The following is a 52,551-nucleotide window of genomic DNA, read 5'->3' as shown; positions in this document are numbered from 1 at the left end:
CCAGCAGCGGTTGGAGTCGGCACAAGCCGAACCTTGGCCGGCTGCACACCGCTGGCCTGCTCGAAAATGAATGCGCGCGGCTGGCCGCTGCGGCTTTCCCATCCTGGGCAATCCTGGTCCAGCTCTTCCACGCTGGTCTCATCCAGGCGCCGGCCGTTGAAGGTCAGGCGCCTGATTTCGAAGACACTGGGGTGCAGTGAGTACGTGGGTTCACCAGCTTGTGTGGCGATTGTGCAAGCCGCAGCAGTTGCGCGGTCCTCGATCAGCTTGGCGCGCTCGCACGCCTCCTGCACCGCCTCATTGAGGTAGCGGACGATGTTCTCCGAGGACCAGAACGGCGGCTCGACATGATCGGCCACCGTGCTCCGGAACTCGTCGATGAAGTCCGCGACCTTCACGGGTCAGTCCTTGGCGGAGACTTCGGCCCAGATGGCATCCGCTTCTTCGCGCGCCACCTTGAAACCAGTGCGGCCGCTCAGCTTGCGCAGGTCCGGCTTACCGTCGTTGGTGAATTCGTCTTCGGCGCCGCTGTCCAGCATGGCGCTCATGGCGTCGGCAATGACCTGTTTGCGGTCGAAACCAGTACCTGCAGGTGCTTTTTCATCGGTCACAGATGCAGGAACGGCCCCGCGCGAAATCGCTTCGCGGTGGAACATCTGATCGATCTCATCGCCCTCGGGCGAGATCACGCAGGTGTGGCCGGTGGTCAGAGCCACATACAGCGGCTCATCAGTGGGGGAACGGAATTTCATGATGGTGTCCTTCAAAAAACCCGGCGGGGATCAATCCGCCGGGTGCAAAAGGCCATTGCTGGCCTGACCACTGAGAAACAATGGATCAGCCTTGGCTGAAGGCTGCGCGGCCTTCCACGAAGTAGCTGATGGTGATGCGCGCTGCGCCAGCTGTAGCACCTGTGCCGGTTTGCGCGATCAGCGCTTTGAGCGCCTCGGCGACCGTGTGCTTGTAGCCGGTGAGGGTCAGTGCAGTACGGCCGGCGGTTTTGAGGTCAATGGCCGAAGAGGTGTACCGGTCATCGTCCGCCGCATCGCCAAGCTTCAGCGTCGCTGTGGTGGCGCTGTTCCAAGCGGTTTTGACCACCACATCGCCACCGAAAAGGATGGCATTTGCAGGCAGGTCAAAAGCCGCTTCGGCAGTACCGTAGGCGGTGGGGTCAGCGTAGCTGATATCCAGATGCGCCACGATGAGTTCTTGGCGCGACGAGTTTTTCTTGATTGCCACGATGGGCTCCTTTCAACATCAAGGGGAGTTTGAAAGGACAGAGCCCGCAGGCCCCGTCCTCCGGGGCCTGCATTACTGCAGGTAGGTATCGACCGTCAGCAGGCCGAAGTCTTCGACCGACTGGTCGTAGATCGAATAGAACTGCGGCTTGAGGAAGCCGAGCATCTTGTCGATGTTGATGCCCTGTTGGCTGCCGTACTGGAACGTCTTCTCGTCCCATTCGGGTGCGCCCAGGTCGGCCATGCCAAGCGCTTGAGCGCCAGCCAGGATCGAACGCGTGCCGTTTACCAGACCACCGGAACCCCACTTCGAGCCCGAGGCGGCGCCCTTGGTGTTGTAGACCAGGTTGTGTTCGTGAATCACGGCGCCGTCCACAGTTACGGTTGCGCCGGTGAACCATGGCGAATCGGTCCCGCCCTTGGTAGCCACGGCGACGACAGCGCGCTGGTAGTCGGGATCCTTCTTCAGGGCCGCCAGCGTGCCGGGCTGCACGAAGAACACGTAGTACGCCTTGCCGCCGGACATCAGCGGCTTGATGTAATGCTCCTTCGCATAGGCGATCAGGTCCACGATCATCGTGTACTTGGGCACGTAGGCGGTCGTGATGCTGCCCGTGTTGGACGTCTGCAGGCTGGTGCCGTCGAACATCAGAGCGCGCTTGGCAGATGGGACCGTCAGGTCGGCTGCGAACGCGAGGTTCGGGAACGGCGAGTTCACGCGGGGAGCGCCGTTGTTCTTGAACGCGTAGCTGATCCCCGACATGGTCAGGAACGCCAGCTGATCGCAGCGGTTGGCCAGCCAGAAGGCCAGGCGGTCGCGGCCCATTTCGCGGAACTTGATGACCGTCTTCTGTTCGGCCAACTTGCCCTTGTTGCGCACCGAGTGGGTCAGCAGATCGATGCCAATTTCTTGGCTGTACGACTGCATCGCTTCTTCATTGCCTTCGCGCTCGTTGTCACCGATCACGCCATCTTCGACCAGGTCGGCGACGAGGTGCATGATGACCCGCTCGCCCTTTTCGGTCTTGGTCAGATCCGTGATGCGCTGGATGACGCTGTTGTCATCCGTGCCGATGAAGTTCTTGATGAACATCTGATCGCGTGCGGCCTTCCAGGTGTCCCGCTGCCAGACGATCTTTTGCTTGGGCGTCAACGCCGCAAAGTTGGTAAGCATTGTCATGCTCCTTGAATTGGTTACGGACTGAGGCGTGCGCTGCCAATGCGAGAGACATGACTTGGTGGCGGTCAAGGGCGCCGGGTGGTTTAACGTCCTCCCGTGACGAGATCACCCTGATTTCAAGACCAGCAGGCCGGGCGAAACCTGCTGGTCGTTGTGGCTGGATCAGTCCCCGCGCAGACGCTTTTTCTCGGCTTCAGGAAGCGCGTCGTACTGCTCTTCGGTGAGCGATTCGACATCGATCCTGGCCGCCGTTGCGCGGTTTCCGATACCAGCCTGCACCGGGGGTGGCTGCAGCAGAGAATCTGCAGCGCCACGCGCCAGTGCTTGTTCGGTTCTAGTGTCTTTCCGCTCCGGTGTATCTGTCGATTCCCTACTGGGGGTATCGCCTTCGGGAGCGAACTTCGGAGCGATCTTGTTCACGGCTTCCTGCAACGCTAAATGGGGTGGCATGCCCTTCTTGATGCGCTGGTCACGGGCTGCCACGATCAGATCCAGGGCTTCCTCGCCTTCTGGCTTGTTGAGCCATGGGTAGGCGGCCACTGCGGTCTGAACTGCAGCCTTCAGCAGGGTCTGCGTCTCGCGCGCGGTGAACTCGGTCGCGGCGACTTCACGGGCCCGGGAGGTCGCCTCGGTCACGAGGTGGGCATTGATCTCACGGCGGATGGACGCTGCCTTCTTGCCGTCTCCCGAATACAGCGCTTCCGCGTATTCCTGCTCTTTGGCGTCCACATCGAAACCACCGGCCCCTGCATCGGGCTGGGCTGCAGGTTTCGCGGGCGCAGCAGTTGCGGTGGAACTATCGGCTCCAGCACCGGCCTTCTTCAGGCGCTCGATTTCAGCCTGTGCCTCTTCCAGCTTGCGCAGCGCCTCCTTGCGCCCTTCGTTCACTTCGTCGAAACGCGCCTTGGGGATGCCAGCCTGGCGGCGGCCATCACCGGCGTCAGCGCCATCTGCATCGCCAGCTGCGCTTGCGGCACCTGCAGCCGAGGCATCAGCGCCTGCGTCTTCCGCATCGGCCGCCGGCGTGAATGTGTCGCCTCGATCTTCCTGGCCATCGCCTGCGTCGGCATCGCCGGTGTTGGTCACCTGAATGACCTCGCCGCCCAGATCGGAGCCGTCGTCCTCGGCTGGCTTCATGAAACCGCTGTAAGGCTGCAGGCGGCGCTTGAGTTCTCGGATGTTCATGGTGTTGCTCTCCAGTGGTTAATCAATCGGTGAGGGTCAGTCGCGGCTCTGCTCGCGGGCGATGGCGTGCACAACGCCGTGGAAAACATAGGCCGCCGCACGCTGGCTTGCGGTCAGCACCGCGACGGATGTCCCGTGGTGGGCCGTTGGGTGCAAATCAGGGTTGTTCAGGAACGCCGCCACCTTGGCGCAGGTGTGGTCCTTGTCCTTCTTGGGCAGACGCTCCCAAGGCGGGGTGGTGTAGTCGCCATAGGCGGAGTTGTGGGCTGCGACGGACTCATGGGCCACGCGTGCGATGGCTTTCACCAGGGCGTCCTGGGCGTAGTTGGCGTACTTGTCTGCGTCCTTTTGTTCCTCGGCCGTGTGCTCCTTCAATTCGCAGGCAGCGCACTGGTGCACGCCGCCCGGTCCCATTTCGCCGCAAATGTCGGCCTCGCCGTGGCCCGTCGTTCTTCGTGATCCGCAATAGGTGGTCATGGTCTTCCTTCAGTGGTGGTCAATTCGAGGGTGTCAATGCCCTTACCGCACCCGTTGTCCAACGCCATGGCGACCTCAACGGCGCGCACTGCGGAGTGACCGAGGTACATGGCAGCAAGGGCGTAGTCCCGGCCCGATCCGATGGCATCGAACTTGTCCTCGTGGAATTCGTGGAACGGTGTATGCGCGTAACCAGACGCCCTGCCGTCCAGACTGATGTGCAGACACCCCACAGCGTCGTCAGATGCCTGGAATGCTGGGTACTTGACAGGGTCGCAGCCAGCGCGAAACCACTCCAGCAGTGCGAAAGCGCGGCTTCCGTCACCAGCGAATCCGACAAGCCCACTGGGAACGCGATAGATCTTTGTGACGGTGCGCAGATAGCCGCAGTTGGACGCTGCCTTGTCGGCAGCCAGCGTCTTTCCGTCCCAGGCGATGATGGTCATTGGCCGATCCCAGGTTGCATGCCATCGGCTTCGGGCGTTTCAATGCCATCCATGAGCCCTTGCGCAGGGCTGGCGGGCGTCATGGGGTCGGTGTTCTTTGGCATGTCCATGCCAACGGCCTCGGCGGCAGCGCCAGCAGGTGGCGCCTCTACGTACGGCGCGGCGTCTTGGTCCTCGAAACCGATGGTCCCGAGCATCTGATCGGCAACACCAGCGATTTGTGCATTGCCCGCCACCACCTGGGCGCCTTGCATCGTGCTGTACAGGGTCTCGCCACGCTTTGCGATGGTTTCGGTGTGCACCAGCTCCGTCTCGGCCTTGACCTTCTCGGCCTGGGCTGCCTTGAGCGCTGCGTCTGCCTCCGCCTTCGGGTCTGGCGCTGGCGCGGCCTGGCTCTGCATGTTCCCCAGGATCTCGTGCTTGTCCGTGAGGCCAGAGTAGCGGATCACTGTGGCATCTGGGATCGCGATACCCGCCTTGCGCATCTCCAGCGCCTGCTGGAACTGGCTGTTCTCGAAGGTGACCTGCATCGGCTGCTCGGAGATCACCACGTCGTACTCACCCACGGTCACATCGTTGATGTAGTTGCCGGTCTCGGGGTCGAACTTGTTGATCTCCAGCGTCTCCTGCTTCGGCTTGCCCGTCATTGGGTCCGTTTCGGTGATGCGGAAGATGCGGTAGCTGTCGTAGTACCGCTGGATCAGCTTCAGGATGCGCTGGGCCAGCAGCTTGCGCGTGTATGCCAGGTTGTCGAGAGGCGTGGCGAGCTGCTGCTGACTGGCGAACTGCTTGGATTGGATGGCGACGCCCGCCTCATCGTTGCCGCCGATGCCGCGCATGGCCTCAGGCACCGTCACATCCTTTAGGGCCTGTGTGGCGCGGTCGATCAGCCGATCCACGCCGGTCGGCACCGAGTTGGGTTCTATCTTTGCAGGCTTGGTCGCGCCCTTTTTGAACTCCAGCACCAGGCCGGTCTGGGCGCCGACAGTCTCCAAATCCTCCGTGTCCATATTGGTCAGGGACTCTTCCTCCACCACCCAGCCGCTGTTCGCACTGGTGTTGATGATGTGGACGAACTGGCTGACCGCCTTGTTCAATGCCTCTTGTGGACCGATGGCGTTGTCCACCATGCCGCGCGTCTTTCCGCGACGGAAGTAGGCGAAGTACGGCACCACGGTGAAGTGCTCGTACGGGCTGAATTCATCGTGGATGGTGCGGCTGTAGGTCGAAACGATCCACTTCACGCGGCGGCGCATGCGGCGGGCCTTCACAGCGCCCTTGGCGATGGCGTCTTGAATCGAATCAGCCGCCATGTTTGCCATCACATGGACATCGCCGGTTTGCGGGAACACCAGGCAGTCGGTCATTTCATAGACGAACTTCTGGCGGTCGATGATCCGGTAGCGGTTGATGCCGTCGCACTCAGCGCCGTAGGCGTCGTACAGGGCTGTATTGACGGTGCCAAAGCGGTTGCGCGGCACTTCCTCGTCCATGTCGCCGAAATCCTGGCCGTGGTCGTTCGAAGCCTCCGCCTTGACCCGGGCGTCCTTACCGTAGATCTGCTCGATCTCGTCCAGAGTGAGCCATCGGGTGATGATCACGTCGCCCCACTTGTCAGGGTCGTAGCTCTTGGCGTCCGGGTCCGGGATCACGTCGCGCGGGTCCAAGTCGAAGATCGTCACTTCGCCAAACATGTTGCGGTCGAAGCCAATGCGCACGTCGTAGTAGCCGCGCTGCTCAATCAGCCCGTCGCTGAACACCTTGGTTTCCAGCCAGTGCAGGTTGGTCGAATCAGCAATCTGCATTGCCACCTTCTGCAGCACCGTCGCCGTGTCCAGATCGCTCTTGCCGCCGCGAGGCTTGAACGCGATGTCCATCCGGTTCTGGATCTGGTATCCCACGGCGCTGTTCACGCTGGGCATAACCTCGTTGAACTCGTAATAGGGACGCTTCTGGTCATCCAGAATGGCCTTGTCGGCTGCGATCCATTGCTCACCTCCACCCAGGTACATGCCCTCGCAACGGGCGGCCTGCTCGGTGTATTCGATGTGCCCACGGTCCTTGCCGTAGCAGTAGCGCTGCCAGTTCTCGCGCGCGGACTGGTCGGCTGGGGTCGATGCTGTTGCCATGGTGTTCAAGCGGCCTGGGCCGATCCCTGTGATTTGTTCTTGATGCCGAGGCGGTCGCGCCAGCTGCGTGGGCGCTCGCCCTTGGCGTAGATCTCGCGATAGCCCTGGGCGAACTGCCGCAGAGCATCGGCCGGGTTGCTGGCCGCGTCGTGGCGCGGGTGGTCCGCCCACACGCCCAGCCGCTTGTTCCACTCCTTGCGGTAGGACTGCAGGCCAGCCAGGCCGGACGCGCAGCCTTCTTCATCGAACCAGCAGTTGCCGAAGATGTTTCGCACCATCTGAATGCCGGTGGTAACCGACTCGATGCGGGGCACGATCTCAATGTTTTTCAGACCCAGGTCGCCCAGCAGCTCGGCATAGGTCTTGGTCGTGGATGCCTGAATGCGGCGCGCGTTGCCGTCGTGCGGCAGGTAGTGGCGGCCCCAAACCCAGCCAGTTTTCTGCATCTCGGCGACGTAGTGCGCGGGAGCCTCGCCGCTGTTGCCGTACGACTTGATCCAGCAGTGACGCAGGCCCACTTTCTGGTGGAACCAGATGAAGTTCTCGTCGTTGAGGCCGATGTCCCAGAACGTGTCCACCGGCACGCCGGACATGTATGGCACCCGGGTAATCCGGCCATCCTTGCGGGCGGCGGCGAGCTGGACGGCGTAGTAGGTGCCCTCCGTGGATACCTGAAAGGCTTCCTCCGGCGTGCTGGGGTACTCCTGCCACATCAGTTCAGGGTCGCCGCCAAAGTCGTTGTCGCGCGTGGCCACATACCAGGCGCGCTGCTCGGCTTCAATCTGCTGGCCGATCAGCGCCTCCACCTTCTCGAAATACTCGCGGTCTTTCTGAGTCATCAACACCGTCTGAGGGTTGATGCGGTATTCAGGAGCCTCCCACCATGGGAAGAAGTGGAATCGGTAGTCGCGCTCTGAAAGATCCTTGCCCTGCTCTGCGCAAGCCATGGCCTTTTGAGTCATGCGGAAGAACTCGCCTTCGCGGCCCTCGGCGGTGGACTCGATGATGGTGATGCCGCTCAGAGGAACGGCAGGCAGAGAGCCGGTGACGACCTCGCGCGCCTTGTCGGGGAACTTGGCGCAGATCTTTCCGAACTCCGAGACGTGCAAGCGGTGGATCGTGCCGGAGCGCATGGACGTTGCCACGCGGATGCTGCTGTTGTTGTGCCCAAAGAGCAGCTCGCTGGCGCTGTCCCGTGCCAGCGGCATGACCGCCTTCAGTTCTGGCGGCAGGTGGTCGTATGCCAGCTTGACCTTGTCGCGGAATATGGCCTCGGCCGCCTCGCGGTCCTGCGCAATGATCCCGCAGCGCTGGTTTTCGTTGAACAGAGCGTGATCCAGCCACAAGATTGCGACCAGTGTTGTGAACCCAAGCTGGCGCGCTTTCAAGATCACGTTCCGGTGCCACAGCTTGCTGATAAGCCGCCGCTGCGCCCGATTCGGCTTGAACGGCACAACAGTGCCCTCGCCGTCGTCTGTCTTCACCATGATCTTGTAGAGGTGCCCAGAGCACAGGCGCCACATGGGGTCAGCCAGGCAGCGCAGCAACTCTTCTTCGCTGGTGGGCACGAAGTCGAGGGGGATCTTCATTTGCCCGCCTCTTTCCCATCGCGGACAACGGGCAGGGCGCTGCCCTTCATCGCCGCCAGCATCGCCAAGATTGGGTTGGATTTCTGGTCGTTGTCCTTCTCGTACAACCCCAGGATCTTTGAAGCCTGGTCGAGCGCTGCGTTCTTGTTGGCGATCTTGTACTTCTTAACGTGGCCGATCAGCACGCGGTCATCGCCATGGCCTTCCCACTCTTCCAGGACATCCAGGCCCACGATGCACGCTGCGGTGTCGTCATCCAGCTCGGTGACGTCCTTCGGGCGGCCGTCCGCGTGGAACATCTTGCGAGGATCGAAGAAGGCGATGCGGGCAATCTCGCGCTGCACGCGGGCCTGCGTCAGCTCCATCGCGGCCAGGCGCTCGTCCTGGCGCGCGGCGATTTCCGACTGCTTTACTTCCAGCAAGGAAGCGATTTGTGGTTTTTTGAGGTTCTCCGCCCCGATCTTGTAGGCGGTCTTCGGGCTGTAACCCGCAGCCAGAGCGGCTTGCGTGGCATTTCCTGAAATCAGGTATTCCGCTACAAACTTCGCCTGTTTTGGCAGCAAACCATCGACGCGCGCGGTAGCTGCAACACCCTTTTCAGATGCTGCGGAAGTCTTTTTGGTGGAACGGGCAGTTTTCTCTACCTTTTTGGGCGCCATGCCACGGATGATTCCGGGCAAGGTTCTCGCGGTCGAACCCTACTGGGGGTGTTCAATCCGGAAGGTCGTTCCCATACCGGCTGGCCACCAGCGCCCGCATAGCCGCGATCAATGGCGTCCGCCCTTCCTGCCAGGCGCCCTTGGTGGATTCACTCACGACGACAGCGCACCAGACCCAGCCCTTGCCGGGCATAGGAGCAACGTGGATGCGTTCTTTCTCAATGAGAGGACCGCCAGCCTCCCAGGAGGATGAGTAGGCGGCGCCCGGTGGTTTGCTGATGGCCTTGGCCACCCAGGTGTCGAGGGCAGCGCCGGAAAGGTCCGAAGTCTTCATGGCCGGATTGTCGGGCCTTTGCCATTTCCTGCCATGGGCGCGCTTCCGCACATATTGCGGGTTGACGCCGTACTTCTCGGCTATCTCTTGCACTGTCATGGATGTGGTGGTGTAGGCCGTCCGTATCTCTTCCAGGTGCGGATGAGCGGCCGACCCCACTTTCTTTATGCCCAAAGCTCGTCGCTCTGCCTGAACCGAGCCAAGCGAACGGCCCAGCAACTTGCACGCCTGCGAATCAGAGTGGGTGGCCAACATTTCCCGCTCTTCCTGAGTCCAGCGTCTCTGGAACTGGAATGCAGCAATTCCCCTTGCGATCCTCGCCTTCGCAACCGTGTTTGGCAGCATCCCCCAGCGCTCCGCAAGGTGACTATCGGGAATGGTCCCCAGCAAGGACACCTGTTCAGGTGTCCATTCATAGTTTTCCGGTCTTCTCACTGGCCAGCCTCGAGCAAGTCAAACTGAGCATCGTTCTTTGGCTTCTTGAGAGCTGCAATCTCTCGGCGCAATTGGCGCACCTCGTCCGCAAGTTCGGCAGTCCTGATCAGCGCTTTGTTGCTGCCCTCGATGTCTTCAAAGGTACGCGCGAACCCAGTGAACAACAGGCCGTGACGACGAGCCTCAGGTGGAGTAAGCACCAGGTACTCGTCGCCGATTTCGAACTTCACGCGGCCATCGGGGAGCGCTGTGAGACTCTGGGCCCTCTCTGGCGGGTACAGAGGCACCACCTTGATGAGGCCCTTGCCGACTTTGAACACCTTTCCTGCCGTCTCCAGGCGCTTGATGTGGTCATCAATTACCTCGTAGGACAAACCGGTTGCATCGCGCAACACCTGACGACTGATGTCGCGCTCATCGTTCGTGAGCCCAACTATGGTTTCCCAGATGATCTGACCTGTGGTGGCTTTTTCTTCGTTTGCGCTCATGTGGTCATGCCTCCCTGTTCAATTTGCGGTGTCCTGCAGGTATGGGTACTTCTTTGGCCAGATGCCCATGGCGTGAATCCGGCGCTGGGTGTCGGCCACCCATGCGGGCTCGATCAGGCGGCGGGCTTCCTTGCCGAACAGAGCGCCCTGGTCGAAGAGGCTGTGGCATCCGCGCTGGCCCGGACGGTCAGCGCACAGAGGGAAGGTCTGCAGGTCGCAGGCCTTCGTGCCGATGCCTTTCCCTGTGTTGGCGTGCGCGGCCTGGCTGTGGCCCCAGATGCCGCAGTGCTTGCAGGGGAGCTGGGCCACCAGCCGCAGATATGCCTGGCTACGGATGGGCAAGTCCTTCGGCGCAGTGGNCCACCACCGGCTGCGGCGCGCGGAATGCGCCGGGCGTGACCGTGGGCATGGCGCGCACGCGGTCTGGGTCGCGCTGCTCGCGGCGGGGTGCGCGGGGGCGGAAGCCGGTGCGCTTCATTCCTGCGCTCCCCGTGGCGCGAATTCAATTGTTGCGCTCCAGCAGTCAGCTGGCTGCTTGTGTTCCAGCTTGGCCACGCGGTATCGGGTGGTTTCAGATGGGCCGTTGGCGAGGATTAGGTAGTCCCCTTGCTCAACTCCCACGCCATGACCAATCACCGATGCGCTCAGTCCATCAAGTCCCATCCTGATGAACGTGATGTTGCGACCCCAACCTAGGCTGGTGAAGTCGTGATCAATGGGGGCGCGCTTCATTCGTTGAACCCCTGCAGGATGGTTTCGATCATCGTTATGCGGTCCACCGGCGAAAGGTGGCGCCACAGCGTCTTGCCCGCGTGCTCGGTGCGCAGGAACTCCACGGCGTCGTGATGGAACTGCTCCATGGCGCCCTGCTCCAGCTTGGCGTAGCTGGTGGAGTTGGGCACTGGGAACACACCGCCCTTGGGGCCGGGATACCACTCGCAATGCCCTGCCCCGACCTTGAGCCAGTCGCGGAAGCCTGCGAAGTTCTCGAAGCGGTCCTGGCTCTCGAACACCGCTTGCTCCATGGCCATGTGCTTGCGGTGATACCAGCCCAGCCGGGCTTGGTGAGTCTTGAGCTCCACCATCTCGCCCGGCTCCAGGCGCAGGATGTTGTTCCAGAGGCGACGCCACTGCTTCTTGCCGCGCTCGCCCAGGCCGTCCACGATGCCAAAGATGACGCGACGGGCCACGGCCTTGTCGGCCTCGGTGATCTGCACGGGCTCCTGGCGCACCAGGGTGATTTCAGCCATGGGACACCTCCACCCGCACGAAACCTCCCACCTCATCGGACTTGATCGGCGTCAGCTGCCAGTGCTTGTCATCCACGCCCAGCACATCGGCCAAGCCATCCAAGCCGGATTTCATGCGAGCGATGCAGTTGTCCAGGTCGTGCGCGCGGCGGTCTGGTGGAACGAATGTGATGGTCAGGTGCAGGCGCTCGGCTTCGATGCGCTTGGCGCCCTGCTCCTTCGCCGTCCATGCGCAGGCAGCGCGGTAGGCCTTCTTCGCACGCGACAGTGCGCCCCAGTGCTGGCGCGCGTTTGGGCTCAGCTCCTTGGGCGGCCACGGCAGAGTGAGTTGCAGCGTGGTCATGCAGTGCGCCCTCCCCTTGCAAACCGCAGCTTGCCCACGGCGTTGCGTTCAAGCAGCCTGTGACGCACAAGGCTATCCATGTGGTTCTGGGCCGCGTTCAGCGACTTCCAGCCGAAGTGGTCATTGATGCGATGGATCGGCGGCAGCTGGTCGTTCTCTGCGAAGAACTCGCGGCAGTAGGCAAGCACAGCGAGGGCCTTCTCTGTCGGCTCCTTGGCCGGCCCCCGAACGTTCTTCGCTTTGGGCTTGGCGTGACCGCGCAGCTCTGCGGCGATGGCGTTTGCTTCTTGCATGTACGACATGGATTACCCCCAGAACAGTGCCGACGGCTTGTCCGCCGCCCGCAGGGTCGCTGCGTCCAAAATGGTGAAGTCATGGCCTTTCCAGCCCATCGTGTCGATGTAGATCACGTTGTCCAGGCTGGTCATCTTCTTGAACGGCGTGTGTCCAACAACGACCGCGCGCACGCCCTTGACGCCGGATGAGTCGATGAAATCGCAGCGAGCGCGGCTCCACATGGCAGCCTCCGCTGCAACGGCCGCGACATCTCCACCCATTGCCAGGCGGGCCGTGAACTGGCTCCACTCCGGGCTTGGGCAGTCAGCGTGCACGATGCCGATCAGGCCGTACTCGGTTTCTAGTTCTATGGCCACGGGCAGATCGGCGAACGTGTCCACGTAGGGCAAGCGCTCGTCTACGGTCTTTCCGATGGCCCAGGCGCCGCCATTCATAGCCAGCATGCCGGCCGGGATCATTCCCATGTGGTACTCCATGGTCATGCGTTCGTGGTTGCCGCACACGGCCTTGAACCATGGCTGAGCCAGCCATTCCAGGCACGATTCGGACTCGGGCCCACGGTCCACCATGTCGCCAACGCTGAACAGGCGGTCCTTGGCGGGGTCGAAGCCCACAGCATCCAGCGCCTGCTGCAGCTTGCTGAAATGCCCGTGAATGTCGCCGACGATCAAATCCCGGCCGACTGTATTGCGCGAGAAGCGCTGAACGAATTGGCTCACAGGGCACCTCCAAACAGATCCATGGTGCGGGTATCCCGGTATGCCTCGGATGCCCGGCCCCGGTGCTTGGGCTGAATCAACCCGGCCTTGCGTGCGCAAACGCGGCCGAAGGGCTGGGCGCCGATGACAACAGCGGGGTGTAGGGTGACGCGGCCACAGCGGGCGCAGTGGAGCTTCTGGGTCATGCCGGGCTCCCCGCGCGCTCCAACTGGCGTGCATGCAGAGTCGGACGCACGCGCTCGGCTGCAGCGTGGCATTCGTCAGAGCTACCGAACACCATAGGAACGTAGTCCATGCGCCGGTCAGCTGCAAAGGCCCTCGCGTTCTCCTGCAGCATGTCGGCAATCGGCTCGATGTGCAGAGCGCACTGGCTTTGGCTCCAGAGCAAAACGTGGGTTTTGTCGTTCATGGCGATCATCAGAAGTTGGCGCCGCGCGAGGCGGGAGCGGCTGCTGGTTTTTGGTGAACAGGTGGCGGGCCGATCCAGTCGCCCATCTGCTGGTACTTGCCGATGAACTCCAGCGGAACTACGCCCTGTGGACCGTTTCGGTGGGCAACGATTTCCAGCTCGGAGTAGCCTTGGAACTCCTGTGTGCGTTTGCTCAGTGGGTGAGCCCAGTCGGTGAACAGCACTGCGATCTGGTCCGCTGCTGCCTCAATGGCGCCGGAGTCCCGAAGGTGGGTCATCGTGGGCCGGCCGTAGTGCTCATCGGCCTTGCGGCTCATCTGGCTGAGCAGCACCACCGCCACGTCCAGGTCCATCGCCATGGCCTTGATGCCGTTCACGATGATGTCCAGCTCACGGTTGCGGTTCTCTTCCCCTGCCCCGCTCATCAGCTGCAAGAAGTCAATGAACAGCACATCCAGACCATGCGCGCGGCGCACCTGCAGGGTCTTGCGGCGGATGTCCATCAGCGACAGGGCGCACTGGTCGTCATGCACAAGGTGCAACTCGCCCAACCGGCGGGCCGCATCGGTCACGGCTGCCCACATGTCGTGGTCTTCCGCCTTGGCGGCCAGGATGCGGGCCAGGTCGAACGGGCCGCTGGCGGCTGTGTGCCGGTGCATCAGCTGGTTGATCGGCATTTCCTGGCTCAGGAACAGCACGTTGTAGTCGCGCGCGATGTTGCGGGCCATCGTCAATGACAGCGCCGTCTTGCCATGCTTAGGCCGGGCGCCCAGCACGAAAACTTCGCCCTTGCGCAGCCCACCGTTCAGGATGGAGTCCAGTCCACCGATGCCGGTGGGGATCGCGGGGTTTTTGCCTTCGCTCATGTCCTGCAGCAGCTGCAGGTAGTTCGCCAGAGACTGGTTGATGTGCTGCGGGTCGCGCTTGGCCTTCACTGTTGCCAGCTTGGCCAGCATCATCTGGGCCTTGTCGATCTGCTCGGCGGCATGGTGGCCGGGCGTCATTGCAAGGTCGGCAATCTCCGATCCGGCGTTCATCAGCTGGCGCAGACGGTAGGTGTCCATCACCACGCCCGCGTGGCGGCGGATGCTGGCCGCGCTTGGCACGTACTGGGCGATTTCGTTCAGCTCGTACAGCTCGATGGCGTGGCCCGCCTGCTGCATTTCGGTGAACACCGACACCATGTCTGTCGGTTGACCAGCCACGGCCAGGGTTTGGATCGCCCGAAAGATGTTGGCGTGGGCTTCGTTGTGGAACGCCTCGGCCGTCAGATCGGGAACCCGGTTGATGGCCTCGCTGTCCAGCATCAGGCCACCCAGGACGCCAGCCTCGGACTCCAAGCTCGCGGGGATGGCGCGTGGTTCACGCATGGGCCACCTCGCGTTGCTCGTGGTGGTACTTGCCCGACAGGACCTTTTCGAAGTTCTCAGCCTTCACCAGCCAGCCAAGGTCGCAAGATTGGAACTTGCCGTTCTTGCCCGACAGAAAATCGCTGTCAGCGACGTAATCGAAGTACCGCTTGAACCAGGCTCGGCCTTCTTCGGCGGTTGTCGCCAGACGCTCGCCCTTGCGCTCACCGCGTTCATGCTTTGCGGTCATCACCCAACGCCACCGCGCACGCATTGCCTTGCCGTTGGCGCCATTCGCGAACAGCGAACGCCGTACGGTTGGCAGGACAGGCAGAGCGGTTTCGTAGCTGTCGATCAGGCAGTCGAACGGGCACGGCGGCACACCATCGTCAGGCTCGTCCGCATCCGGCGGCTGCGAAGAAGCCGACAAAGAAGCTTTAGCTTCTTCTATATCCTGCTCCTGCTTCTGTTCCTGGTTAGGGAACAGTTCGCCAACGGTTTCCGAACGGTTTCCGCTTTCTGGAGCTTCCAATCCGAGAGATTCGGCGCAAGCCCGCATGAAATCTAGCTTCCAGCCGCATTCCGCAGGAACGGACTGGGCAATCTTGGCGGCGGACTTGCGCTGGTTCGGGTTCTCCGGCTTGTTCCACTCCAGGTGCTTCACAACCCAGACCCATTTCGTGGTTTCGCAACGGTTGGCGAAACCCTTTGCCAACAGTTCCGCAAACCCTTCCTGAACCCTCGATTGATCCCATCCAATGTCTTCCGCAACGTAGCCGTCAGGCAGGCGGAACACGCCCGCAATGGTCGCGTGCGAACAGGTCATCAGGTAGAGGGCCAGCAGCTTGCCGTCATCAGACAGCGTGTGTGTCGTCTGGCTTGACCAGAACGTGCCGTAGACCTTGCCGTAGTCGCGCATCAGACCCCCATCCGTTTGGCAATGGCGCGCATGGCGGCGTCGTATTGCTCAGGCGTTGCATCGGGATGCGCTGCAATCCATGCGCGCTTCGCGGCTTCGTAGGCTTCCCAACTCATGCTGCAGTCCATCCTGGTGAGAGCGAGCCATTGCCCATGGACCGCGAGAAAAGCACCTCGCTGCGGCGGATATGCCCGTCGCGTGCGGCCTGGGTGAACACGGCGCCCCATGCGCGCAGATCGTCGGGCGCAATGCCCTTCTCTTGAGCGGCCAGCGTGACGTGCTCGGCACTGAATGCCTGGCCCTTGTGCTTGCGCGCATAGGCGATCAGGAAGCCCAATGCGTCCTGGTCAAAGTTGCGCGGAGCTGGGGCCGCGCCAAAGAGATCGTGCTGGCTGGTGCGCATTACTCGGCACCTCCACCGCTGCCCGCACGCGCCTGCTTCGCCAGAGTGGCGGCACTTGGACGGCGGGTGTTGAGCGTGATCGCGCCTTGGGTGCGCGGCCCGGTGGTTACCGTTGGGCGCCCGTTGGAATCCAATGCACGCTGCACATTGCCCCCAATGGGTGCGCGGCTGTGGTTGGTCTTGCGGGGGGCTGCTGCTGGGATTTCCAGATCGGGGCCGCGTGGACGCACCGACTGGAAAGCGTTGAGTGGGAGGCTGTGGTTCATGCTGCCCCCTTGAGCAGCGCCATTGCTGCGGACAGTTCTTCTGCCAATCGCTCCACCTTGTTCAGGGCGCGGGCCTTGCGAGCGTCTGGGCTGTCCATGTACTTGGCAGCCAAATACTCGATCACCGCGGGAGCGTCGCCAGTCGATTCAAGGAAGGCTTCCAGGTCGTCCAGGTTGAAGCGCTGCGTGTCACCTTCGGAGGGATTCAGCTTGCGGCTGAGGGTAGACGGGCTCATGTCCATGTCGGCCGCGATCACCTTTGCCGACTTGGCCAACAGGGGCGTGCGGTGTGCCACGTAGGCACGCAGCGTTGGGAAACGCTCCGGCAGCGAGGGCTCGAAACTGAGGGTAAGTTGGGAGGGCGCAATAGATGACATGTCGCGTTGCGGTCTGTTGCCGTCTCAAAAAAAGGCAAAAAAAGGAGACTTGCTGCCATGCAAAGCAAACAAGTCATCGCGATAGGTGCCCGCCCTCTTCCGGCTCAAAATGGCAGCTCTCACACAACCATTGCCGGAAGGGGTAGACATGAACGAAGAACAGACCAACACGACATTGGCGTTTGCCGGAGCAACGTATTCGCTGCTGTCCGCACTGATGGTCGAGCTGGTGAAAAAGGGGGTTTTCACGGCAGAAGAGGCGCTTGGCATAGTGCAAAAAACGCGATCAGGGCTAGAGAAGCCGCAAAACCCAGCAGGAGTCCGAGCCAGCGTTTTGCTCGAACCAATAGAGGAGTCTTTGCGGGCGACCACGCGCGATTGATCTCTTCAAGAGCGGCTTGGATTGCCACCGATGCATCACCGTCGCTTTCGATGAATGCGTGGGTGTGCTTCATCCTGGGCAACGCCAAAAGCTTCTTGAGAGTCGCCATTCGTTCCGCGCTGAAATGCAATGGCTTCTCGTCACCAATTTCTACGGTCACGCTTCCGTCGCCGTGCTCAGTCACCGTCATAGGCGGATCCAACTCGGGCGTTGCGGCGACTGCAGGGGCGATCAGGTCAGTCATGTGCCGCCTCCTGGGCTTCGGTGGCGGTGCTCTGCGCAAAGACGTCTGGTCGAATGACCTTCAAGTACATCAAGCGAGCGTTGGGAATCTCGCGGCGTTTGCCTGTGTCGGGATCTACGCCAAACCATTGCGACACGGCCTGCGGCGTGCACTCGCACATGCGCGCAACTTCGGAGGTGCCGCCGAGCGCGGCGATGATTTTTTCGTGGTCCATGCCATCATTAAAGCATGCTTTACGACACAAAGGCAAGCATTCTTGATTGCGCGTTGTGTAAGCTAGCTTTATGTCCTACGGTCAAAGACTCCAAGAAGCGCTCGATCACTCTGGAAAGGGGAGGAAGGCGCTTGCCGAAGCAATAGGACGATCCGTTCAGGCTGTTGGCGATGTCATCAACGGCAAATCAAAAGCGTTCACTGCAGAAAACAATGCCAAAGCGGCCGAGTTTCTGAAGGTCAATTCCTTTTGGCTGGCCACTGGCGATGGATCAATGGTGAGCGACACACAGCCGACCGCCCATCCTGCGCCAGCACCCCATGAGGCGCCATCGGATGCGCCCGGCGCCCCGCCCGACTTGGTAATTACCGAGTTCGATACTGGCGGCGGCATGGACACCACCGGGCGCCTGCTGCTGGACGATCAGCCAGGCACCATCAAAAGCTGGCGCGTGACACATGAATGGCTGCGCCTGAATGTGCCCAACCACACTGGCATCAGAAATCTCTGCATCGTCACCGGCTTCGGCCCATCAATGCGGCCCATGTTCAATCCTGGCGATCCGTTGCTGGTGGACACGGGCGTGAAGACGGTCACCCACGAAGGCGTGTACTTCTTCCGAGTCGGGGATGAGGGCTACATCAAGATGATCCAGCGGGTGCCGGACCCACACGGGGACGGGGTGATGCTCAACATCATTTCCAAGAACCCAGACTATCCGCCCTACCCCATGTCGCCAAAGAACCCGCACTTTGAGGTGCTTGGCAAGGTGCTGACAGTTTGGCGCAGCGAGCAATATTGAATTGGGGCGGCCTTCTCCTGGCCGTCGCTACCTGGTCGATTGCCGCGCCATCTGCCGAAGCCAACACCGGTAGAGATCGCGCCCAGGTGCGCGCATTCCGCGCCGAGAACCCCTGCCCTGCCACCGGCCGCACGCGCGGGGCCTGCCCGGGATACCACGTTGACCACATCACGCCGCTGTGCGCCGGCGGCCCCGACAGGCCAGAGAACATGCAGTGGATCACTCGGGAAGACCACCGGTTCAAGACGCTGGTGGATGTGAGGGAGTGCAGGAAGCTGGAGCGGGCTGCACGAAGGCCTGCGGGGTGAGGCTGAGGTGCCTTGGGAGTGGCGGCATAGCCTAACATGCAAGCTGGATCGTCACTGATACTTACACATGGCTAACCATAGCTATCAACTCGATAGCTAAAGCATGATGTAGGGCGGCGCCCCTAGGATGTTGCAATTGCAGCATTTGCTGCAACATTTGGTTGACCTAACATACGTTTCCTAGTACCCTCGATCCAGAGAACAGGACATATTTAGTAACAAGAAAGTTGCTGATATAATCGAGGGCTTTGCCCAAAAAATAGAACATCAGGATGGGCAATGACGACTAACGTCTATGACAGCAAGGCAGGAGTTATGGCGACCGACTCCCGCTGGTCTCACCAGTTTGGATCTCGGATCGTTTATGTTGACGACGCTCATTTTTCAAAGATTGAAATCTTTGGCGCTTGGGCAATCATGTTCGCTGGTGACGGGGTAAAGATTCAACAGTGGAAAGATTGGATTAGATCTGGGCCTACAGACTTCTCGTTGATGCCTGACTACGATGGGATTTGTGTATGCATCGTCAGCTCTGCTACCAAGCAAGTTCGATTTAAGCAGCCACAGGACATTACTAAGGACGGCGGCTACTTTGCAGGCTCTGGGTCCATGCATGCCTACCTTTGCTGGTCGGTAAACCGAGATGCAAAACGGGCTGTGGAATCTGCGATTCAAGCGGATGGCTACTCAGGCGGTTTGGTGAAGTTCGTAAATTTGAATGATATGAGCAACAACTTGAGCGCTCCCGGGCCCATCAATCAGTGGAGGATTGATGATGTGCGCGATGCGGTCTTACAAAGGGGAATGGTTATGAATCTTGCGCAGAACTCTGGAGCGCCGTTTCAGCTATCCAAGCTGGCGGCCAATGATGCTGAAGTAGCAAAAATTCAGGCGATGATCGCTAGCGGCGAAGTTGCGCCAACAGCCCCTTGCGATGGCATGTACACCGAGTGGACCGAAGATCAGAAGGTCGAACTCAAATCTGCTCTAGCTGATGTTTTCGGTTGGAGCAAGTAATTCAAAAAAAGCGATTCATAAACCGCTGCAATTGACGGTTTATCTAGCACCACAAGAGCCACCTTCGGGTGGCTTTTTCATGCCCACTCGCCCGACTCGGGCGTTACCCCTGGCGCCCGCGATGTACTGTAAATTTCCACAGTACAAGCATGCCGCCTCTCCAAATCTCCCACCCCGTCAAGGCCACGATCCTGATGCTCTACTGCAAGGGCGGTCGGCGGCCTTTCGCCAGCAAGATGCATGAGTGCATTGGGGATCTGACCGTGGTGCGCCTGGAGGGCCGATTCGGCACCGTGCCAGCCCTGCATCTGGCCAGCTACGAACCCCAGCGCCTGTTCGAGCCTCGCATCGTGGACATGGTGGCCGGTGCACTGGAAATCCACGGCCTGGAGAAGACGCCCGAGGGTGACTGGGTGGCCCAGGCCTGGCGGCTGCGGTTCGGGGACTGATCGGCGCACACACATGCCCACCCACTGAGGTGGGCTTTTTTTCGACCCACATTAAAGAATGCTTGACCATTCAAAATAAAGCATGCTTTAATTCACCCATCGCAGCAAAACGCAGCGACAGGGTGAGCGGATCGGCGGTCACCACAGAGTTCCTTAAAAAGATGGCCCTGCGGTTCCGCTCGAAAGAGAAGTGACAGCAGGCACAAACCGGGAGTGGCTTAGCAGCGAATCCGGGTGAGGCGGTGTCGCCAAGAACAGAAAGAGAACGCACCAACGCGCAGCTCTCCCCAGGTGGGATCAGGGGGTTGCGTGAGATCGAAAGGTAGCCCTGCCAACGCGGGGCAAAACCCCAGCCGCTTCGCAATAGGCGGTTGAGGTTTTCAACAGGAGAGACAGCATGCAACTCAACACCCGTGTTACGGAAGTCCATCCCGAGCCAATGAGTCAATTGGAATCGGCACACAACGAAGTGAAGCTGACGATAGGCCAGTGCTTCCAACAAGTCGCTGCTTTGAAGGCGCGCCTTGAGCCGGTCGTTGTGGGCAGACTTGTTGATGCGGCATCCAAAAGCGTCAACACCGCTCCCGCGGCCAAGCGGTGCGCTGAAATTGAAGCGATCAACAGCCACAACAGAGAGCTGATTGCTCTTTCTGATGAGCTTGGCGATCTGCTTGCAAGCCTGGATATTTGACCCACCGTCCCGGCCCAGCGCCGGGGCCATCACAGAAAAGGCTGGATGACTTCATCCTTCAAGACGGCCTCTAAATGTCCACGAAGGGTTTCACTCGACAGGCGAACGGTCCTGGGCGGGCTTTGCGATTGGGCCAAACCATAGAGTGCGGTGAACACCGGCCAACAGGTTCTGACACCCCGGAAAGACGGGGACCATCATTGAAGCGGCGGCGACGAAGTACGGGAAACCTGCAACGGGGTCGCAACACAGCCGAGAAGCCGGGGGTCGATGCCCGGGGAAGAAATGGAGTTCATGCCCCAGGCGGCGCGAAAGCGCGGGAGGCATGACTTGCGGGGCACGTCAGACAGTGTCATAGCAGGGACTGGCCGTCCTGCCCGCCCTTCAAAGCAATCCCCCCACAATTCAACAACTAGGAGAAGAGCATGCGACTCGATAACAGGACGCCAGGAGAGTGGGTGGTCGAAGACTTAGGTATCAATTGCTTTTTGATCAGCGGCGAAGTCGAACAGGATGGAACAACAGGCCCGGAGCGCGATTACTACAACCGCATTGCATCCGTCACGCAGCGTGACCCGCACCCCACACATGGCGGCGGAATTTCTCGCGCAGAAGCTCTCGCAAATGCCCGCGCAATGGCCCAGGCAAAGAACCTGCTCAACGATCTTCTGACTGTCCTTGCTGAATGCAAAGAGATGTTTGTCACCGCAGCCGGCGAGAGGCCATACGAAGACGTGCTTTCAGACTTTGAGCAACAGCCATACGTGCGATTGGCGCGTGAATCAATACGCAAAGCAACCCATGGCTAACCCCCTCCCTGTCTTCCTATAGACAGGGCAAGCCACCTGGGCGTGATGCTCAGGGCCACCATTGAAGCGGCGGTGTAGGAAATCGGCACCACGCCAGCAACGGCAGGAAATAGGAGAGCAGTAGCTTTCACCCTAGGCCCGTCGAGTCGGGAGACTGTGTTGCTGTATCGCCGGGGTTGCGTCCGGCCCGCTTCAATGGTGGTGAATGCCCAGTGGTGATGGGCTGGGGAAATCGAGAGCCAGAGCTACCGGCGATTTAGCCGCAAGAGTTCAAGCGGGGATCACCTCCCGCCACCATCAAGAAATCAACCGAGGCGAGATTCATCAGGCCGCGCGCATCCTCGGTTTCAGCGCGGAGACACGCACCGCTGGTGTTTGGTGTCAGAGCGGGTCGGGGGTTCCTGGCCGTGTGCGCAGCGGGTGAAAGCCCCGCCCCTTTTCGGGCAAAAGCCACTTCACAAACTTTGGACGGTGCGTGGAGATTCCCCCGGCAAGTAGCCCACCCTCTCCCTCCCCTCCTGCCTTGCGCAGGGGTTCGCCCACCTCGCGTGGGCTTTTTTTCACCCGAAACGCTATCGCATTGATAGCTACTCGCGCTTATTTATCAGGCGCCGCGAGCTGGTTTCACTCATTTTCTGGAGCAGGCAATGCAAAACGTACACCCCACTGTGCAGCCGCTGCTGCGCATCCCTGGCGCACCGCCGCCAATCTCCCCCGAGGAATTTGAAGCCCTGCGAGTCCGGGCCGACCTGGAGTACCTGCAGCACCGCGAGGCCTCGTACAACCACCGCGCCCTGGTGGATCAGGTGCAGCACTACGCGTACATGGGGGTGTGGTGATGGCTGGGCAGATCAAAGACGGAGGGCCAGCGTTCCCAATCGTTGGCACTCATGAGCAGGTTCTCGAAACAGGCATGACCCTGCGCGACTACTTTGCAGCACAGGCAATCGGCGGGCTGATGTCAATGATCGCCGCTGGAAAGCACGAACTCAACTTCATGGATGGCGCAACCAACGAAGAGCGCCTTGCGGTGGCTGGTTATCGCGTGGCAGACGCAATGCTGCGCGCCCGGGAAGGCGGTGCTGCGTGATCGACCCCATCAACGCCCCGCACTTCACCAGCGCCCGCCGCGATGCCCTGGCTGCATCCATGGCAGCCCAGGCCGAAACCAAGCGCCGCAACGACGAAGCCGCCCGAGCGGCCGCACTCAGGGCAGAGGCTGCCGCCATTGGCGCGGAGCTGGACCCGGACGCACTTGAACAAGGAGAACCGCTATGAGCAGAAGCGGATACACCGACGACTACGGCGACGATGATCCCCTGGCCATGGGCCGCTGGCGCGCCGCTGTGAACAGTGCCCTCAACGGCAAGCGCGGCCAAGCAGCGCTGCGCGAGGTGCTGGCCGCGCTGGATGCCATGCCGGATAAAGCGCTGATTGGCGAGTCCCTGGTTACAGCAGATGGCGACTACTGCACGCTGGGCGTGTTGGGTGCCAAGCGCGGCCTGGACATGACCACCGTTGACCCGGAGGACTGGGACGCCGTGGCCGACCTTTTTGGCATTGCTCCCGCGATGGTCCGTGAAATCGTCTGGGAGAACGACGAGGGCACCAGTACCTACGAGTACGTGGACGTGGTGATCTGCGGTCCCATGCCGCCCCACCACTTCAAACCCTATGGCTACAAGTACCACGAGCGAACCGTGCGCGTGGAAATAGACCCCGCCATCGTTGCCCAGCGCCGCTGGCAGCGCATGCGTAACTGGGTTGCTTCACACATCAAGCAGCCCGCTGGAGAACCCACATGAAAGTCGTGATCGTCTGGATCGTGGGCCCGCTGATCGCCTTCGGCATGGCCGCAGTCGCGGGCACCACCTACGAGGAACGCGCACAGCCCGCAGCACCCCAGCTGCAGCAGGCCCACCACTCCCGCGACTTCGCCGCGCGCCGTGCCTGCGAAGGCAAGCCGTTTGAGTGGCAGGGGGATGTGCTGGTTTGCTACCGGGAGGCTCCGTGAGCACGCACAAGGTCAAGTTCCCGTTTGTCCGCCACGAGTACAGCGGGCCAATTGACGGTGAGTTCGTTGACGCAGTGCAGACCTGGAAGCCGGGCACCCGCTGCGAGTACGGGGACTACGAATTCTCAAACGAGCAGTGGGTGGCAGATGGCGAGGGCTTCATGGTGCTGGAGGTGCTTGGCGCCTTCAAGCCTGGGAAGTACCCAGAGCGCACCTTCTACCTGCGCAGCTTCATCGACCCTGATGGCCGCCAGTTCGGCAAACCGAAGGTGCGCGTTATGGCCTCTGCTGCATTCAAAAGGATGCTGAAGGGCTATCGCCATCCGTATATCTATTCTGGAGAAGAGCCATGAAAGAGCGCCCCATCCTTTTCAGCGGGCCCATGGTCCGCGCGCTGCGGGATGGCAGCAAGACACAGACGCGGCGGGTGGTGAAGCCACAGCCAATAGAAAACGCCCGTTTTGTTGGTGGCTATTACGTGCCCGGGCCAAAGCGAACGGAAAACAGCAAGATCGCTGTGGAAGCGCCTTACGTGCACCTTACCTGCCCCTACGGCCAACCCGGCGACCGGCTTGCAGTGCGTGAAACCTTCTACGCATGGGGGCGCTGGGAGACACGCTACAGCGCAAAGAAGGGCCGCGACGAGTGGCACTTTGTGGACATGACGTTGGAGTGCGGTCGAAGCTATGCCTACGACACGGACGAAGACACTCCGATGATCGTGACGCGGCGCAGCACCGTGGTGCCCTTGTGGTGGCGACGCCCAGCGATCTTCATGCCCCGTGCCGCCAGCCGCATCACCCTGGAAATCACCAGGGTGCGCGTGGAGCGCCTGCAGGACATCAGCAGCCGTGACGCCATTGCGGAAGGCATCGAAGCCTGTCCGATCGGAGGGGAGTGGCGCAACTATCTCGACAGCGCGCCGAACCGCGATGCGCTGACACCGCGCGTCAGCTTCCGTTCTCTATGGGAGTCCATCAACGGCCCCGACAGCTGGGCCGCCAACCCATGGGTATGGCGGGTCGAGTTTCGGAGGCTGCCATGAAAGCCGCCCTCGCCTTCGCCGCTTGGCTCCTGTCCACATCCGCAGCCCTGGCCCTCTACATGGCCTGGGTGCATCAACCCTTCATCTGAGGTGATGCCATGGACTGCCCCACCGGAAAGTCGGCCATCACCAGCTACGAGCTGGCCGAGAAAGCGCGCAAGCGCTCCAACAAGAAACACGGCAAGCCCATGAGTACGTACCGCTGCGAGTTCTGCGGAGCGCTCCACCTGGGTGAGCCCAACAGGCCCAAGAGGCCGATCAAGACCATCCGAAACAACCACCGAATGAGGTTCACATGAATGCAACAGACACAGCCGACTTGCTGACGCTGGAACCCCACCAGCAAAAGCACCACCCGCTGGCCACCGCAGAGCCCGCAGCCCTGCAGGTGGCTGACACTTCGCCCGCCGCCATCATGATGAACGCGCTGGCACGCGGCGCGGATCTGAGCCAGATCGAGCGGATGATGGATCTGCAACAGCAGTGGCAGCGCCAGGAGGCAGAAAAGGCCTACAACCTGGCCCTGGCCGACTTCAAGGCCGAGAACATCAAGATCACCAAGAACAAGCTGGTGGATTTTGAAACCCGTACCGGCCGCACGACCTACATGCACGCCGAGCTGGCGCAGGTTGTGGACGCTGTGGGCCCCGCCCTCTCGCGTCATGGCTTCGGCTGGTCGTGGAAGCCCGAGCAGTCCAACGGCCTGATTCGCGTGTCCTGCATCCTGCGCCACCGCCTGGGGCACCAGGAATCGGTCACGCTCGAAGCGCGCGCCGACGAGTCGGGCGGCAAGAACGCTATTCAGGCCATCGTGTCCACCACCACCTACCTATCGCGCCACACGCTCAAACTCATCACTGGCACCGCCGAGAGTGATGACGACGAAGACGACGACGGGGCATCGTACGGTCACATGGGCACTCAGACCATGCTGGAGCAGTGGACGCAGAAAGTCAAAGCCACCAAGACGCGCGCAGCGCTCACTCAGGTGATGCGCGATGCGAAAGACGTGTTCAAGGGCGCGAACGACTTTACGGGCTATCAGTCCCTGATGCACATCATCACGCAGCACGGCAACAGCCTGCCAGCTGACCCGCCAACGCAACCAGCTCAGCCCGCTCATGCGTGAAATCCTGTTCCGGTGCTCCAGCCTGGGGCACCTGATGACGGACCCTCGCACCAAGGCCGAAGGCGATCTATCCATGGGCGCGCGCACCTTCATTCGCCAGCTGGTCAAGGAAGAACTGTTCAGCGTGGAGTTTGAGATTTCCGGTAAGGAGATCGAGAAGGGCATTGCGGTGGAGAACGATGCCATCGCGCTGCTGAACAAGGTGCGCGGTCTGAACTTGGCCAAGAACACAGAGCGCCGCACCAATGAGTGGATCACTGGGGAGTGCGACCTGTTCGACGCACCCCGGCGCCGTGGGCACGACATCAAAGCGCCCTGGTCCCTCAAGACTTTCCCGGCCTGGAAGGTGGACGCCATCGACCCGCTCTACGACTGGCAGATGCGCGGCTACATGATGCTTTGGGACGCTGACGAGTGGGAGGTGAACTACGTGATGGTGAACACCCCGCACGAGCTGATCCGCAACGAGCCCATGGATCAGCACCTGGTTGACCACATCCCGCAACACCACCGCCTGACCACCTGGGTCATCGAACGCGACTTTCAGAAGGAATCGCTGATTCGCCACCGCTGTGAAGCCGCCCGTTGGTACTACGAGCAGCTGATCCGCGAATTCGACGCCGAGCACCGTATGGATGTGATCGACGTGCAAGCAAAAGTTGTTACCCCACCCGCTCCGATTGGAGCCAAGAAGGCGGCGCCGCGCGTGCTGCTCCCTGAACTTTTCTGAGGACCATTCATGACTGATACCACCACCCAAACCACCGCCGTTGCCCAGCAGCAGGCCGCCAACATCGCCATCAAGCCAATGTCGATCAAAGACACGGTGCTGGCCCAGTTCAAGGACACAGAGGCCGGGCTGACTGCCATGGCAGAGAAGTACCGCAATGTGGTCTACAGCGTGACCGACTCCAAGGGCATGGCCGATGCCAAGGCCGCCCGCGCCGACCTGCGCGACAACGGCCGGCGCATGCTGACCCGCACCGAGGCCGCCGTGAAAGCGGATGTGAACGAACTCAAGGCCGTGATGAGTGCGGAGGTGGAGCGGCTGGTGGGCATCGTGAAGCCGGTCGAAGATGCCATTGACGCCCAGATCAAGGCGGAGGAAAAGCGCAAGGCCGATGAGAAGGCCAAGCGTGACCAGGAGGAAGCCGACCGCGTAAAGGCCCACCGCGACAACATCGAACAGCTCAAGGCCTACGTAGAGCAGGCCGAGGGCCAACCGGTGGAAGTGATTGAAAAGGCCATTGCCACCCTGGGCGAAGTGACCTTTGGCGAGGAATGGGAGGAATTCGCGCAGGAGGCCGAGGCGGCATGCATCGCCACCGTGCAGCGCCTGCTGGCCATGGTTGAGAGCGAAAAGACCCGAATCGAAAATGCGCGCCTGCAGAAAGAGCTGGCAGACGCCCGCGCCGCGCTGGCCGCGCAGACCCCAGCGCCCGCCCCTGCCCCGGCGGAGCCACCTGCAGCAGCTCCGGCGCAAGCCGCAATTTCCACGGCCTTCGAGGTGGAGCCCTGGGGCGATGACGAACCCGCAGCGGCGGCGCAGCCTGCGGCCGAGCCCGTGGACGCGCTCGAACCAGCACGCCAGCGCGTGAGCAGCTGGGCCGCCGCGCGCCGCGCACCAGCACCTGAGCCCGAGGCGCCCGCTGCGGCCCCTGGCCTCAAGCTGGGCACGATCAATGAACGCCTGGGCGGTGCCATCACCACCAGCGCCGAGGGCTTGCGCATTCTGGGCTTTGAACCCGCTGGCAAGGTGGGCGCCCACGGCGTGTACCGCGAGGCGGATTTCCCTCTGATCCTGGCCGCCATGGTGCGCCACATCGAGAGCGTGCAGGCCAAAGCAGCCGCCTGACCCACCCAGCAACCCAACCCCCAAGCCCGCCCAGTGCGGGCTTTTTCATGGAGTCCCCATGTTCAAGTCCCTGATCATTTACCGCATCGCCCAAGGCTGGGCAGCAGACCTGCAGGCCGCCGAGGAAGCCCTGGCCAAGGCTCCATTCATGGAGTGCGGTGCCACCCAGGAGAAGTCCTGCGGCTGGGTGCCACCCCGCGGCGAGGCCCATGGCGCCCTGGTCGAGAGCATCGGCGGCCAGTGGATCGCCCGCCTGATGACCGAAACCAAGGCCATTCCCGCCAGCGTGCTGGCCCGCAAGGTGAAGGAGAAGGCCGACCGTATCGAGCAGGAGACGGGCCGCAAGCCCGGGAAAAAGGAATCCCGCGAGCTAAAGGACGAAGCCAAGCTGGATCTCCTGCCCATGGCATTCACCAAGCAGGCCAGCATGTGGGTGTGGATCGACCCGACCAACCGCCTGCTGGTGCTGGACACGGGCAGCCAGGGCCGCGCCGATGAGGTGGTCACGCTGCTGGTTGAGTCCTTGCCCGGCCTGTCCGTGTCGCTGCTCAGCACCCAGACCAGCCCCCAGGCCGCCATGGCGCACTGGCTCAAGGAGCAGGAGCCACCCGTGGGCTTCACGGTGGACCGCGAGTGCGAACTCAAAAGCGCCAACGAGGAAAAGGCCGTCGTGAAGTACGGCCGCCACCCGCTGGACATAGCAGAGGTGCAGGGCCACATCGACGCAGGCAAGCTGCCTACCAAGCTGGCAATGACCTGGGATGACCGGGTTTCTTTCCTGCTGACCGAAGGCCTGCAGGTGCGCAAGCTGGCCTTCCTGGACACCGTTTTCGAGGGCACCAAGGCCGACGATGGCGGGTTCGATACCGATGTGGCGATTGCCACTGGCGAGCTGGTCAAGCTGATCCCGGACCTGATCGAGGCGCTGGGCGGGGAGGCAGAGAGCGCCGTGGGCATTGCTGCGCTGGAAGCAAAGTCTGCCGCCTTGATAGAGGCCCTGCCAAAAGATCCGTATTTCGAAGACGGCGGCCAAGATCCCTTGTACGAGCAGGCCGCAGAGCTGGTGCGCAAAGACCGCAAGGCGAGCATTTCCTACGTGCAGCGCAAGCTGCTCATTGGCTACAACCGCGCCGCGCGGCTGCTGGAGTCCATGGAAAAGGCCGGGGTGGTCAGCGCGATGAACGCCAGCGGCGCGCGCGAGGTACTGGCATGAACCAACAAGCCCCGCAACGCTGGCCATTCGCCATCCAGCCGCCACCCCAAAAGCCCGAGCATCGCATCTGCCTGGGCTGCGGCGCCCGCCACCCCATCAACCCAGACGGCACGCCCGTGGGCGGTGCCCTCCCCTGCGGACATTGACCATGAACCGACAGCTGCGACGCCTTGCCGCGAAGGGCAAGCAACCCGAGTGGATGAAGTTCGTCACAGACTTGCCGGAGTCTCCGATGAACGTGGCCATCCGCAACGCAACGAAGCTCACCACCCCAGAAATTGAGCACTACATCGTGCCCAGCCGCCGGGCGGTGGAGGCGTTTCGCGTTGGAAAGGGCAACTTCAAAGACTGGCTACGCCTGTGCACGCTGGTGAACGTGGGCATGGCCATTGAGGACGGCGGCGTGGTGAAGGGCTTCCGCAGCGACCTAAAGGCAGCGCTCAATGCGCTGGAGGAAATCAGCACACGCCAGGACAGCCCAACAGGCTGGAAACCCGGCGCGCTGCGCGCCTCGGAGCTGGAGGCCATACGCATGCTGGTGGTTGCCCATGATTTCCAACTGCGCCAAATTTCCTACGGTGAGCACCAGGAGGCATACCGCCTGGCCACGGCACGCGTGAAGAGCGACGGCGGCGACGTCATCAACCTCAAGAACATCCAGACCATCGAGCAGCTGGCTTAGAGGACCCCACCCCACACGCAGGCCCGCAATAGCGGGTCTTTCTGTTTCTGGCCCTACAGAGGATTCCCCATGACTCCAACAGACAGCCAAGCGAGCGCGGCCAGGGTCCTATGCCAATTCTCATGCGGCGCTGCGTCTGCTGTCGCAACGAAACTGGCTTTGGCCCAGTACGGCGACCGATGTACGGTCATCAATGCGCATCTTGAAAACGAGCACCAAGACAACCGACGATTCCTGGCTGACTGCGAGCGGTGGTTTGGCCAAAAGGTGATCGTGTTACGTGATGAAAAGTACGGCGCCGATGTGATCGAGGTCTTCCGACGCACGCGGTACATCAAGGGGCGCCAAGGTGCGGCATGCACGCTTCGTCTAAAGCGCGGGTTGTTGCGCACGTTTGAGCAACCCGGCGATGTGCTGGTTTTGGGTTACACCGCCGAGGAGCAGTGGCGCCTTGACGACTTCCAAGAGGCGTATCCGGACAGACCAGTGGTCGCTCCACTGATCGAACGCGGCCTGACCAAGACGGACTGCAAGACCATGGTCGAGCGTGCCGGGATCACCCTGCCATTCATGTACCTGCAGGGCTACCAAAACGCCAACTGCATCGGGTGCGTGAAGGGCGGTGCGGGGTACTTCCGAGCCATCCGCGAGGACTACCCCGCAGAGTTCAAGCGCATTGCCGACATTGAGTCAGAGATTGGCCCAGGCGCCTACATCCTGCGCCATCGTTCCGGCCCCCTCAAAGGGAAGCGCTTCCCACTTCACGAGCTACCCGCAGGCAAGGCAGACCGAAAGGAATGGCTGCCGGCTTGCGGCGTTACCTGCGAAATCGCAGAACAGGAGTATTCCTAATGACCGATAAAACAGACAGCAAGGAGCGCGAGGCAGATGCACTGATTCGCAAACTGCGCGATGTTCTGGATGAATGTCGCAGCTACATTGATACGCCGACATTAAGCCCATTAATGGAGAGCGAGGCCGCAATTGCGGTCGAAGAAGCTGACATTTACCTAGCTGGCCGCGCCTCCCTCGCAGCAAATGCGGGGAGTGAGCCAGTGGTGAAAGTGGAGTGCGATTGCGCTGCTCAAGACATGCCTTTTGGCACATGCTGCAAGGTCCGCAAAGAGTTCGAACAGTGGTATGACGCACAGCCAGACGGGCGCATGCAGCCATTCGACGTTTGGCGAGCTGCCTGGGGCCGACGATACACCCACCCCTCTCCCCCAGAGGGAATGGTGGGAGGGTGGCAGGACATTGCCACGGCGCCAGAGGGCCAGATGGTGGTAGTCGGATGGCTGGATCCGGAAGACGCCGAACATCCCGAGCGCCACGATTTCGACCTGCTGGAAGACGGCTGCTGGCAGCAGTGGCATGAGCGCGCCGAGCATGTGGAAGTCATCGGCGGCCATGGAGTTAGCTACACGCCGCCATACACAGTCTGGATGCCAGTCAGTCCCATTCCCACCTCATCTGCGAATAGCAGAAAGGGGGAGTGATGGCCTGCGATATCTGCGGAAAGACAGGCACTCCACTGCGTGACCTGCGCGAAATCTACCAAACGGACCAGATCAAAGTCATGTGCCCTGACTGCGAGAAGGTAGTCAACAAGCAACTGCGCTCCATTCAAGACATGACGACGCGCATGCAGAAAGCTCTTTTGAAACTCTTCATGGCAGAACGCAAGGCCAAGAAAGATCCATCATGACAAACCAACAAGGGGCGCCAGAAGCGCTGGCCCATGAACTGTTCACAGCGGCGCAATTGGCGCCAGGGGAAGGAATTTCGGATGCGGTCGCCAGGATTGCCGCCCTGGTAGAGGCACAGCAGCCCGCCCCATCGGCTGCGGCAGGCATGGACGAACTGCGCCGGGCGTTTGAGCCGCAGACCGTCGAGCAGGAATGGAAAGGTTCGCACTCTCTCGCCTACCCGACCAAGGCAGCGGAGATCATCAATGCTGCTCGTGCTTTGCTTTCCCCCACGCCCCAGGCAGACAGCCAGCCAGCGCCAGACCCTGCAGACATCATTGCAGGAGCACTGCAGATCAGCCGTGGGCATGCCATGGAACTCATGCAGCAGGTAGTTGACGCCGACCGCGCAGCCCGTGCCCCGGCAGACAGCGCCCAGGACGAATTCATAAGCCGCGAGGAATGGGTGGAGCGCGCCATGCGTGTTTACCTGATTGCAGGCGATACAGAAGACGAGGCTCGTGAGTGCGCAGAGTACCAGTGGGGCGAACTGGACATGGACGATATTCCAGACCCGTATTTCACGGCCATGGAAGACATTGAGGGGCGTGGACCAGCACCGCAGGCAGACAGCCAGCCAGCGCCACAAGGAGAAACGAATGTTCAACTGGATATTGATTCAAACCCTTCCACACCCGGACAACAGCGGGACGTGGCTGGCACGGTGGCGCTGGGACAACCAGTGGGCGACGGGCCGGACCAAGCGGCAGGCCATCTTAGCGCTCAAGGAGACAAGCTACTGACCGTAGCCGAGCGCAACCTCCGCAGTTTCTTGCGTAGCGCCGCATTCAAGAGCGAGTCAGACCGAGAGGCTGCGCTTAACTGCGTCGATGTGCTGTGGGAAGCAGCCCGTGCCCCGGCAGACAGCGTGACGGCACCAGCGGGTGGGGACGCCATCGACACGAATGGTGTTTTCCCGGAATGGCGCCCAGGTAGTAGCAAGTTCAAAGACTGGTGCGCCAAATACTTCAGCGGGGACGCCGACGAGATCTATCTTGCCGAGGCGGTGCTACATCTGCCGCGCGTCACCGAAGGCCCTTCGAAGGCAGCGGATGAATTTGAACTGCGGAGGCTCTTGGCCGAAGAACGCGCCACCACGCGGCAACTTGCCCGCGCTTTGGCCGAAGCAACTGAACCACCAACATTCATGGGCGAGCCGGTGATTCAATCAGCAGCCACCCCACCCGCCCAGGCGGCAGACAGCGTGCTGGAGGATGCGGCGCGGCTAAAGCAGATCGCAGAAGCCATCCGCGACTATCACCACGCGCTGGACATGCGCAAGCACGGTGGTCTGGCAGAGAGCGCGGCATTCAGTTCCATCTGCAACACCATGGGCATGCATTGGAACCGGGGCGAAGAGGCAGCACGGCGCGCAGCCCGCAAGCAAGGAGCAAACCATGACTGAGCATCGCCTTGTAGCGAAGAACATTCGCCGCGACGGCAGAATTGGCACGTACTGGACATGCACCTGCGGTGAGTGGCAACCAAACAGCGCGAAGAACCCACCTCCTTGGGGTGGTGGCCGTGCGCCAGCTGACGTTGTGATGCGGTACATCAAAAGCGAACACGCCAAACATAGCGCGATGGGAGCAAACCATGACTGAGCCGACAGACACCGTTGATCTCATTGGCGTGCGCGCGAACGGTGAGCACGTCAACCTGGGCAGGGTCACGATGCCTCCACGCATGAAGGCCCGCGAGATCGCGCGCTCCTACTTCGGACACTTTGACGACGAGGATGGTTCAGACGCCGAACTGTGCTTTGGTGCACTGGAAACGTTTCTTGATTGGCTGGTCAAGCACGGTTGGCATGACACCCCGCAGCCCACCCAGGCGCAGGCCGGGGCGGTGCCGCTGACGGATGAGCGGCTTGTGGCATGCATCAAGGCCGCAGGATTCAAGACATGGGACAGCCGTATGTGGGCTCTGAAACGTGAAATCGAAGCCGCCCACGGCATCAAAGGAGACCAGCATGGCGCTGAGTGACGAACGCATATGGGCCAGCGATGCGATCATGCGGGCCAATGCCGCTGCAGGGCTCCCGATGCCCATACTGGGGATGCTCTGCCGCACTGTCGAGGCCGAAGTCCGCAAGGATGACGAGGCGCTGATACGGCAACTGGTGGAGGCAGTTGAGCTGGGGAAAAAACTAGCCCTAACTGGCGGGGTGTTTACGCCTCCCGAATTGGCATTGCTTACAGCAGCAAGCACAGCCGCCCGCGCCCGCCTCGCGCCACCGCCGCCCACTGCCTGACAGGCACCCCCACCCCATCAACAGCCCCGCTCATGCGGGGTTTGTCATTTCTGGAGCCACACATGGCCGAAAACACCAAGATCGAATGGACGGATCACACTTTTAATCCCTGGATTGGCTGCACCAAGGTGGGCCCCGGGTGCGATCACTGCTACGCCGAAAACCTCATGGACAAGCGCATGGGCGTGGCCGTTTGGGGCCCTGGCAATGAGCGTGTGCGCACCAAGCAAGCCAACTGGAAGATGCCGCTGCGCTGGAATGCCCAGGCCGATGCCTTCATGGCCCAGCACGGCCGCCGCCAGCGCGTTTTCTGCGCCTCGCTGGCCGATGTGTTCGACAACGCCGTGCCGGTGCAATGGCGGCGCGATCTGTTCGACCTGATCGAGGCGACACCAAACCTTGACTGGCTGCTGCTGACAAAGCGCATCGGCAACGCTCGCAGCCTTTACGCCGAGGCCTACCTTGATTCAGCACGACCCTGGCCTGCAAACGTGTGGCTGGGCGCCACCATCGTGAACCCGGAGGAAGCAGCGCGGGACATCCATAAGCTGCTGCAGGTGCCCGCACGCGTGCGGTTCCTCAGCATGGAGCCGCTGCTTGGGGCCGTCAACCTGCGCAGTTTGGAGTTGGGAGAAGGCGAACTTGATGCACTCAAATCCGACACATGGGAGCAAGAGATAGATCGTTGGCGCGATACCGATGAAGACTGGATTGAGCAGTTCGAGGACTGGTACGGCGTCAACCTGAGCGACGGCCTCACAGGCCCCATGCACCCCACCATCGACTGGGTGATCGTTGGAGGCGAGAGCGGCCCAGGCGCGCGCCCCATGCACCCCGACTGGGCACGCAGCCTGCGCGACCAGTGCGAGGCTGCCGGTGTGCCATTCCTGTTCAAGCAGTGGGGCGAGTGGATGCCGACGATCCGCGAAGGCGACACCGTGAAGCTGGTGTTTGAGAAGGGCGCGCCACACGGCCCTGACCAGCCAGCATTCCACGACTGGCCTGACGGACAGGGCGCCGCGCGCGTGGGCAAGAAGGCTGCAGGCCGCCTGCTGGATGGCCGCACTTGGGACGGCTTCCCCGCCCCATGACCACCCCGCCCGACTGGTCAGCTGCAGACAAGGCCTACCAGCTCCACCACACCGGCTGTGCCACATGCCGCGCCGCCGGCGGCAACCCCAACAACCTGCAGCGCTGCCCCACGGGCACGGAGCTGTGGGCCACCTATCGAGCCGCGGGCATGCCCCCGCATTTCACCTGGCTGCGGAAGCGGCCAGCAGGGAAGAAACTATGAACCAAGAATCTGTCCACGTCCTGGACCCATGCTGCGGCAGTCGAATGATGTGGTTCGACAAAGAAGATCCCCGGACCGTCTTTGGCGACCAGCGCCGTGAAACGATCACCGTGACCGACCGCTCCCACCGCGAAGACGGCACGCGCACTCTGCGCATCGAGCCCGATGTGCTGCTGGACTTCCGGGCTCTGCCCTACCCCGACTGCAGTTTCAAGCTGGTGGCGTTCGACCCGCCACACGTCGTGCGCGCTGGCCCGCGCAGCTGGCTGGCCGCGAAGTACGGGAAACTGGGCCAAGACTGGCGCGATGACTTGCGCCAGGGGTTTGCCGAGTGCTTCCGCGTCCTGGAGCCCGGCGGCGTGCTGGTCTTCAAGTGGAACGAAACGCAGGTGAAGCTGGCCGAGGTGCTGGCCACCACGCCCGAGAGGCCTCTTTTTGGACAGGTCAGCGGGCGCCGGGGAATGACGCACTGGCTGGTGTTCATGAAGCCAGTAGCGAAGGAAGGCGGTGCAGCATGAAGATGGCCAAACCCTCCCCCCGGGACATTGACGCCGGCGGCGAATTGCTGGGGCTGCTGGACACTATCGACGAGCGCTGGGGCGGGCCCTGGCCGATTCACGGCGCGCCGGAAGACCTGGCGAAGTTTCTTGACGCCGAAGATGAGAGCTTCGACAGCGACAACCTCAAACACCTGCAGGTGCTCTACAACCACCTCGCCAAGCTTCTGCGCACGGCGCCGAACTTTCACGGCCGTGTTCTGGGCGGCATGTGCTACGTCATCTGCTGGGACAAAAACCAGATTCTCGACCCGGCACTCGACCACCTTGAACTGCATCCGGACATCCTCGCGGGCCTGCGGCTGCTGGCCGCGCAGCGTGCCGACTTCCTGCCCCGGTTGGAGCGCGAGGCCCGCGCTGCAGTGGCCACCGCCATAGATGCATCCGCCGCCCGCCACCTGCGGGAAATGGGGCTTTCCTCGTGACCAAACGCCCCTCCCTCTCGCCCGCCCAGCGCAACGCGCTGTGGCGCGCAACGGTGGGGCAGCCGCCCTCCAATGACCACCGCACCCTGCAGGCCCTGCACCGCAAGGGCTTGCTCCAAGGAATCGACCACAAGCCGACAGCAGCGGGCGCCGCGTATTTCGCCCTGCCCGCCAGCTCGTGCCAACCCCGTGAAATGCAAGGAGCCAGCACAGCATGAACACCGCACAACACCAACTCGCCTATCAGATCAACCGTGCCGCCGAAAAGCTCGATGTCTCCCGCTCGACCATCTACCGGCTGGTCAACGACAAGCACTTGACGCTGGTGAAAGTCGGCAAGCGCGCCAGCCGGATCACGGCGAAAAGCATCCACGATTACTTGGCATCCCGGGCAGGCGACAATGCCAAGTAGGCCCACGGCGCACGGTCCGCCAAGGGCAATAAATTTGGGTAGCTAGCGGGGTAGCCAGCCGCAAAACTCTCAACACACCAAACGCAAACCGTTGATTTAAATAAGGTTTTTCCACCAATGCAAATTGCCACCTGGAACGTGAACTCCCTGTCGGTGCGCCTGCCCCAGGTGCTGGCCTGGCTGGCCGCCAACCCGGTCGATGCCCTGTGCCTGCAGGAGCTCAAGCTCACCGACGACAAGTTTCCCCACGACGCGTTGAAAGAGGCCGGCTACGAAGCCGTGGCCTTCGGCCAAAAGACCTACAACGGCGTGGCCATCCTGAGCCGCCACCCGCTGCGCGATGTGGTGCGCAACATCCCCGCCTTTGGCGACGAGCAGGCCCGCGTCATCGCCGCCACGCTGGACACGCCGGCAGGCCCGCTGCGCCTGCTCAACGGCTACTTCGTCAACGGCCAGGAGCCGGGCTCGGAAAAGTTCGCATACAAGATGCGCTGGCTGCAGGCGCTGCAGGACATGGTGCGCGCCGAGATGGCCGCCCACCCGCGCCTGATGCTGGTGGGCGACTTCAACGTGGCCCCTGAAGACCGCGACTCGTACGACCCCGAGGGCCTGCGCGAGACCATCCACCACACCACCGAAGAGCGCAACCACTTCCAGGCCCTGCTGGCCCTGGGGCTGACCGATGCCTTCCGCATGTTCGAGCAGCCCGAGAAGAGCTATTCGTGGTGGGACTACCGCATGCTGGGCTTTCAGAAAAACCGGGGCCTGCGCATCGACCACATTCTGGTGAGCGAGGCCCTCAAGCCCACGGTGACGGCCTGCCTGGTGGACCGCGCCCCGCGCAAGAACCCACAACCCAGCGACCATGCGCCGGTGGTTGTCACGATGAGCGCCTGATGCACCCTTGAGCCGCTCCGCACGCGACGCAAAAAAGGCTGCCAGAGGAATGCTCTGGCAGCCTTTTTCTTGGGGTCAGCCCTCAGCCCAGCAACCGACGCCCGGTCAGGCGCGGTTTACCCAACGGTCGCCCTCGGCACCTGGGATCAGGGCCGGGGCGAGAACCCGTCGCGCAGCGCACGCACCTCGTCGTGGTTGCGCTGGGCGCCTTGGGCCTGGCGCTCCACCAGAGCACGCACGTCGGCAGGCAGCGCAGCCTTCAGCGCCTTGCGGTAGCGGGCCACCGCAGCGTCCTCGCCACGTTCGCATTCTTCGAGCACAGCCTTATCGTCCTGGGTGGACAACGCTGTCTTCACCGACACCCAGCCCCGGTGCAACGCGCCCGCCACGGTCCCCCCCTGCGCAGGGTCGCCATTGAGGCGGCGGATCTCGTGTTCCAGCTCCACGGCGGCAGCCGCACACTCGCGCGAGTGGCGCTGGAAGATGCCCTTGAGCTGGCCCGACTCTGCGTGCTCGGCACAGGCATGGAAGCCGTATTCGCCATCGCGTGCAGACTCCAGCAGGTCGTTGAGCACATCGACCACGTCTTCGGCGTCGATCACGTCCATCGGGCGGTCGCTGGCCAGCGCAGTGCGGTTGGCGGCGCGCTCCCACGCGGCGCGGGTGGCGGGGCGTACGTCGGTCCAGGCCAGGCCGTCGCTGCCGTGGCGTGCACGCCAGTCGTCCGCCAGGCGCGGCTCGATGGCGTCAAAGTCGCCCTCGTAGCGGCCTACCGACGACCAGCCCAGCTCGTAGGCAGGACGGTATTGGTCGTACGTGCGGCCGCCCACGTAGTAGGGCTCGCGGTGGTAGGTCTCGCGCCAGTAGGCGTCTTCTTCGGTGGGGTTGACGGCCTCGGCAGCCGCCTTGCCCGCCAGGCCGCCCGCCACAGCACCCGCTACGCCACCAATGGCAGCGCCGACCGGGCCGCCAAAAGCACCTGCAGCAGCCCCGGCAGCGGCGCCCCCGAGGGCGGCGCCCACGCCCGTTCCGACGGGGTGAGCACCTGGCTCATTGGTCAAAGGGTCACGGTTGGCATCGTTGAAATCCGACATAGGAACATCTCCGGTTGGTTGACAGTGACTTCATTGTTGAAGCCACCTCCGGAGTGCCGGGTCGGCCCAGGGAGGGCCTGCATGTAGGACATGGCCCGCCATGCAGTGCGATGCGCAGCGCGCATCCGGGCCGGGTTACAGCGATGCCACCAGCGATGTAATGGCACCTTGCATTGCTACGATTTCAATAGCTGCAGAGGCATGATCAACATGCGCCTGCGGCCATTTTCATACTTCATCCGGCGCGTCCAGCCCCAACTCCTGGATCTTGCGGGTGATGGTGTTGCGCCCAATGCCCAGGCGCTGCGCGGCCTCCATGCGACGGCCGTGGGTGGCCACCAGGGCCGTGCGGATCAGGCGCGACTCAAAGCGCCGCGTGAGCGCATCCCACACCTCGGGCTGGCCGCCTGCGAGCAGTTTTTGCGCTTCGGTTTCCAGTGCCTGCTCCCAGCTGTGGGCGGCAGCCACAGGGGCAGCTACGGCGTCGGCCGACCAGGACGCAACGGCCGCAGGTGCAGACGCCGACACTGGAGCGGACACCTGCGCTGCGGGGTGCAGGCCCCCCACCAATTCGGGTGCAGGCTGCGCTACTGGCGCAACAGGCGCCAGCGGGGCCACCGGCATCGATGTCACCGTGGCCGCCGCAGGCTCGGCGCCCGCCGTGGCGCGCACGGGCTGCTGGTACACCGGGGCTTCCAGCACCTCGGGCGGCAGGTCCTGCAGCGAGATCACCTGGGCAGGCGCCATCACCGTGAGCCAGTGGCAGATGTTCTCCAGCTGGCGCACGTTGCCCGGGAAGGCAAACTGCTCCAGCCGCGCCAGTGCCGAATCGGCAATGCGCTTGGGCTCCACGCCCAGCTGCCGCGCGCTTTGCTGCAGAAAGTGGCGCGTGAGCATGGGCACGTCTTCATGCCGCTCGCGCAGCGCGGGCAGGCGCAGGCGGATCACGTTGAGGCGGTGGAACAAGTCCTCGCGGAAGCCGCCTTCCTTGACGCGCTGCTCCAGGTTCTGGTGGGTGGCGGCAATCACGCGCACATGGGCCTTGACGGCTGCGTGGCCGCCCACGCGGTAGAACTGGCCGTCCGACAACACGCGCAGCAGGCGCGTCTGCAAATCAAACGGCATGTCGCCGATTTCGTCGAGGAACAGCGTGCCGCCCTCGGCCTGCTCGAAGCGGCCGCGCCGCTGGGTCTGGGCGCCGGTGAAGGCGCCGCGCTCATGGCCGAAGAGTTCGCTCTCCAGCAGGTCCTTGGGAATGGCTGCGGTGTTGATGGCCACAAAGGGACCGTCTGCCACGGGCGAATGCTTGTGCAGCGCGCGCGCCACCAGCTCCTTGCCCGAGCCCGATTCGCCGGTGATGAGCACCGTGACCTGGCTTTGCGACAGCCGCCCGATGGCGCGAAACACGTCCTGCATGGCGGGCGCCTGGCCCAGCATTTCGGGGGTCGCGGTCTGGCGCTCTTCGGTGACTTCTTCGCGCTGGCTTTCTTCGACCGCGCGGCGGATCAGTTCCACCGCCTTGGGCAGGTCAAACGGCTTGGGCAGGTATTCGAACGCGCCGCGCTGAAAGGCCGACACCGCACTGTCGAGGTCCGAGTACGCCGTCATGATGATGACGGGCAGGCCGGGCTGCAGCTCGCGCACCTTCTCCAGCAGTTGCAGGCCCGAACCTCCGGGCATGCGGATGTCGCTCACCAGAACCTGGGGGCCCTGGCGCGCGGGGTCGCCTGCGGTGACATCGGCCAGTGCGTCCAGCACTTCGCGCGGGTGCGTGAAACTGCGCGTGGGCAGGTTCTCGCGGGCCAGCGCCTTTTCCAGGACGAAGCGGATCGAGGGGTCGTCATCTACTATCCAGATCGGCTTCATATGTTTTTCTTACCTTCCCTGTGGTTGCGTGTCAGGGACCGTCATGCGCTGTCAGGGCAAGGGGATCAGGATTCGGAAGTCGGTGCGACCCGGTACGCTGTCGCATTCGATCAACCCGTGGTGACGCTGCACGAAGGTTTGCGCCAACGTCAGCCCCAGCCCTGATCCGCCGTCCCGCCCCGATACCAGTGGATAAAAAATCCGCTCCTTGATGGCATCGGGTACGCCCGGTCCGTTGTCGATGACATGCAATTCCAGTGCCAGCCGGTAGCGCTGCCGGCCGAACGTGACCTGGCGGGCCACACGCGTGCGCAGCGTGATCACGGCATCCCCCTTGGCGATGCGCTCTGACAGCGCCTGGGCCGCGTTCTGCACGATGTTCAGCACCGCCTGAATGAGCTGCGCGCGGTCCCCGCGAAACTCGGGAATCGAGGTGTCGTAGTCGCGCTGCACCTTGAGGCCCTGCGGGTATTCGACCAGCACGAGCGAACGCACGCGCTCGCACACCTCGTGGATGTTCACATCGCCCACCAGGTGGGGGTGGCGATGGGGCGCGAGCAGCCGGTCCACCAGGCTCTGCAGGCGGTCGGCCTCGTGGATGATGACCTGGGTGTATTCGGTGAGCTCACGGTTGTCGAGCTCCATCTCCAGCAGCTGTGCCGCGCCCCGAATGCCGCCCAGCGGGTTCTTGATCTCATGGGCCAGGTTGCGGATCAGCTCCTTGTTGGCCTGGGCCTGGTCACGCAGGCGCTCTTCGCGGTCCTGGCGGGCCTGCTGCTCCAGCGGCCACAGCTCCACCAGGATTTCGCCCACCTGCTCGGCATCGGCCACGTTGACATGCACGGGCACCGGGTCCTGGTGCAGGCGCTTCAGGCTGGCCTCGTAGCGCAGCGCGGCAAAGTCCTTGCCCCGGGCGCCCGCCAGGGCCGTCTGCAGCAGTGCCGGGTCTGTGAAGAAGGTAGAGAAGTCCGCCCCTTCCAGGGTGCGGCGCGAGAGGCCCAGTGTGTTTTCCAGCGCGGCATTGGCAAACTGCACCGCGCCATCGTCAGCGCGCAGCACCGCCACCAGGGTGGACATCAGGTCCAGGGAATGAAAACGCCCGGTGTCAGTGCCGGGAAGGTCGGAGGAAGAAGGGACACTCACACGCAATCACCGCTGTCAGTTGGTGGGTGCAGCAGGGGCAGGCAGGCGGGCAATCTCGCGCTTGATACCCGCAATGTCACTCTCGCTGCGGGCCACGCTGGCCTTGAGTTCAGCCGTGCGTTCGGTGTAGCGCTGGGGGTTGCGCAGATCGAGTGCGTTGCGCTCGGGGGCGCCGTTGTTGTATTCCTTGAGCAGTTCGGCATGGCGCGTTTCCGCCTTGCGCAGCTCGGACTCCAGAATCGCGCGGGCATCCGAGTCGCGGGATTTTTGTTCGTTGTTGCTGACGCGTGGAGCGTTGGCGGGCGATGTCGCAGACGACGGGGCTGCTGCACCACCTGCTGCAGGAGCTGCGGTAGACGCCGGGCGGGTGCCCTGCACCACGGTAACGTTGCCCCCCTCCACCAGCTTGCAGCCGCGCTCCTTGGCTTGCTGGGCATTGTTGGTGTATTCGTTGCCGCAACGGTAGATGCGGTCTTGCGCCTGGACTGCGGGGACGGTGGCGGCGATGAGGAGCAGGGTGATGAGCGTTTTATTCATTCGGTTTCCTCGCACTGACATGCAGGGGACAGGGGAGTATCTCCCAATCACCCTACATCTCCAATCCAACAAGGGCAGACCCTTGAAGGGCTGTGTATACGGATGCAACACCTGACGTCTTGGTTCCGCCGCACGCGTTCAGCGCAGGTAACGCCTCCGCCCGTCCATGAAAAAAGGCGGCTTGCGCCGCCTTTTCTTGAGCAATGGTCTGCAGGCAGACGATTACAGGGAGTAGTACATGTCGTACTCGACAGGGTGCACTGCCATGCGGAAGCGGGTCACTTCGTTCATCTTCAGATCGATGTAGGCGTCGATCATGCTGTCGGTGAACACGCCACCCTTGGTCAGGAACGCACGGTCCTTGTCCAGATGTTCCAGGGCTTGGTCCAGGCTGTGGCACACGGTGGGCACCAGCTTGTCTTCTTCTGGAGGCAGGTGGTACAGGTCCTTCGTAGCGGCTTCGCCAGGATGGATCTTGTTTTCCACGCCGTCCAGACCGGCCATCAGCAGGGCTGCGAAGCCCAGGTAGGGGTTCATCAGTGGATCGGGGAAGCGGGCTTCCACGCGACGGCCCTTGGGGTTGGCCACGTAAGGGATACGGATCGAAGCGGAACGGTTCTTGGCCGAGTAGGCCAGCTTCACCGGGGCTTCAAAGTGAGGCACCAGGCGCTTGTAGCTGTTGGTACCGGGGTTGGTGATGGCGTTCAGGGCACGGGCGTGCTTGATGATGCCGCCGATGTAGTACAGCGCGAAGTCCGACAGACCAGCATAGCCGTCGCCAGCGAACAGGTTCTTGCCGTCCTTCCAGACGGACTGGTGCACGTGCATGCCGGAGCCGTTGTCGCCGTGGTAAGGCTTGGGCATGAAAGTGGCGGTCTTGCCGTAAGCGTTGGCCACGTTGTGGATCACGTACTTTTGCAGGATGGTCCAGTCGGCGCGCTCAACCAGGGTGCTGAAACGGGTACCGATTTCGTTCTGGCCGGCGCCCGCCACTTCGTGGTGGAACACTTCGACCGGAATGCCCAGGGATTCGAGGATCAGGGACATCTCGGCGCGCATGTCTTGCGTGCTGTCGACGGGAGGCACGGGGAAATAGCCGCCCTTGACGGTGGGGCGGTGGCCACGGTTGCCGCCTTCGAGCTTGGCGCCTGTGTTCCAGGGGGCTTCGTACTCTTCGATTTCGTAGAACGTGTTGTTGGGTTCAGTGCTCCAGCGCACGCCGTCGAAGATGAAGAATTCTGGCTCGGGACCGAAGTAGGCCGTATCGCCCAGGCCGGAGGCCTTCAGGTAGGCTTCAGCGCGCTTGGCAATGGAGCGGGGATCGCGGTCGTAGGCCTTGCCGTCGGTGGGCTCGATCACGTCGCAGGTCAGGATCAGCGTCGTTTCTTCAAAGAACGGATCGATGTTGGCCGTGCTCGGGTCGGGGATCAGCTGCATGTCGGAGGCTTCAATGCCCTTCCAACCGGCGATCGACGAGCCGTCAAAGGCATGGCCCGAAGTGAACTTGTCTTCGTCGAAGTGAGAGACGGGCACCGTGGTGTGCTGTTGTTTGCCACGGGTATCGGTGAAACGGAAGTCAACGAACTTGACTTCGTTCTCCTTCACCATCTTCATCACGTCTGCAACGGTCTTGGCCATCAGGTTCTCCTGGATAAAGCGCTTGTTGAAAAAAGAGTTTGCCGAAATAAAAGCAGTTTGCGTGCCAGCCGAGTGCAGCACCGCACTATGAAGGAGCGCTACCCGCGACAGGTCGGCGTGGCATGCGCCAAAAAGCACCAATACGGTGCAATCCATCTACCAAATCTGAGTCTCACAGGTTGCGCACCAATTCAGGGCCGCAATTTGCACCAAATTCGTGCAATCCTGTTTTCAAAGCCTGCCATGCAGCAGGCACAGAAGACGCGGGCCCTTTGACACCCAGTTCGATATGCCGCCCGTATTGTGGATGATCTACGCTGGGCAAACTGAACACCCGCACATCCGGGTGCGATTTTTCAATCTGCTCCATGAGGGGCGTCAAGGCTGCCTCCATCGCACCATAAACCACCACCGACTGCTCGGTCTGCGGTGCCCGGTTGAAATGGGCTGCGTAGTGCTGCTCCAGCACCCACTCGATCATGGGCCAGGCCATGACAGGAAAACCTGGAACGAAGTGCACTGCACCGCCCCCAGCCCCGTCGCAACTGAAGCCGGGAATCTTGTTGTAGGGATTGGGAATGATGCGCGCGCCCACCGGGAACAGGCCCATGTTGAGGCGGTGCACGTTGTCGGACCGGTCGGGCTCATAGGGCACGCCCTGCTCGCGCGCCACATCCTGCATGCGTTCGCGGATCAGCGCCTCGGCTTCTGGGTGCAGGGCCAGATCCCGGCCCAGGGCACGTCCAGCACATTGCCGCGTGTGGTCGTCTGGGGTTGCGCCAATGCCGCCACACGAGAACACCACATCGGCCGACGCGAACGCCCGCTGCAAAGTGGCCGTGATGCGGTCCGGGCTGTCGCCCACATAGTCGGCGTAGGCCAGCGACAGGCCCCGCGCCGATAACAGCTCGATCACCTTGGGCATGTGCTTGTCGGCCCGTTTGCCTGACAGTATCTCGTCACCGACGATGATGAGACCAAAGGTGGGGGTCATGGTGGATTGTCTCCAGGGTTCGGATTTGCAGGGGGCGGCAGCGCGGGGGCTGGGGGTGCCGCCATGTTCAGAGCTGGCGCGCCTTTGGGGTGCACGGCCGCTTCGGCCAACGGGGCGGGCCCGGTCATCGGCGCCATCGTGGCCCGCTCGGCACGCAAGCGCTGCAGGGCGGCCAGACCGTAGTGCGTGAACCACAGCGAGGAAAACGCGAACACCAGGGTGTAGATCCAGATCGCCAGCGGCACCAGCACAAAAAACGCGGCGGCAAACACCACGCCCGATGCCCACACAATGCTGGGCGCTGCCCCGAGGTAGCCCGTGACGATGCCAATGCCCAGCAGGCTGCTGCGATGGCGGCGGAATATCTCCAGGCGCTCTTCCTTGCTGGCGTGGTCTGCCAGGGCGTCGAACACCATCACCCGGTAGGTCAGCCAACCCCAGATCAGCGGCGGCAGGATGAGCACCAGCGGCGGCACCAGCCACAGCGGAACGGACACCACCAGCGCCACCAGCGCCAACACCGTGGACCCTACCGACCAGGCCACACTCGCGATGAAGGACACGCCCTTCTTGCGCTCCAGATCCGGAAACCGCCGCGCAGCCACCAATGCCACCAGGGCGGGGGTCATAAGTACCGCTACGGCCAGCAGCGACACCACCACCAAAACGGGCGCCACGGCCAGCACCACCATCAACGGCGCCATGACAGCAGTCACATCCCCCAGGCCCCAGCCCTGAAGCCAACCCCAGACGCTGGCCAGCAACGAGGACGCATCGAGCAATGCGCGCATCCCCTGCACCGCAGCGTCCCAGTAGAAGTAACCCAGGCCGAGTGCCAAAACGGCCATCAAGAACAGAGGCAACAGCGACAGCGCAATCACCCGCGGACGCAGGCAATAGGCAGCGGCACGCCAGAAAGAATCAAGCAGTAATCCCATGGCGGCAAGCATACAGGCAGCGCCCGCCAAGCCGCTCAGGCCTTGCCCAGCAACCTCAGTACGCCCCGCCATTGCTGGGACCAGAACCCCGCGCCGTAGTCGCGCACACGGCCATCGGGGCCCGGCTCGACCTGGTCGCGCACGCCCGTGGGGTCAAAGCGCTTTTCAAAGTTGGCCGTGCCCATCAGCATGTCCCACCAAGGCAGAAGCACCCCGAAGTTGTGCCCGCCGAGTACCACACGCGGCGGCGTTGCTGCTTGGCCCGATGTTGTCTCGGCCGAAGGCTTGACCGTCTCGTGGCCAATGCCGATGCTGTGGTGCCGGCGGTGAAACCGGGGGCTGATCCAGAGCCGCTCACCCACCTGACCAAACCACAGCCGCACGTTGGCGTGCTGAAAGCTCTCGCTGAGCTGAGTGATGGCTACGATTGCAATGAACTGACCCGGCGCAACACCAATCAGCTGCGCCACCGTCACCAGAATCACGTCGCGCAGCAGGTCATCGAGCAGGTGGTTGCGGTTGTCGCTCCACATCGTCATCTGCTGCTGTGCATGGTGCAGCGAATGCAGGCGCCACCACCACTCAAAGTGATGCTGTCCCCGGTGGATCCAGTAGTCCACAAAATCGAACACCACCAGATACAGCAGCAAGCTGACCCAGGAGATGTCCGTCACACCCGGCCAGAGGCCATCGAGCTGGAACGTACTGACACCCGCCACACGCAAGGCACCAAACAGTGAATCCGCCAGCGGATCCACCGTGAAAAACAGCGCCAGCCGGAACAGTCCCAGCCGGTGAATCAGGGTGTAGAGGATGTCAGTGCGGATGGTGGCGCGGTCATTGATCTGCTCCACCGGCCACCAGCGCTGCATGGGGCCAATCACAGCCACGATGACGACCAGCTGCAGCAATCCCACCAGCAGCCAGCCGGATGCCTCATAACCGTTCTCCAGCAGGCTGGCCAGCCCTGTGGTGAACATCAGCGGCTGCAGCACGCTCTCAAAAAGCCATTGCTGCACGCTGTCAAATACACCGCCTAGCCATCCCATCGTGTCGCGCTCCCTGGCACCTGGTTATTCATGCAAACATGCGGCGCGTGCGCCCTCAGCCACGGCACACGCGATCCAACTTGATCCCACAGCCCATCTAGCGAACCTGAGCCGCTGCGGCCGCATAGTCAGGATGATCCCGCAAGGTACGAAAGCAAAACCCTCGCTGCTTGAGCCCTTCAATCAAAGGCTCCAGCACAGCGGGCGCCCAGGCGTCCTTGCGCGACCAGATCCCCAGGTGCGCCAGCAGGATGTCGCCACTGCGCACATCATGCAGCGCCTTGTTCAACAGCGCGGTGTTGCTGGCCGTCTCACTGGGCAGCTCATCCCCCAAGAAGCCGGCAGGCGACCACCCCACATGCGCGTAACCGCAGGCCTTCGCGCTGGCAATCAATTGTGCAGAGGTCTTGCCGCCAGGCGCGCGGAACAGGGGCAAAGGCGTCTTGCCGGTAATGGCCTTCAAACGATCCGCAGCACGGGCAATTTCTTCGCAGTATTCACCTGCGGACATCACAAAGCTTTGACCCTCACGCTGTCCCGCAGAGGGACGGACCCGAAATGCCGGATGCGACGCGCCGCCAGCATCGGCACGCCAGTAGGTGTGGTTCCAGGTGTGGGAAGCAAACTCATGGCCCTCCGCGGCGCGTGCACGCCACCATGGGGCCCAATGGTCTCCCAGACTTCCATCGCCTTCCTTCGTGCGCTCGTTTGCAGCAAAGAAGGTCACGTGCACCTGCTGGCGCCTGAGCACCTCAGCCACCAAAGGCGCCACTTCCATGTGGCCAGTGTCAAAGGTCAGGTACAGGGGCTTTTTGCATTCATTCTTCGCGGTAGCGCTAGTGAAACATGCCCAAACAGCTATCAATACAATAGCATCGCGACGCCTGCTGCGTGATCCACAAAAAGCGCTGAGGAACATACCTCTCACCGGCTGCACCGCGCTCAACGTGGCGCGTGTTGCAGGGTCCATACGCCGTGGGGCGATTTACCCACGTTGACCTGGCGCACCACCTTCTTTGCCTGGGTGTCCACCACAGACAGCTTCCGGGCCCAACGCGAACTGACGTAGATATAGCGGCCATCCGCCGAAACATCCATGCAATCGGGTCCGCCCGGCACAGGATACGACTCGACGACCTGCTGGGTGTTCATGTCGATCTTGCTGATCGAGTTGGCCACGCGATTGCTCACATACAGGTGGTGCCCGTCGCCAGCAGCGCGAAAGGCGTGTGCACCGTTGCCTGTCTTGATCCGCTTGACGCTGACCGCTTCACGCCCTGAAATATCGAACACCTCCACGCTGTCACCGCCCGTCAGTCCCACAAACAGGTGCTTACCATCGGGACTGCCGTAGACATCCGCAGGCATGGGGCCTGTTTTGACACGCCATTTGATGGTCTGGGTGGCAATATCAATCGCCACCAGTTCGTCACTGTCCTGCATGGTCGAATAGACGGTGGTGCTGCGACTATCGATCCATAGATGGCTGGGGGTGCGCGATGTGGCCACGCGCTGCACCAGGGTCAGGTCCTTGCCGTCCCAGCGGTAAAAGTCCACGTGATTCAGACGGTTGGCGGCCGTGATGAACCATTTCATGTCGGGACTGAATCGCAGATGGTAGGGGTCCACAATCCCACGTACGGTTCGCTGCACCTCGGCGGTACGGGGGTCCACAAACGTCAGCGTGTCACCGAGCGCGTTGGCCACGATGATCGACTTTTCATCGGGGGTCAGATACAGATGGTGCGGCTCTTTACCTGTGGGTATGCGGGCCGTCTCCGTCCAAGTCACCGGGTCGATGACGCTGACGTTGGCCTCCAGCGAATTGAGTACAAAAAGCGGCGGAGCGCCCGCCGCCACACTGGCCAAGGAGTAACACCACCCACCAAGGGCCACAACGCAGATGCGTGCAATCGAGAGAATCTTCACAAAACCACTTTCAACACAGCCTTGGAGTGTAGCGCCGCGCCCAGCTCGGACCCGAGCGACAACAAGTAACATCAGGGTGATCGTGCTCTCTTTGACTCAGGTCATCCCGGTATTGGCGCAGCCTAGGGTTCCAGACCATCTCGCAGGGCGAGACCACAACTTGCCAGCAGAGCTCTCCCAGCGTCGGCAGTCAAGGGATCAACGACATGAGTCACAGTGCCCCGGCCGCGCTCTCTAAGCCAGTCCAAAGAGGCCACTCCTCCGGACAACATGCTCAAGCGTTGCTGTTCAACAGTGCCAAATCGGAAGCATTGAGCCATCGCCATTGGCCGGGGGCCAAATCCGCAGGCAAATCCATGCGTCCAATGCGAGAGCGATGTAGCCCCTCCACCCTATTGCCAACTGCTGCAATCATCCGCTTGACCTGGTGGTACTTGCCCTCAGTCAGCGTCATATCCAAGCGATGGGAACCCACAATGGAGCAGTTTGCAGCACGCACCGGCTTGGGATCATCGTCCAGCACAACCCCCGCCAACAATTTCGACACCTGTGCCTCGTCCACCGGGTGTTTGGTCGTCACTTGGTAAACCTTCGGAACATGCTTCTTGGGCGAACTCAAGCGATGAATGAATTGCCCGTCATCGCTCAATAGCAACATACCCGTTGTGTCCTGATCAAGGCGCCCCACCGCCTGCACTCCTTGAACCGCACTCTTCGTGGGCCGCTGACGCAACGGCGGAGGCAGAAGCGTATAGATGCTGGGGTACGTAGAAGGCTTCTGAGAACACTCCGTGCCGGCGGGTTTGTGAAGCAGCACGTAGGCTTTGGCGTGGAACGGCCAATCCACACCCTGTACACGTAACAGCAGTCCTTCGGGCTCATAGCCTGCGGTAGCCTCCGTGCAGAGCACGTACTCAGCATTGGGCGAAGATGCCTCACGCACCGAGACCCATCCCTGCTGAATCAGGCCCGCGCAAACACGACGCGTACCAAAACCTTGGGAATACAGGATGTCTTGTAGTTGCATGGTCAATACCCTGGAGGGTCAGCGAGAAGGGATGATTTTTGTGCGCCTGGAAAGCAAAAAACCCCAGTCATATCTGACTGGGGTTTTCTGGGCTGTAAGAGCCTGACGATGACCTACTTTCACACGGGAACCCGCACTATCATCGGCGCAAAGTCGTTTCACTGTCCTGTTCGGGATGGGAAGGAGTGGGACCAACTTGCTATGGTCATCAGGCATAACTTGGTGCTGGGCAGTTTTTGTGAACTGCCTGGCGAATTCATAGAGTCTGGAATCAGATTTTGTGTATTTGACTGCGTCTAACTTGGCATAACAGACTTTGAGCTTCACGCTGGTTGCGTGTTGGCTATCAAAGTTATAGGGTCAAGCCGCACGAGCAATTAGTATCAGTTAGCTTAACGCATTACTGCGCTTCCACACCTGACCTATCAACGTCCTGGTCTTGAACGACTCTTTAGGGGGCTCAAGGCCCCGGCAGATCTCATCTTGAAACGAGTTTCCCGCTTAGATGCTTTCAGCGGTTATCTCTTCCACACTTAGCTACTCGGCAATGCCACTGGCGTGACAACCGATACACCAGAGGTGTGTCCACTCCGGTCCTCTCGTACTAGGAGCAGGCTTCCTCAAATCTGCAGCGCCCACGGAAGATAGGGACCAAACTGTCTCACGACGTTTTAAACCCAGCTCACGTACCTCTTTAAATGGCGAACAGCCATACCCTTGGGACCGGCTACAGCCCCAGGATGAGATGAGCCGACATCGAGGTGCCAAACACCGCCGTCGATATGAACTCTTGGGCGGTATCAGCCTGTTATCCCCAGAGTACCTTTTATCCGTTGAGCGATGGCCCTTCCATACAGAACCACCGGATCACTATGTCCTGCTTTCGCATCTGCTCGACTTGTCAGTCTCGCAGTTAAGCACGCTTATGCCATTGCACTATCGTCACGATGTCCGACCGTAACTAGCGTACCTTCGAACTCCTCCGTTACGCTTTGGGAGGAGACCGCCCCAGTCAAACTGCCTACCATGCACTGTCCCCGATCCAGATAATGGACCTAGGTTAGAACCTCAAACACACCAGGGTGGTATTTCAACGTTGGCTCCATGAGAACTAGCGTCCTCACTTCAAAGCCTCCCACCTATCCTACACAGATCTGTTCAAAGTCCAATACAAAGCTACAGTAAAGGTTCATGGGGTCTTTCCGTCTTTCCGCGGGGAGATTGCATCATCACAAACATTTCAACTTCGCTGAGTCTCAGGAGGAGACAGTGTGGCCATCGTTACGCCATTCGTGCAGGTCGGAACTTACCCGACAAGGAATTTCGCTACCTTAGGACCGTTATAGTTACGGCCGCCGTTTACTGGGACTTCAATCAAGAGCTTGCACCCCATCATTTAATCTTCCAGCACCGGGCAGGCGTCACACCCTATACGTCCACTTTCGTGTTTGCAGAGTGCTGTGTTTTTATTAAACAGTCGCAGCCACCGATTTTTTGCAACCCCGTTGGGCTCCCTCTGTACGAGTTCACCTACTTGGGGCATACCTTCTCCCGAAGTTACGGTATCAATTTGCCGAGTTCCTTCTCCTGAGTTCTCTCAAGCGCCTTAGAATACTCATCTCGCGCACCAGTGTCGGTTTGCGGTACGGTCGTCAATAGCTGAAGCTTAGTGGCTTTTCCTGGAAGCAGGGTATCACTCACTTCGTCTGCAAGCAGACTCGTTATCACCCCTCATCTAAGCCCGGCGGATTTGCCTACCGAGCACGACTACAGGCTTGAACCAACATATCCAACAGTTGGCTGAGCTAACCTTCTCCGTCCCCACATCGCACTATTGATCGGTACAGGAATATTGACCTGTTTCCCATCAGCTACGCATCTCTGCCTCGCCTTAGGGGCCGACTCACTCTACGCCGATGAACGTTGCGTAGAAAACCTTGCGCTTACGGCGAGGGGGCTTTTCACCCCCTTTAACGCTACTCATGTCAGCATTCGCACTTCTGATACCTCCAGCATCCGTTACCAGACACCTTCACAGGCCTACAGAACGCTCTCCTACCACTTGCAATAAATTGCAAATCCGCAGCTTCGGTAACTGGCTTAGCCCCGTTACATCTTCCGCGCAGGACGACTCGATCAGTGAGCTATTACGCTTTCTTTAAATGATGGCTGCTTCTAAGCCAACATCCTGACTGTTTTAGCCTTCCCACTTCGTTTCCCACTTAGCCAATTTTAGGGACCTTAGCTGGCGGTCTGGGTTGTTTCCCTCTTGAGTCCGGACGTTAGCACCCGGTGCTCTGTCTCCCAAGCTGTACTCTGCGGTATTCGGAGTTTGCATAGGTTTGGTAAGTCGCCATGACCCCCTAGCCTAAACAGTGCTCTACCCCCGCAGGTAATACTTGAGGCACTACCTAAATAGTTTTCGGAGAGAACCAGCTATTTCCAAGTTTGTTTAGCCTTTCACCCCTATCCACAGCTCATCCCCTAGTTTTGCAACACTAGTGGGTTCGGACCTCCAGTACCTGTTACGGCACCTTCATCCTGGCCATGGATAGATCACTTGGTTTCGGGTCTACACCCAGCGACTGATTCGCCCTATTCGGACTCGATTTCTCTACGGCTTCCCTATTCGGTTAACCTTGCCACTGAATGTAAGTCGCTGACCCATTATACAAAAGGTACGCAGTCACCCTTGCGGGCTCCTACTTTTTGTAAGCATGCGGTTTCAGGATCTATTTCACTCCCCTCCCGGGGTTCTTTTCGCCTTTCCCTCACGGTACTGGTTCACTATCGGTCGATTACGAGTATTTAGCCTTGGAGGATGGTCCCCCCATATTCAGACAGGATTTCTCGTGTCCCGCCCTACTTTTCTCTAACTTAGTACCACACGTCTGTTTTCGCATACAGGGCTATCACCTGCTATGGCCGGGCTTTCCATCCCGTTTTGCTAACAGTCGTGCTATCACTAGAAGGCTCTTCCGATTTCGCTCGCCACTACTTTCGGAATCTCGGTTGATGTCTTTTCCTCGAGCTACTGAGATGTTTCAGTTCACCCGGTTCGCCTCGCATACCTATGTATTCAGTATGCGATACCTCTTGCGAGGTGGGTTTCCCCATTCAGAAATCTCCGGATCAAAGCTTATTTGCCAGCTCCCCGAAGCTTATCGCAGGCTATCACGTCTTTCGTCGCCTGTAATCGCCAAGGCATCCACCACATGCTCTTAGTCACTTGACCCTATAACTTTGACATCTCTTTCAAGATATCGCCGTCATCTCAAGGACTTGCCAGGTCTTTCACCTGACGCGTTATGCCGTAATGTGAATAATTCCTCGATATCACTATCAAGAAACATTCGTCATTACTGAGTTCAAATTACTTCGCAATCACTTTCGCAATCACGTTTGC

Annotated in this window: 70 protein-coding genes and 2 rRNA genes (1 of these 72 running past the window's edge); 31 read left to right on the top strand and 41 right to left on the bottom strand. The window is 61.3% G+C overall.

The window, feature by feature from the left end; translation table 11 throughout:
• The 28 genes from ACTJKQ_RS14390 to ACTJKQ_RS14255 form a co-directional block, all read right to left on the bottom strand.
• Positions 1-398, bottom strand: the 5' portion of a protein-coding gene (locus ACTJKQ_RS14390; RefSeq protein WP_440597238.1) for a phage adaptor protein. It extends 274 nt beyond the left edge of the window; the window shows 398 of its 672 coding nt (coding positions 1-398); its start codon is at positions 396-398; its stop codon lies beyond the left edge, outside the window.
• Between the two features lie 3 nt (positions 399-401).
• Positions 402-752 (bottom strand): hypothetical protein, encoded by a 351-nt coding sequence (locus tag ACTJKQ_RS14385; RefSeq protein ID WP_440597237.1) that lies wholly within the window; start codon positions 750-752, stop codon positions 402-404.
• Positions 753-837: 85 nt separating this feature from the next.
• Entirely contained in the window at positions 838-1,239 is a 402-nt protein-coding gene (locus ACTJKQ_RS14380; protein WP_440597236.1) for a hypothetical protein, read from the bottom strand.
• Positions 1,240-1,311: 72 nt separating this feature from the next.
• Positions 1,312-2,412 carry a N4-gp56 family major capsid protein gene (locus tag ACTJKQ_RS14375; protein WP_440597235.1) on the bottom strand — a complete coding sequence of 367 codons (1,101 nt, stop codon included), beginning with the start codon at positions 2,410-2,412 and terminating at the stop codon, positions 1,312-1,314.
• 168 nt (positions 2,413-2,580) lie between these two features.
• Complete coding sequence (locus ACTJKQ_RS14370; protein WP_440597234.1) at positions 2,581-3,603, bottom strand: hypothetical protein; 1,023 nt, start codon at positions 3,601-3,603, stop codon at positions 2,581-2,583.
• A 36-nt stretch (positions 3,604-3,639) separates the two neighbouring features.
• Entirely contained in the window at positions 3,640-4,080 is a 441-nt protein-coding gene (locus tag ACTJKQ_RS14365) for a hypothetical protein (protein WP_440597233.1), read from the bottom strand.
• Positions 4,077-4,526: a hypothetical protein gene (locus ACTJKQ_RS14360; protein ID WP_440597232.1), complete on the bottom strand. Its 450-nt coding sequence runs from the start codon at positions 4,524-4,526 to the stop codon at positions 4,077-4,079. Before ACTJKQ_RS14360 ends, ACTJKQ_RS14365 begins: the two co-directional genes overlap by 4 nt.
• Positions 4,523-6,655, bottom strand: a complete 2,133-nt coding sequence (locus ACTJKQ_RS14355) for a genomic island protein (RefSeq protein WP_440597231.1) — start codon at positions 6,653-6,655, stop codon at positions 4,523-4,525. Before ACTJKQ_RS14355 ends, ACTJKQ_RS14360 begins: the two co-directional genes overlap by 4 nt.
• A 5-nt stretch (positions 6,656-6,660) precedes the next feature.
• The gene (locus tag ACTJKQ_RS14350; RefSeq protein WP_440597230.1) at positions 6,661-8,244 is read right to left on the bottom strand and encodes a terminase; all 1,584 of its coding nucleotides are present in this window, start codon (positions 8,242-8,244) and stop codon (positions 6,661-6,663) included.
• A complete protein-coding gene (locus tag ACTJKQ_RS14345) occupies positions 8,241-8,903 on the bottom strand; it encodes a terminase small subunit (protein WP_440597229.1) in 663 nt (220 codons plus the stop codon). The genes ACTJKQ_RS14350 and ACTJKQ_RS14345 overlap by 4 nt, the downstream gene beginning before the upstream one ends.
• 52 nt (positions 8,904-8,955) lie before the next feature.
• Positions 8,956-9,492, bottom strand: coding sequence for a phage protein NinX family protein (locus tag ACTJKQ_RS14340; protein WP_440597228.1), 537 nt, complete (start codon positions 9,490-9,492; stop codon positions 8,956-8,958).
• 176 nt (positions 9,493-9,668) lie between these two features.
• Entirely contained in the window at positions 9,669-10,160 is a 492-nt protein-coding gene (locus ACTJKQ_RS14335; protein WP_440597227.1) for a hypothetical protein, read from the bottom strand.
• Between the two features lie 18 nt (positions 10,161-10,178).
• Positions 10,179-10,502 (bottom strand): hypothetical protein, encoded by a 324-nt coding sequence (locus tag ACTJKQ_RS14330; protein WP_440597226.1) that lies wholly within the window; start codon positions 10,500-10,502, stop codon positions 10,179-10,181.
• 132 nt (positions 10,503-10,634) lie between these two features.
• Positions 10,635-10,892, bottom strand: a complete 258-nt coding sequence (locus ACTJKQ_RS14325; RefSeq protein ID WP_440597225.1) for a hypothetical protein — start codon at positions 10,890-10,892, stop codon at positions 10,635-10,637.
• Positions 10,889-11,410 carry a hypothetical protein gene (locus ACTJKQ_RS14320; RefSeq protein ID WP_422846883.1) on the bottom strand — a complete coding sequence of 174 codons (522 nt, stop codon included), beginning with the start codon at positions 11,408-11,410 and terminating at the stop codon, positions 10,889-10,891. The genes ACTJKQ_RS14325 and ACTJKQ_RS14320 overlap by 4 nt, the downstream gene beginning before the upstream one ends.
• A complete protein-coding gene (locus tag ACTJKQ_RS14315) occupies positions 11,403-11,753 on the bottom strand; it encodes an endonuclease (protein WP_440597224.1) in 351 nt (116 codons plus the stop codon). The genes ACTJKQ_RS14320 and ACTJKQ_RS14315 overlap by 8 nt, the downstream gene beginning before the upstream one ends.
• Entirely contained in the window at positions 11,750-12,055 is a 306-nt protein-coding gene (locus tag ACTJKQ_RS14310; protein ID WP_440597223.1) for a hypothetical protein, read from the bottom strand. Before ACTJKQ_RS14310 ends, ACTJKQ_RS14315 begins: the two co-directional genes overlap by 4 nt.
• A gap of 3 nt (positions 12,056-12,058) precedes the next feature.
• Positions 12,059-12,769, bottom strand: coding sequence for a metallophosphoesterase (locus tag ACTJKQ_RS14305; protein ID WP_440597222.1), 711 nt, complete (start codon positions 12,767-12,769; stop codon positions 12,059-12,061).
• Positions 12,766-12,954, bottom strand: coding sequence for a hypothetical protein (locus ACTJKQ_RS14300; protein WP_440597221.1), 189 nt, complete (start codon positions 12,952-12,954; stop codon positions 12,766-12,768). The genes ACTJKQ_RS14305 and ACTJKQ_RS14300 overlap by 4 nt, the downstream gene beginning before the upstream one ends.
• On the bottom strand, positions 12,951-13,178 hold the full coding sequence (locus tag ACTJKQ_RS14295) for a hypothetical protein (protein WP_440597220.1): 228 nt from the start codon (positions 13,176-13,178) through the stop codon (positions 12,951-12,953). Before ACTJKQ_RS14295 ends, ACTJKQ_RS14300 begins: the two co-directional genes overlap by 4 nt.
• A gap of 8 nt (positions 13,179-13,186) precedes the next feature.
• Positions 13,187-14,548: a replicative DNA helicase gene (locus ACTJKQ_RS14290; protein WP_440597219.1), complete on the bottom strand. Its 1,362-nt coding sequence runs from the start codon at positions 14,546-14,548 to the stop codon at positions 13,187-13,189.
• A complete protein-coding gene (locus ACTJKQ_RS14285) occupies positions 14,541-15,446 on the bottom strand; it encodes a hypothetical protein (protein ID WP_440597218.1) in 906 nt (301 codons plus the stop codon). The genes ACTJKQ_RS14290 and ACTJKQ_RS14285 overlap by 8 nt, the downstream gene beginning before the upstream one ends.
• Before the next feature lie 112 nt (positions 15,447-15,558).
• Positions 15,559-15,849 carry a hypothetical protein gene (locus tag ACTJKQ_RS14280; protein ID WP_436139633.1) on the bottom strand — a complete coding sequence of 97 codons (291 nt, stop codon included), beginning with the start codon at positions 15,847-15,849 and terminating at the stop codon, positions 15,559-15,561.
• Positions 15,849-16,115 (bottom strand): hypothetical protein, encoded by a 267-nt coding sequence (locus tag ACTJKQ_RS14275; protein ID WP_440597217.1) that lies wholly within the window; start codon positions 16,113-16,115, stop codon positions 15,849-15,851. Before ACTJKQ_RS14275 ends, ACTJKQ_RS14280 begins: the two co-directional genes overlap by 1 nt.
• Positions 16,112-16,492, bottom strand: coding sequence for a phage regulatory CII family protein (locus tag ACTJKQ_RS14270; protein WP_440597216.1), 381 nt, complete (start codon positions 16,490-16,492; stop codon positions 16,112-16,114). The genes ACTJKQ_RS14275 and ACTJKQ_RS14270 overlap by 4 nt, the downstream gene beginning before the upstream one ends.
• Positions 16,493-16,516: 24 nt before the next feature.
• A complete protein-coding gene (locus ACTJKQ_RS14265) occupies positions 16,517-16,741 on the bottom strand; it encodes a hypothetical protein (RefSeq protein WP_440597215.1) in 225 nt (74 codons plus the stop codon).
• Positions 16,738-17,118: a hypothetical protein gene (locus ACTJKQ_RS14260; RefSeq protein WP_440597214.1), complete on the bottom strand. Its 381-nt coding sequence runs from the start codon at positions 17,116-17,118 to the stop codon at positions 16,738-16,740. The genes ACTJKQ_RS14265 and ACTJKQ_RS14260 overlap by 4 nt, the downstream gene beginning before the upstream one ends.
• Entirely contained in the window at positions 17,111-17,332 is a 222-nt protein-coding gene (locus ACTJKQ_RS14255) for a hypothetical protein (RefSeq protein ID WP_440597213.1), read from the bottom strand. The genes ACTJKQ_RS14260 and ACTJKQ_RS14255 overlap by 8 nt, the downstream gene beginning before the upstream one ends.
• A gap of 70 nt (positions 17,333-17,402) precedes the next feature.
• Between ACTJKQ_RS14255 and ACTJKQ_RS14250 the strand changes: the two genes are divergently transcribed.
• The 31 genes from ACTJKQ_RS14250 (at position 17,403) to xth (ending at position 36,930) form a co-directional block, all read left to right on the top strand.
• The gene (locus ACTJKQ_RS14250) at positions 17,403-18,134 is read left to right on the top strand and encodes a LexA family transcriptional regulator (RefSeq protein WP_440597212.1); all 732 of its coding nucleotides are present in this window, start codon (positions 17,403-17,405) and stop codon (positions 18,132-18,134) included.
• Between the two features lie 587 nt (positions 18,135-18,721).
• Positions 18,722-19,459 carry a hypothetical protein gene (locus ACTJKQ_RS14245; protein ID WP_440597211.1) on the top strand — a complete coding sequence of 246 codons (738 nt, stop codon included), beginning with the start codon at positions 18,722-18,724 and terminating at the stop codon, positions 19,457-19,459.
• Positions 19,460-19,608: 149 nt separating this feature from the next.
• Complete coding sequence (locus tag ACTJKQ_RS14240; RefSeq protein ID WP_440597210.1) at positions 19,609-19,908, top strand: hypothetical protein; 300 nt, start codon at positions 19,609-19,611, stop codon at positions 19,906-19,908.
• A gap of 397 nt (positions 19,909-20,305) precedes the next feature.
• Positions 20,306-20,599 carry a hypothetical protein gene (locus ACTJKQ_RS14235; protein ID WP_440597209.1) on the top strand — a complete coding sequence of 98 codons (294 nt, stop codon included), beginning with the start codon at positions 20,306-20,308 and terminating at the stop codon, positions 20,597-20,599.
• A gap of 425 nt (positions 20,600-21,024) precedes the next feature.
• Positions 21,025-21,408 carry a hypothetical protein gene (locus tag ACTJKQ_RS14230; RefSeq protein WP_440597208.1) on the top strand — a complete coding sequence of 128 codons (384 nt, stop codon included), beginning with the start codon at positions 21,025-21,027 and terminating at the stop codon, positions 21,406-21,408.
• Positions 21,409-22,055: 647 nt separating this feature from the next.
• Positions 22,056-22,247 carry a hypothetical protein gene (locus ACTJKQ_RS14225; protein WP_440597207.1) on the top strand — a complete coding sequence of 64 codons (192 nt, stop codon included), beginning with the start codon at positions 22,056-22,058 and terminating at the stop codon, positions 22,245-22,247.
• A gap of 74 nt (positions 22,248-22,321) precedes the next feature.
• Positions 22,322-22,498, top strand: coding sequence for a hypothetical protein (locus ACTJKQ_RS14220; protein WP_440597206.1), 177 nt, complete (start codon positions 22,322-22,324; stop codon positions 22,496-22,498).
• Entirely contained in the window at positions 22,495-22,686 is a 192-nt protein-coding gene (locus ACTJKQ_RS14215) for a hypothetical protein (protein WP_440597205.1), read from the top strand. The genes ACTJKQ_RS14220 and ACTJKQ_RS14215 overlap by 4 nt, the downstream gene beginning before the upstream one ends.
• A complete protein-coding gene (locus ACTJKQ_RS14210; protein ID WP_440597204.1) occupies positions 22,683-23,213 on the top strand; it encodes a hypothetical protein in 531 nt (176 codons plus the stop codon). The genes ACTJKQ_RS14215 and ACTJKQ_RS14210 overlap by 4 nt, the downstream gene beginning before the upstream one ends.
• Positions 23,210-23,422, top strand: a complete 213-nt coding sequence (locus ACTJKQ_RS14205) for a hypothetical protein (RefSeq protein WP_440597203.1) — start codon at positions 23,210-23,212, stop codon at positions 23,420-23,422. Before ACTJKQ_RS14210 ends, ACTJKQ_RS14205 begins: the two co-directional genes overlap by 4 nt.
• The gene (locus ACTJKQ_RS14200; protein ID WP_440597202.1) at positions 23,419-23,775 is read left to right on the top strand and encodes a hypothetical protein; all 357 of its coding nucleotides are present in this window, start codon (positions 23,419-23,421) and stop codon (positions 23,773-23,775) included. The genes ACTJKQ_RS14205 and ACTJKQ_RS14200 overlap by 4 nt, the downstream gene beginning before the upstream one ends.
• Positions 23,772-24,467 carry a hypothetical protein gene (locus tag ACTJKQ_RS14195; RefSeq protein WP_440597201.1) on the top strand — a complete coding sequence of 232 codons (696 nt, stop codon included), beginning with the start codon at positions 23,772-23,774 and terminating at the stop codon, positions 24,465-24,467. Before ACTJKQ_RS14200 ends, ACTJKQ_RS14195 begins: the two co-directional genes overlap by 4 nt.
• A gap of 98 nt (positions 24,468-24,565) precedes the next feature.
• Positions 24,566-24,766, top strand: coding sequence for a hypothetical protein (locus ACTJKQ_RS14190; protein ID WP_343734585.1), 201 nt, complete (start codon positions 24,566-24,568; stop codon positions 24,764-24,766).
• Positions 24,763-25,596 carry an ERF family protein gene (locus tag ACTJKQ_RS14185; protein WP_440597200.1) on the top strand — a complete coding sequence of 278 codons (834 nt, stop codon included), beginning with the start codon at positions 24,763-24,765 and terminating at the stop codon, positions 25,594-25,596. The genes ACTJKQ_RS14190 and ACTJKQ_RS14185 overlap by 4 nt, the downstream gene beginning before the upstream one ends.
• 34 nt (positions 25,597-25,630) lie before the next feature.
• The gene (locus tag ACTJKQ_RS14180) at positions 25,631-26,326 is read left to right on the top strand and encodes a hypothetical protein (RefSeq protein ID WP_343734587.1); all 696 of its coding nucleotides are present in this window, start codon (positions 25,631-25,633) and stop codon (positions 26,324-26,326) included.
• Positions 26,327-26,335: 9 nt separating this feature from the next.
• The gene (locus ACTJKQ_RS14175; protein ID WP_440597199.1) at positions 26,336-27,451 is read left to right on the top strand and encodes a hypothetical protein; all 1,116 of its coding nucleotides are present in this window, start codon (positions 26,336-26,338) and stop codon (positions 27,449-27,451) included.
• A gap of 58 nt (positions 27,452-27,509) precedes the next feature.
• Positions 27,510-28,664 carry a recombination-associated protein RdgC gene (locus ACTJKQ_RS14170; RefSeq protein WP_440597198.1) on the top strand — a complete coding sequence of 385 codons (1,155 nt, stop codon included), beginning with the start codon at positions 27,510-27,512 and terminating at the stop codon, positions 28,662-28,664.
• Complete coding sequence (locus tag ACTJKQ_RS14165) at positions 28,661-28,810, top strand: hypothetical protein (protein ID WP_343734590.1); 150 nt, start codon at positions 28,661-28,663, stop codon at positions 28,808-28,810. Before ACTJKQ_RS14170 ends, ACTJKQ_RS14165 begins: the two co-directional genes overlap by 4 nt.
• 2 nt (positions 28,811-28,812) lie before the next feature.
• Positions 28,813-29,346, top strand: a complete 534-nt coding sequence (locus ACTJKQ_RS14160; protein WP_440597197.1) for a hypothetical protein — start codon at positions 28,813-28,815, stop codon at positions 29,344-29,346.
• 69 nt (positions 29,347-29,415) lie between these two features.
• Positions 29,416-30,198, top strand: a complete 783-nt coding sequence (locus ACTJKQ_RS14155) for a hypothetical protein (RefSeq protein WP_440597196.1) — start codon at positions 29,416-29,418, stop codon at positions 30,196-30,198.
• Positions 30,198-30,842: a hypothetical protein gene (locus ACTJKQ_RS14150; protein WP_440597195.1), complete on the top strand. Its 645-nt coding sequence runs from the start codon at positions 30,198-30,200 to the stop codon at positions 30,840-30,842. Before ACTJKQ_RS14155 ends, ACTJKQ_RS14150 begins: the two co-directional genes overlap by 1 nt.
• Positions 30,842-31,051, top strand: a complete 210-nt coding sequence (locus tag ACTJKQ_RS14145; protein WP_440597194.1) for a hypothetical protein — start codon at positions 30,842-30,844, stop codon at positions 31,049-31,051. Before ACTJKQ_RS14150 ends, ACTJKQ_RS14145 begins: the two co-directional genes overlap by 1 nt.
• A gap of 146 nt (positions 31,052-31,197) precedes the next feature.
• Complete coding sequence (locus tag ACTJKQ_RS14140) at positions 31,198-32,496, top strand: hypothetical protein (RefSeq protein WP_440597193.1); 1,299 nt, start codon at positions 31,198-31,200, stop codon at positions 32,494-32,496.
• A gap of 191 nt (positions 32,497-32,687) precedes the next feature.
• Entirely contained in the window at positions 32,688-33,077 is a 390-nt protein-coding gene (locus ACTJKQ_RS14135; RefSeq protein WP_440597192.1) for a hypothetical protein, read from the top strand.
• Positions 33,064-33,345, top strand: a complete 282-nt coding sequence (locus ACTJKQ_RS14130; RefSeq protein WP_440597191.1) for a hypothetical protein — start codon at positions 33,064-33,066, stop codon at positions 33,343-33,345. The genes ACTJKQ_RS14135 and ACTJKQ_RS14130 overlap by 14 nt, the downstream gene beginning before the upstream one ends.
• 62 nt (positions 33,346-33,407) lie before the next feature.
• Positions 33,408-34,436: a phage Gp37/Gp68 family protein gene (locus ACTJKQ_RS14125; RefSeq protein WP_440597190.1), complete on the top strand. Its 1,029-nt coding sequence runs from the start codon at positions 33,408-33,410 to the stop codon at positions 34,434-34,436.
• Between the two features lie 199 nt (positions 34,437-34,635).
• Complete coding sequence (locus ACTJKQ_RS14120) at positions 34,636-35,157, top strand: SAM-dependent methyltransferase (protein ID WP_440597189.1); 522 nt, start codon at positions 34,636-34,638, stop codon at positions 35,155-35,157.
• Positions 35,154-35,621, top strand: a complete 468-nt coding sequence (locus tag ACTJKQ_RS14115) for a hypothetical protein (protein WP_440597188.1) — start codon at positions 35,154-35,156, stop codon at positions 35,619-35,621. Before ACTJKQ_RS14120 ends, ACTJKQ_RS14115 begins: the two co-directional genes overlap by 4 nt.
• A complete protein-coding gene (locus tag ACTJKQ_RS14110; protein ID WP_440597187.1) occupies positions 35,618-35,839 on the top strand; it encodes a hypothetical protein in 222 nt (73 codons plus the stop codon). Before ACTJKQ_RS14115 ends, ACTJKQ_RS14110 begins: the two co-directional genes overlap by 4 nt.
• A complete protein-coding gene (locus tag ACTJKQ_RS14105; RefSeq protein WP_192421061.1) occupies positions 35,836-36,033 on the top strand; it encodes a helix-turn-helix transcriptional regulator in 198 nt (65 codons plus the stop codon). Before ACTJKQ_RS14110 ends, ACTJKQ_RS14105 begins: the two co-directional genes overlap by 4 nt.
• 117 nt (positions 36,034-36,150) lie before the next feature.
• Positions 36,151-36,930, top strand: a complete 780-nt coding sequence (gene xth / locus ACTJKQ_RS14100) for an exodeoxyribonuclease III (protein ID WP_440597186.1) — start codon at positions 36,151-36,153, stop codon at positions 36,928-36,930.
• A 146-nt stretch (positions 36,931-37,076) separates the two neighbouring features.
• On the opposite strand, the gene ACTJKQ_RS14095 is transcribed toward xth, so the two are convergent.
• The 13 genes from ACTJKQ_RS14095 to ACTJKQ_RS14035 form a co-directional block, all read right to left on the bottom strand.
• Positions 37,077-38,024, bottom strand: a complete 948-nt coding sequence (locus ACTJKQ_RS14095) for a ferritin-like domain-containing protein (protein ID WP_099729853.1) — start codon at positions 38,022-38,024, stop codon at positions 37,077-37,079.
• 228 nt (positions 38,025-38,252) lie between these two features.
• Entirely contained in the window at positions 38,253-39,890 is a 1,638-nt protein-coding gene (ntrC, locus tag ACTJKQ_RS14090; RefSeq protein WP_108500165.1) for a nitrogen regulation protein NR(I), read from the bottom strand.
• Between the two features lie 51 nt (positions 39,891-39,941).
• A complete protein-coding gene (gene glnL, locus ACTJKQ_RS14085; protein WP_043566259.1) occupies positions 39,942-40,967 on the bottom strand; it encodes a nitrogen regulation protein NR(II) in 1,026 nt (341 codons plus the stop codon).
• A gap of 81 nt (positions 40,968-41,048) precedes the next feature.
• Positions 41,049-41,570: a hypothetical protein gene (locus ACTJKQ_RS14080; protein ID WP_288852293.1), complete on the bottom strand. Its 522-nt coding sequence runs from the start codon at positions 41,568-41,570 to the stop codon at positions 41,049-41,051.
• 222 nt (positions 41,571-41,792) lie between these two features.
• Positions 41,793-43,208, bottom strand: coding sequence for a type I glutamate--ammonia ligase (glnA, locus tag ACTJKQ_RS14075; RefSeq protein WP_056067757.1), 1,416 nt, complete (start codon positions 43,206-43,208; stop codon positions 41,793-41,795).
• A gap of 172 nt (positions 43,209-43,380) precedes the next feature.
• Positions 43,381-44,202, bottom strand: coding sequence for a competence/damage-inducible protein A (locus tag ACTJKQ_RS14070; protein ID WP_440597185.1), 822 nt, complete (start codon positions 44,200-44,202; stop codon positions 43,381-43,383).
• Positions 44,199-45,140 carry an EI24 domain-containing protein gene (locus ACTJKQ_RS14065; protein WP_440597184.1) on the bottom strand — a complete coding sequence of 314 codons (942 nt, stop codon included), beginning with the start codon at positions 45,138-45,140 and terminating at the stop codon, positions 44,199-44,201. Before ACTJKQ_RS14065 ends, ACTJKQ_RS14070 begins: the two co-directional genes overlap by 4 nt.
• Positions 45,141-45,175: 35 nt before the next feature.
• The gene (locus tag ACTJKQ_RS14060; protein WP_099729850.1) at positions 45,176-46,189 is read right to left on the bottom strand and encodes a sterol desaturase family protein; all 1,014 of its coding nucleotides are present in this window, start codon (positions 46,187-46,189) and stop codon (positions 45,176-45,178) included.
• A gap of 97 nt (positions 46,190-46,286) precedes the next feature.
• Positions 46,287-47,108, bottom strand: a complete 822-nt coding sequence (locus ACTJKQ_RS14055) for a polysaccharide deacetylase family protein (RefSeq protein ID WP_440597183.1) — start codon at positions 47,106-47,108, stop codon at positions 46,287-46,289.
• A gap of 23 nt (positions 47,109-47,131) precedes the next feature.
• Positions 47,132-48,118: a YncE family protein gene (locus tag ACTJKQ_RS14050; RefSeq protein WP_056067105.1), complete on the bottom strand. Its 987-nt coding sequence runs from the start codon at positions 48,116-48,118 to the stop codon at positions 47,132-47,134.
• 274 nt (positions 48,119-48,392) lie between these two features.
• Positions 48,393-49,145 carry a 16S rRNA pseudouridine(516) synthase gene (locus ACTJKQ_RS14045; protein WP_440597182.1) on the bottom strand — a complete coding sequence of 251 codons (753 nt, stop codon included), beginning with the start codon at positions 49,143-49,145 and terminating at the stop codon, positions 48,393-48,395.
• A gap of 100 nt (positions 49,146-49,245) precedes the next feature.
• Positions 49,246-49,358: ribosomal RNA gene (rrf, locus tag ACTJKQ_RS14040) — 5S ribosomal RNA — on the bottom strand.
• Between the two features lie 143 nt (positions 49,359-49,501).
• Positions 49,502-52,380: ribosomal RNA gene (locus ACTJKQ_RS14035) — 23S ribosomal RNA — on the bottom strand.
• Positions 52,381-52,551 lie beyond the last annotated feature (171 nt).

It is taken from the genome of Acidovorax sp. 22279, from assembly GCF_052045435.1.
GTDB lineage: Bacteria > Pseudomonadota > Gammaproteobacteria > Burkholderiales > Burkholderiaceae_C > Acidovorax > Acidovorax delafieldii.
This window is presented reverse-complemented; position numbering and strand designations above follow the sequence as displayed.

What these genes read in the sequence shown, in the direction of transcription:
- ACTJKQ_RS14150 (WP_440597195.1), top strand. Translation starts at nt 30,198, where the DNA reads ATGACCGATAAAACAGACAGCAAGGAGCGCGAGGCAGATGCACTGATT.
- ACTJKQ_RS14370 (WP_440597234.1), bottom strand. Translation starts at nt 3,603, where the DNA reads ATGAACATCCGAGAACTCAAGCGCCGCCTGCAGCCTTACAGCGGTTTC.
- ACTJKQ_RS14055 (WP_440597183.1), bottom strand. Translation starts at nt 47,108, where the DNA reads ATGTTCCTCAGCGCTTTTTGTGGATCACGCAGCAGGCGTCGCGATGCT.
- ACTJKQ_RS14190 (WP_343734585.1), top strand. Translation starts at nt 24,566, where the DNA reads ATGGACTGCCCCACCGGAAAGTCGGCCATCACCAGCTACGAGCTGGCC.
- ACTJKQ_RS14225 (WP_440597207.1), top strand. Translation starts at nt 22,056, where the DNA reads ATGCAAAACGTACACCCCACTGTGCAGCCGCTGCTGCGCATCCCTGGC.
- ACTJKQ_RS14170 (WP_440597198.1), top strand. Translation starts at nt 27,510, where the DNA reads ATGTTCAAGTCCCTGATCATTTACCGCATCGCCCAAGGCTGGGCAGCA.
- ACTJKQ_RS14045 (WP_440597182.1), bottom strand. Translation starts at nt 49,145, where the DNA reads ATGCAACTACAAGACATCCTGTATTCCCAAGGTTTTGGTACGCGTCGT.
- ACTJKQ_RS14125 (WP_440597190.1), top strand. Translation starts at nt 33,408, where the DNA reads ATGGCCGAAAACACCAAGATCGAATGGACGGATCACACTTTTAATCCC.
- ACTJKQ_RS14255 (WP_440597213.1), bottom strand. Translation starts at nt 17,332, where the DNA reads ATGGACCACGAAAAAATCATCGCCGCGCTCGGCGGCACCTCCGAAGTT.
- ACTJKQ_RS14245 (WP_440597211.1), top strand. Translation starts at nt 18,722, where the DNA reads ATGACGACTAACGTCTATGACAGCAAGGCAGGAGTTATGGCGACCGAC.
- ACTJKQ_RS14295 (WP_440597220.1), bottom strand. Translation starts at nt 13,178, where the DNA reads ATGAACGACAAAACCCACGTTTTGCTCTGGAGCCAAAGCCAGTGCGCT.
- ACTJKQ_RS14205 (WP_440597203.1), top strand. Translation starts at nt 23,210, where the DNA reads ATGAAAGTCGTGATCGTCTGGATCGTGGGCCCGCTGATCGCCTTCGGC.
- ACTJKQ_RS14180 (WP_343734587.1), top strand. Translation starts at nt 25,631, where the DNA reads ATGACGGACCCTCGCACCAAGGCCGAAGGCGATCTATCCATGGGCGCG.
- ACTJKQ_RS14310 (WP_440597223.1), bottom strand. Translation starts at nt 12,055, where the DNA reads ATGTCGTACATGCAAGAAGCAAACGCCATCGCCGCAGAGCTGCGCGGT.
- ACTJKQ_RS14360 (WP_440597232.1), bottom strand. Translation starts at nt 4,526, where the DNA reads ATGACCATCATCGCCTGGGACGGAAAGACGCTGGCTGCCGACAAGGCA.
- ACTJKQ_RS14240 (WP_440597210.1), top strand. Translation starts at nt 19,609, where the DNA reads ATGCCGCCTCTCCAAATCTCCCACCCCGTCAAGGCCACGATCCTGATG.
- ACTJKQ_RS14060 (WP_099729850.1), bottom strand. Translation starts at nt 46,189, where the DNA reads ATGGGATGGCTAGGCGGTGTATTTGACAGCGTGCAGCAATGGCTTTTT.
- ACTJKQ_RS14115 (WP_440597188.1), top strand. Translation starts at nt 35,154, where the DNA reads ATGAAGATGGCCAAACCCTCCCCCCGGGACATTGACGCCGGCGGCGAA.
- ACTJKQ_RS14080 (WP_288852293.1), bottom strand. Translation starts at nt 41,570, where the DNA reads ATGAATAAAACGCTCATCACCCTGCTCCTCATCGCCGCCACCGTCCCC.
- ACTJKQ_RS14350 (WP_440597230.1), bottom strand. Translation starts at nt 8,244, where the DNA reads ATGAAGATCCCCCTCGACTTCGTGCCCACCAGCGAAGAAGAGTTGCTG.
- ACTJKQ_RS14375 (WP_440597235.1), bottom strand. Translation starts at nt 2,412, where the DNA reads ATGCTTACCAACTTTGCGGCGTTGACGCCCAAGCAAAAGATCGTCTGG.
- ACTJKQ_RS14230 (WP_440597208.1), top strand. Translation starts at nt 21,025, where the DNA reads ATGCGACTCGATAACAGGACGCCAGGAGAGTGGGTGGTCGAAGACTTA.
- ACTJKQ_RS14340 (WP_440597228.1), bottom strand. Translation starts at nt 9,492, where the DNA reads ATGTTGGCCACCCACTCTGATTCGCAGGCGTGCAAGTTGCTGGGCCGT.
- ACTJKQ_RS14290 (WP_440597219.1), bottom strand. Translation starts at nt 14,548, where the DNA reads ATGCGTGAACCACGCGCCATCCCCGCGAGCTTGGAGTCCGAGGCTGGC.
- ACTJKQ_RS14160 (WP_440597197.1), top strand. Translation starts at nt 28,813, where the DNA reads ATGAACCGACAGCTGCGACGCCTTGCCGCGAAGGGCAAGCAACCCGAG.
- ACTJKQ_RS14220 (WP_440597206.1), top strand. Translation starts at nt 22,322, where the DNA reads ATGACCCTGCGCGACTACTTTGCAGCACAGGCAATCGGCGGGCTGATG.
- ACTJKQ_RS14300 (WP_440597221.1), bottom strand. Translation starts at nt 12,954, where the DNA reads ATGACCCAGAAGCTCCACTGCGCCCGCTGTGGCCGCGTCACCCTACAC.
- ACTJKQ_RS14385 (WP_440597237.1), bottom strand. Translation starts at nt 752, where the DNA reads ATGAAATTCCGTTCCCCCACTGATGAGCCGCTGTATGTGGCTCTGACC.
- ACTJKQ_RS14145 (WP_440597194.1), top strand. Translation starts at nt 30,842, where the DNA reads ATGGCCTGCGATATCTGCGGAAAGACAGGCACTCCACTGCGTGACCTG.
- glnL (WP_043566259.1), bottom strand. Translation starts at nt 40,967, where the DNA reads ATGTCCACCCTGGTGGCGGTGCTGCGCGCTGACGATGGCGCGGTGCAG.
- ACTJKQ_RS14120 (WP_440597189.1), top strand. Translation starts at nt 34,636, where the DNA reads ATGAACCAAGAATCTGTCCACGTCCTGGACCCATGCTGCGGCAGTCGA.
- ACTJKQ_RS14325 (WP_440597225.1), bottom strand. Translation starts at nt 10,892, where the DNA reads ATGAAGCGCGCCCCCATTGATCACGACTTCACCAGCCTAGGTTGGGGT.
- ACTJKQ_RS14175 (WP_440597199.1), top strand. Translation starts at nt 26,336, where the DNA reads ATGACTGATACCACCACCCAAACCACCGCCGTTGCCCAGCAGCAGGCC.
- ACTJKQ_RS14105 (WP_192421061.1), top strand. Translation starts at nt 35,836, where the DNA reads ATGAACACCGCACAACACCAACTCGCCTATCAGATCAACCGTGCCGCC.
- ACTJKQ_RS14260 (WP_440597214.1), bottom strand. Translation starts at nt 17,118, where the DNA reads ATGACTGACCTGATCGCCCCTGCAGTCGCCGCAACGCCCGAGTTGGAT.
- ACTJKQ_RS14320 (WP_422846883.1), bottom strand. Translation starts at nt 11,410, where the DNA reads ATGGCTGAAATCACCCTGGTGCGCCAGGAGCCCGTGCAGATCACCGAG.
- ACTJKQ_RS14270 (WP_440597216.1), bottom strand. Translation starts at nt 16,492, where the DNA reads ATGTCATCTATTGCGCCCTCCCAACTTACCCTCAGTTTCGAGCCCTCG.
- ACTJKQ_RS14135 (WP_440597192.1), top strand. Translation starts at nt 32,688, where the DNA reads ATGACTGAGCCGACAGACACCGTTGATCTCATTGGCGTGCGCGCGAAC.
- ACTJKQ_RS14250 (WP_440597212.1), top strand. Translation starts at nt 17,403, where the DNA reads ATGTCCTACGGTCAAAGACTCCAAGAAGCGCTCGATCACTCTGGAAAG.
- ACTJKQ_RS14140 (WP_440597193.1), top strand. Translation starts at nt 31,198, where the DNA reads ATGGACGAACTGCGCCGGGCGTTTGAGCCGCAGACCGTCGAGCAGGAA.
- ACTJKQ_RS14365 (WP_440597233.1), bottom strand. Translation starts at nt 4,080, where the DNA reads ATGACCACCTATTGCGGATCACGAAGAACGACGGGCCACGGCGAGGCC.
- ACTJKQ_RS14275 (WP_440597217.1), bottom strand. Translation starts at nt 16,115, where the DNA reads ATGAACCACAGCCTCCCACTCAACGCTTTCCAGTCGGTGCGTCCACGC.
- ACTJKQ_RS14165 (WP_343734590.1), top strand. Translation starts at nt 28,661, where the DNA reads ATGAACCAACAAGCCCCGCAACGCTGGCCATTCGCCATCCAGCCGCCA.
- ntrC (WP_108500165.1), bottom strand. Translation starts at nt 39,890, where the DNA reads ATGAAGCCGATCTGGATAGTAGATGACGACCCCTCGATCCGCTTCGTC.
- ACTJKQ_RS14070 (WP_440597185.1), bottom strand. Translation starts at nt 44,202, where the DNA reads ATGACCCCCACCTTTGGTCTCATCATCGTCGGTGACGAGATACTGTCA.
- xth (WP_440597186.1), top strand. Translation starts at nt 36,151, where the DNA reads ATGCAAATTGCCACCTGGAACGTGAACTCCCTGTCGGTGCGCCTGCCC.
- ACTJKQ_RS14095 (WP_099729853.1), bottom strand. Translation starts at nt 38,024, where the DNA reads ATGTCGGATTTCAACGATGCCAACCGTGACCCTTTGACCAATGAGCCA.
- ACTJKQ_RS14210 (WP_440597204.1), top strand. Translation starts at nt 22,683, where the DNA reads ATGAGCAGAAGCGGATACACCGACGACTACGGCGACGATGATCCCCTG.
- ACTJKQ_RS14285 (WP_440597218.1), bottom strand. Translation starts at nt 15,446, where the DNA reads ATGCGCGACTACGGCAAGGTCTACGGCACGTTCTGGTCAAGCCAGACG.
- ACTJKQ_RS14355 (WP_440597231.1), bottom strand. Translation starts at nt 6,655, where the DNA reads ATGGCAACAGCATCGACCCCAGCCGACCAGTCCGCGCGCGAGAACTGG.
- ACTJKQ_RS14335 (WP_440597227.1), bottom strand. Translation starts at nt 10,160, where the DNA reads ATGAGCGCAAACGAAGAAAAAGCCACCACAGGTCAGATCATCTGGGAA.
- ACTJKQ_RS14185 (WP_440597200.1), top strand. Translation starts at nt 24,763, where the DNA reads ATGAATGCAACAGACACAGCCGACTTGCTGACGCTGGAACCCCACCAG.
- ACTJKQ_RS14235 (WP_440597209.1), top strand. Translation starts at nt 20,306, where the DNA reads ATGCAACTCAACACCCGTGTTACGGAAGTCCATCCCGAGCCAATGAGT.
- ACTJKQ_RS14315 (WP_440597224.1), bottom strand. Translation starts at nt 11,753, where the DNA reads ATGACCACGCTGCAACTCACTCTGCCGTGGCCGCCCAAGGAGCTGAGC.
- ACTJKQ_RS14130 (WP_440597191.1), top strand. Translation starts at nt 33,064, where the DNA reads ATGGCGCTGAGTGACGAACGCATATGGGCCAGCGATGCGATCATGCGG.
- ACTJKQ_RS14065 (WP_440597184.1), bottom strand. Translation starts at nt 45,140, where the DNA reads ATGGGATTACTGCTTGATTCTTTCTGGCGTGCCGCTGCCTATTGCCTG.
- ACTJKQ_RS14280 (WP_436139633.1), bottom strand. Translation starts at nt 15,849, where the DNA reads ATGCGCACCAGCCAGCACGATCTCTTTGGCGCGGCCCCAGCTCCGCGC.
- ACTJKQ_RS14195 (WP_440597201.1), top strand. Translation starts at nt 23,772, where the DNA reads ATGAAAGAGCGCCCCATCCTTTTCAGCGGGCCCATGGTCCGCGCGCTG.
- ACTJKQ_RS14155 (WP_440597196.1), top strand. Translation starts at nt 29,416, where the DNA reads ATGACTCCAACAGACAGCCAAGCGAGCGCGGCCAGGGTCCTATGCCAA.
- glnA (WP_056067757.1), bottom strand. Translation starts at nt 43,208, where the DNA reads ATGGCCAAGACCGTTGCAGACGTGATGAAGATGGTGAAGGAGAACGAA.
- ACTJKQ_RS14345 (WP_440597229.1), bottom strand. Translation starts at nt 8,903, where the DNA reads ATGGCGCCCAAAAAGGTAGAGAAAACTGCCCGTTCCACCAAAAAGACT.